This window comes from Algoriphagus sp. 10J20-15 (assembly GCF_055809615.1).
Window position 1 is genome coordinate 1 of the sequence record NZ_JBVVUG010000040.1, and the last position, 57,671, is coordinate 57,671.

Consider the following 57,671-nt stretch of genomic DNA (forward strand, 5'->3'; position numbering starts at 1 on the left):
ATAATGAACACCACTTTCTTTAAACTTCTGAGTTCCGGTAGCAATCTCATGTCTCACCTCATAACTAGCGTCATAAGTTGTTGAGCGAGTTACATATCCAATTCGAAGACTCTATTGATGATTTTGGGAATCTTCTAAAATCATGTAATCTAACACCTGCAAAAGCTCGATAATCTAAAGAATTACTAAAATTGTAATTTGCATTGTCAGGAATATCTGAGGAATTCGTAAAACTTGACCCGATACCTAAGGAAACTATAGGAGAAATGCTTACAAATTTAACCCGATCTATATACAGCTTATATGGTAGTCCCTCACATTCGTGATATTGAGTGAGAATCTTGATAAAATCCTGCTCTTCCAAGTTAGATTTTTCTATCAAGCCGTTAAGCTCTAAGCCGGCAATCTCCGGCTGTAAGTACTTTTAAAGTAGATACATACAATTTGATGAGGCGGCTACGTTTTTCTCCATCTACGGAGATATCTTGGCTATATTCTTTTAACTGCTGGATTTCAACCCCATTATCGATATAATAATTACCTCTTCTATAATCCAACTGAAAGCTTTCCCGAAAATAGTACTTGGACAAACTCTAATTCCGAGGCATCTGGACGTCTCTTACTTAAGAATAAATGACCTTCTGTTAGGCCAAAAGCCTGCAGATCAGTAGGAAGATAAGAACTTGTATTGCCTTGGTAAGCAAAATCTACTTTACTATAATCTGTGAGTTCAGCAGTTCTGAGGATTGCACCAAAGAGCTTAGTACCTTCTTTTGTAACAATAAAGTCCGAACTACTTCCAGTAGCAGGATTAATATTTGACCAAACTGACTCCTCAATAAAACCACTCTGACCTTGGGCATAAATAAAAGGCGTGCACATTAACAATATACAAGCTGCTAATCCTAAAATTTTAATCATAAAGTCTAATTTGCCGCTAGATAATAAGATTAAGTTTATGCAACAACAGATTAGTTCAAAATAGTTTGAACGGACTTTAGAGCTCATTAAAAACAAAAAAAGCCGAAGATTTCTCCCGGCTTTGAATTCGTCAGATTTCTCAATGATCTTATCCCTCTCCAGTAAACAGCTTCAGCACGTCATTTCCGATCGCAAAAACCATCAAAGCCGAGGAGTATGACCATTCCGACTTTCTGAGCATTCTCAAGGAATCTATCAGAAGGCGCACGACCGGAAATCATTTCATAAAGCAGGAATATCACATGACCACCATCCAAAGCTGGAATAGGCAAGAGATTCATAAATGCCAGAATCATAGAAATCAAACCGGTAATTGTCCAGAACTTAGTCCAGTTCCAAGTATCCCCGTAGATTTTTGCCATTCCTATAGGCCCGCTGACGTTTTTGGTAGAGACTTCACCTGTAAACATCTTGCCCATTGCTTTTGCATTTACAATGACTACTGTGAATGCTTTGGTAGTTCCTTTTTTCAGTGCTTCCGCAAAACCATATTTGCGTTGAACCATATCGATCAAAGGATTCACAGCAATATCTATAGTGCCTCGATCAGTCACTTCCCACCATTGTATGAATAGTATCATTAGCGCTAGTCAACAATTCAATATCGGCTTCTTGATCTTTAGCTTTTGCAAGCTCAGTTTTAAGTTCGTCGAAGTAAGTGATGGCCTTATCATTTACAGACAGAATCTTATCATCGATGGTAATTCCAGCTTTCTCAGCAGCACCACCTTCGTCTATTTTGAGTAATTCAAAAGGATATCGAATTTCGACAAAGCTGTTAATTGCTTCCTGACTGTTGAAGGAATTGATAAAACCTCTAGGGATTTCTACTTTGATAATCTCGTCTCCACGCTCAACAGTGTAATACCCATTTTCGCTAAGCAAAGCCGAACCAGCAGTCAAATCGTTAATGGATTGGTAAGGTTCACCATTAATATCCAAAATCTTATCCCCTGTTTTCAAGCCAATAGATTCACCGATTTCCAGCGCTTCTATACCGTTTTCTACTACTTGATCACGAGAAAAATAAGTCTCGACCATTGTTATAAACCAAGATTACAAAAATGACAATACCTGTAACTACATTTACGATTATACCTCCCAGCATTACGATTAAGCGCTGCCAAGCTGGTTTAGATCTGAATTCCCATGGTTGAGGAGGACCTGCCATTTGGTCGGCGTCCATAGATTCGTCCACCATTCCGGAGATTTTCACAAATCCTCCAAGCGGAATTGCTCCTATAGAATATTCCGTTTCTCCCCACTGGAAACCAGCAATTTTGGGAGGAAATCCGATAGAAAATTTCTCTACTCTCATGCCAAACATCTTGGCGGTAAGCAAGTGGCCCAAACTCATGTAAACCCACTAGGATTGATAATCCAAGGAGCAACTGGCCCACCATAATTAAGGTATCCATTATACTTTATTCGTTATTAGTTCTTTTGTAATTTCTCTCGCCCGCATATCCATCTCCACATAATCTTCCAAATTTGGATGTGCAATAAACTCAGCTTTTTCGAGAGTTTCGCCAATCAAATCCGACATTTCTAGAAAACCAACTTCTTTATTCAAGAAAGCAGCTACTGCAATTTCATTGGCAGCATTCAAGACGCACGGTGCTGTACCGCCTTTTGCAAGAGCATCATATGCTAATTGAAGGTTTTGAAAAGTCTTTAATCCGGCTGCTCGAAGGTCAATTGAGGGTAATTCATAAAGTCAAATCTTTCGAAATCACTTTTTAATCGATCCGGAAAGCTTAGGGCAAACTGAATTGGGATACGCATATCCGGCAATCCAAGTTGTGCTTTTATAGATCCATCCTCAAATTGCACCATAGAATGAATGATACTCTGTGGATGTACGACTACATCTATCTGTTCGGTTTTCAGGCCAAAGAGCCACTTTGCTTCAATCATCTTCCAGCCCCTTATTCATCAAGGAAGCTGAGTCAATCGTGATTTTGGCACCCATATCCCAATTAGGATGCTTGAGGGCTTGTTCACGCGTCACTGTCTCCAGGAATTTTCTATCTTTTCCTCTGAAAGGACCGCCGGAAGCTGTCAGAATAATCTTTTCGATTGGGTTATGGAATTCACCGATCAGACATTGAAAAATCGCTGAATGTTCAGAATCCACAGGATAAATATTCACTCGGTTTTCTTTTGCGAGAGCAGTGATAATTTCTCCGGCTACAACAAGTGTTTCTTTATTTGCTAAGGCAATTTGCTTGCCTGTTTTAATAGCATTTACCGTAGGAATAAGGCCAGAATAACCTACCAATGCAGTCAAAACTACATCGATCGTATCCATTTCTACTACCTGTGCAATTGCTTTGGTGCCTGCATACACTTTGATATCCTTTGGCTGTAAGACATCACGTACTTTTTCATACAAGCTCTCATTCCCTATTACCACGACATTTGGAGAAAACTCCAGAGCCTGAGTTATAAGTAAATCTGCATTATTTTGGGCCGTAAGAACCTCTACGATAAAGTCTTCAGGATGCTGACGAATTACCTCTAGGGTTTGAGTACCAATGCTTCCGGTGCTGCCCAGGATGGCTACGCGTTTGGGTTCTGTCATTCAGTTTGGGATTGTCGAGTAATTAAAACCCTTAATGATTTGAAGAGTTTTCTCAATAGCTGACAAAATTACAAGATGCTCCCACTTTTCCTCGTACAAATCGTCAGTTTTTGCCAAATGGCATAATATTCAAGCAATAAAGAGAGCGTTTATCCTGTTTAGGAACTTAAAAAATGTGAATTTATTCAACGGAAAACTTTCACACTCGTCAAATTGATAAAATGATTCATCTATGAACAGTCTATTCAAAACAACCGGAGTTTCCTTTCTGGCAGGCTTGGCCGGAGCTGCAGTTTGGACAACTATCAACTTCAATGAATCAGAGCAATTCTCTGATTTTCCAAACGATACCAAAACAGAAGTAAATTTCGCTTCGCAATATCAACCCATTTCATCCCGCTCAAGTGCTGATGCTCCCATATCCTTTGTGGACGCTTCAGAAAACAGCACAGAATCAGTGGTCTTCATCAAAAACTTTTCAGGAACAGATCCAAGAAGATATAGCATGTTTGACTATTTCTTTGGTGGCGGAGGTGCACCTTCACAGCAAGTAAGCACAGGTTCCGGCGTGATTATCTCAGGTGATGGATATATTATCACCAACAACCACGTAATTGATCGAGCTGAAACCATTGAAGTTGTACATAAAAAAAGGACCTACAAAGCTACTTTAGTCGGTACTGATAAAAACACGGATATAGCAGTGTTGAAAATTGAAGGAGAAAACCTTCCTTCAATCAAGCGAGGAAGCAGCCGCGATTTGAAAATCGGTGAATGGGTCCTAGCCGTAGGAAATCCATTTAACCTTACTTCCACCGTGACTGCGGGGATAGTATCTGCAAAAGAGCGTCAAATCAATATTCTTGGAGGAGACTTTCCTTTAGAGAGCTTCATCCAGACTGACGCTCCGATTAACCCAGGAAACTCAGGCGGTGCTTTAGTAAATGTCAATGGAGAATTGGTCGGAATTAATACGGCTATCTTGTCCAGAACCGGTTCTTATACTGGTTATGGATTCGCGGTTCCGGTGGATATTGCGATGAAAGTATCCAATGACTTGATCCAATACGGTGAGGTTCAAAAAGCGATCCCTGGAATCGAGGCAGTCGAAATCACACCAGAATTGGCGGAAGAAATGAATATCAAAACACTGGATGGTGTGATCGTAACTCATGTAATTAAAGACGGTGCTGCAGAAAGAGCTGGCCTGCAGCGAAATGATGTGATTACCAAACTGGGTTCTCAACCAATTACAGGTAAAGGCAGCTTTGAAGAGACACTTTCCTATTACTATCCTGGCGACCAACTACCAGTTACCTATTTGAGAAATGGGAATGCGAAATCCGCCAATCTAAAACTTCAGAATTTAGAAGGAGGCAGCGGAGTAATCAAACGGGAGTTTTATAGTTCAGGGATTCTCGGAGCTAGACTGGAAGCTGTAAACACCATCGAAAAGGATAAATTTGGAGTGGACTATGGTATTAAAATCACTGGCCTCACTAGAGGTTATCTCAGAGAACTTGGACTAAGAGAGGGATTTGTAATCACCCGAATAAATAATGAGCCAGCAAAGGATCCTACCAAAGTTGGAGCCTATTTGGAGAAATTTAGTGGCAGATTATTGCTAGAGGGAGTAGCCTCCAATGGTCAACCATTTATGCAAAGTTATAGCGTGAGATAAGTTACTTCTGGGTGGATTGCTGCGGAAGGGGCTGCGACCATTGTAACGATGTTCCGTCCTTTTTCAGCAAATCCACCCATATCACATGATTTCCTTTCACATCTGAACCTTCCCATTCCAGCGTTTGAGAGTTTTCAAAGTTGATAGCCTCGCCAGCATCCCAAAGGAGCACTGGCCTTAAGTCAGGGGTTGAGGGATCAATTTCTTCTGAGTTGATTTGCACCAGATCATTGATTCCCAAATAAAATGGATAACCTTCCTTCTCAGCAACTAATGGATCGTCGAATTCAGGCTTCATTTCTATACTTACCACACCAAACCGTCCGAGTATGCCAAAGCGCTTCTGTGACTGAAATGAATTGTAGACCGAAATCGAATAAATCTGGTGCATGGGAGTTTCTATCAAATCACCAAATTGAAAAATGGGCGATCCATTGAATAAAATCAGGGGGCTTTTCTCATATCGAAAACCTGCATTCGCAGGAGATAGAATGAGTTCGTAGCCATCTTTAGTTCGCTTCACTGATGCTTTTGATACAATCCCGGAAAACGCCTCTCGAAGCGTAGCAATTCCTTCATAATCCTTAGAAAAATACACCTGATCGGGAGCTACATGATCTGATTTTTGTAGGAAAGGCTCGTAATTATCGAAATCAGTTCTATAGATCTGATCTATGTATTTACGCTTTCTTTTGTGATCCAGAATATTTACCACCGCATCATCAAAAGGCACGGTGTTATCAAAGGAACTAAACTGCTTATTTTTCCAATCAGAAAGATTCACTGTCACTTCCCCTAGAGGTTCTCCCAAATTGCCAAACTGATAAGCCCAAACCGATGAAGAACCTTGGTGCTTCAATAATTCTTCTTCCATAGAAGCACTATCCCGCATGTTGTATTCTTCCACTAATCCTTGATCGAGAAAAAACACCGAGATTCTCGAATTTGGATCATTATAGGGCGGTTTCAACTTAAATGACACCTTAGTCTCTTCATTTAATTCTGATTCTTTCACATGGCCTAATACAGGATACCCTTCTAATAACGGGTCAAAAACCTTGACTGCCAATAGCCCAAAATCTAAGGTTTCAGAAGAAATACTAAAACTGCCTTCATCTACTTTCCATAGTATATTTTCACCTGCTTCAGAAGCTTGTATAACATGTGCTCCTAGCTCTGGATTTGCATTTTCAGGTAATGCTGTGGAGGAAAAAATCGTAGGGCTATAAACATGAATCAATGCTTCGGTTTGAAACCTTGAGCCTTGAATTTGAGCTACCAATTTATAATTACCCGTACTCAATTCTTCAGGCAACAAAAAAGCTTGATCAGCATCCTGCTTAGCCGAATTGAAGCGCTCGATAGCGACAGTACTTCCTGAATGGTCAACTAGGTACAAATTAATCAGGCTGCCTTCCCGCGCTGGTTTCCCTTCCGAATCAAGTGTCTGTAACTGCAAGGCAACCAAATCCCCGCTTACATACAGAGAAGAAGAAACGAGCATTCTTACCTTAAGTGAGGCTGATTGCCCCAAAGAGACAAAATTAGTGAACACTGCACAACACAATGCCAGGGTTAATATTTTCAATTTTGGTCCCACCATATCGGTTGTTGGTTGGTATTTTCTGTATATGATCCTCTGTATTCTAGACAATTAGAACAGCCTGGAGGAGGAATAAAAGGCACACCAGGGAGAGGCTCACAAGGATCTAAGAACGTAAGTGTATAAGGTAGATCAGATGGGGTAAGTTTCCATCTATAGGAAGATTCATGTGCAACGTAGAAAAAACCTGAAACTGCTTCTTCCGGATTGTCCACATTTTTAATATTGGTGACCAGAGAAAATGGCGGAGGATCAAAAATCCCTCCTCCACTCTGCTGCTGAGTAGCCAGTTGGTCCCAAAATTGAAATCCTTGCGGAGATAGGCTGTATTGAGTAATTAGGGTAGAGTATCCGTATTGAAGTTGCTCATTGTCGTCTGTTTCAAGAAAAAACAAATCCCGATTATATCCACCAGCCTTATCTTCCCATACACTTATGGACTGATATTCATACAGATTAGTGACATAGCATCGCTTATTAATGTTTTCTTCGGGAAGTCGAGAAGTCTCAAATATCCAGCTTGGCACTATTTTCCAGCGGTAATAGTATTCTTCACCACCATGCTCATCTAAAGGAACCGAAATTTGGATACCGCGCTGCTGTACGATCTCTGTCTGATTTCCCACAGATATACTTTTCAAAATTGATTTGTATTCTACATCAATATCCTCCAGCTCAGGAGCGGGATGCAACTTATCGTTATTCGATTCATAGACTTTGCCTTCGGATGTTTGAATCTGAATCTTGTAATCCACATTTTCTTTAGCAGAAAAATTCACATCACGGATCAGATATCGCTGCTCGTCTTCATCCCAGAAGTATCCAAAACTTTCTCCATCAGATGAAATTAAGGTAACTGTAGCATCTGAAATCACCTCATCTAACACATTATTCACGGGACTAGTCCATCGTACTGCCACATAAAAGCGGCTTGGTGGAGCAGGTTTTTTAGATTGATCTGCAAAAGAAATATTGGAAATAAACCCATCAACAACTAGGCGTCTAGGCTCACTTCCTGTCTCAAAAGAAATTGGCTCTATGCATGCCGTCAAAATCAATAGAAGCGCAATAATATAACTCTGTCGCATCTTTATATTTTAAAATTGTAAGAGATTGATGGGAATGCGCTTCCCAGCACCGAAAGCTGAAATGCATTGCCTCTTTGCGTGAAATACACTGAGAACGGGTTTTTTCTTCCATAAACATTATATAGGGAGAATACCCACTCTCCGTCAATTGCTTTCTCTTTTTTCAGGCCACTTTTCAAGGTAAAGGCCAAGTCTAGTCTATGGTAATCCGGCACCCTATATTGATTTCGATCAGAGAAATTCAAAACAGAAAGTATGTCTTCATATTGGAATTTGGAAACAGGAACTGTGATCGGCCTTCCTGTAGAATATGCAAAGTTTAAGTTCATTGCAAGCCTTCTACTCACCTTATAATTCATCACCAACGAGATGTCGTGCGGTTTGTCATAATTGGCAGCAAAGAAATCACCGCCATTTATCTTCTCCTCGTCAAATTGGGATTCATCAAATTTTCTCAAGCTTCGCGAATAGGTGTATCCTAGCCATCCTGTGAGCTTTCCTCGATTTTTACGCAATAGGAATTCAGCGCCATATGCGCGTCCTTCACCTTGAATAAGGTCCGCATCCAGGTTCTCCATTCAGCAAAATAGAGGCAGCATTTTTATAATCTACTACCTGCTGTATATTCTTGTAATATCCTTCTACTGATATTTCGAAGAGGTTATCTTTCCAATTTTTAAAGAGGCCAATGGTGTATTGATCCGCAATTGAAGGGGAAAGATTGTAGCCAGAAGTATTTCCAATAATTTACCGGAGAGATCGCAGCAGTATTAGATATCAAATGTATATACTGATTGGTTCTGTAATAGCTAAGCTTCAAAGAACTGGTAGGGGTAACGAGCCAACGAAAAGATGCTCGTGGCTCTAATCCAATGTACGTTTTGGCTACTTCATTTTGACCAAAACTCAAGGTATCTGTAATCGTCGCTGTAGACTTAGGCTGATTGGGATCAAAATCGTAATATGTCCCACCGAGAGCTAGGTAATTAGATACACGTATACCGTAGACAAGAGAAGCTTTAGGAGAAATAACAAATTCATCATTGACATAAATAGCACTTTCTAAAGCATACTCTTCGGGTATGTGAATTTCTTCTGAGGTAGTATTTTCAGAGCCAGGGTTAAAATTCCCGTTGTTAAAGGAATAGTAAAGCGAACTTATGCCAAAATCCAACTTATGCGCTGTGCCCATTTCATAGGAGAAATCGACTTTTCCTTGATAGTTTAGAATGCCTGAGGTATAGTCAAAATCATAGCTTTCTTGAGTATTTCTGATGTTACTTTGAAAGTCACTGACCACCACCTGAGTCTGCATCAAGAACTTGTTGCTAAATCGATGACCCCATTTTAGTATCCCCAGCTTAGTTTTCCACACATAGGCAGTGTCAGAAGCAAATTCGAAATTGTCATCGCTCAGATAGCTGGAAAAAGTGAGCACGTTTTTTTCATCAATAGTATGATTTATTTTGAAGTTCACATCATAAAATCCAGCAGCACTTTGGTAGAGATCTGGGTCTTTCATCTGCTTTAGCATCCAATTAGGATATGCGGTCCTACCTGAGAGCAGAAAAGTGGTTTTATCTTTCCTTAATGGACCTTCTACCAGAAGTCTGGATGAAATCAATCCTATACCACCTTGTACATCTATGTCTTGTGAATTGCCATTTCGTAGATTTACATTGAGCACAGAGGAAACTCTACCTCCATAATTGGCGGGCCCACCACCCTTATAAATTTCCACATCTCTGATTAGATCAGAATTGAAAGCTCCGAAAAAGCCAAATAAATGTGAGCTGTTGTAAACAATTGCGCCGTCCATCATTACTAGATTTTCGGCCTAGATCACCACCTCTTACATTAAATCCCGATGAGCCTTCTCCCACGGAACTCACGCCCGGGAGAGAAGATTAGGCTTTTGATCGGATCTACTTCTCCCATAAATGTGGGTAGGCTTCTAATCACAGCAATATCCAAAATCTCCCTGCCGGCGATTTTCTCAGAAACTGAAACTTCCTGACTTCTAGCGGTAATCGTGAATTCTTCTAGCTTCAGCGTTTCATTAAAAAGTTCCACATCCAATTCACCGGAGTTAATTACCTGAACATCGATAGACTTAGGTTCATATCCTGAATATTGTACCAGTAGTTTATATTTACCTGGAATGATTGATAGTTCATAGTTGCCATCCAAATCTGTAATAACTCCTTCGGAACTATCTACTACTTGAATACTAGCTCCTATTAATGCTTCATTTTCACCTGCATCTTTAATATGACCGGTGAGGGTCACTGGCATATTGGAATTTTCCGGTTTGCCAGTACCTATTAATTGATATTGCTTAAGATTAAGGTCTTCTTCATCCCATTGTTCATAGCGATAAGCTTCCAGGCCTTCCTGATTTACCACTACAAAAAGGTCTCTATAGGGAACAATGCTAAAACCGTAGGTGCTCAACAAACTATTGATAGTTTCGATAGCGTTTTGCCCTTTGGATCCGATTACAAGAAAAGCATCTATCCCCCAATCTTCTTTGTAGAAAAAACGGATTTGAAATAGGTTTTCAAGATCTTCTAATACTTCTGGAAGCGGTGTTTCAACGTAATTTTGATCAAATACAACAGTTTTTTCAACTGATTGACCAAAGAGAAAAGTTGCATTGAGAAGTAATAAAAATATAATTATTGGCTGTAGTTTTTTTTTCATAGTGGGCAAATAGCATAAAAATGCCATCTACAACTTGCAGATGGCATTTTATGGTATTTAGTTAATATTATTTATCCCACCATACTGGTGTATCCAATCCATCAGCACCTTGACGTGCAACTACTGCGTCGTAGTTAGTTGAGTTAAGGTTCAGCTCAAATAAAGGATAAGCCTGACGTACTGGGATTTGCTTGCTATCGTTAAGTGCATCTTCGCCTGGCTTCAGATCAGGATAACCTGTTCTTCTCCATTCAGCCCAAGATTCGTAACCATTTAGGAAGTTAGCAATCCATTTCTGAGTAAGGATTTGCTCCATAGCTTTAGAAGCATCATACTGTACCCATGTATTGGTAATGTAATTTGCATATCCGTCACCAACACCGTACTGATCAAGAGAAGCCTTAACACCCTGGTAGTAAAGTGCTTCAGCATCACCTGATATCCAGCCTCTCTGCACAGCCTCAGCCATAGAGAAAAGAACCTGAGCAGAAGTAAAGATATAGTTTGGAGCAGCTTGTGCTCTCAAATCAGCATTCAAGAAAGAAACGTCTGAATTAGAGATTGCACCAGCTCTTGCTTCACTAAGACCATAAGGCATACCAACATACTTACCACCGATGTCAGTAGGATCTGCATATTCAGGAAGTCTTGGATCCATTGATACGTTAAGTACTCCACCGTTTGCAGTAGTCTGCATTCTGTTCACCAAAGTATTGGCAACAGCATAATCACGGCGAGTAAGGAAACGTGCATACCAAGCATTCTGGAAAGCTGCTTCAGGCAAGTTTGCATAGAAAATGTTCTCGCTATTGTCTAATGCAATCACACCGTCATTGATAGCAGAAGAAAATTCTGCAGCTGCTGTGGAAGGATCCACTTCAGACATTCTCAATGCCATTTTCATTCTGATCGTATTTGCAAACTTTTTCCACATATCCATATCCCCATCAAAAAGGATATCACCTTGTACAGGAGCAGTAGAGGAAATATTTCCCTGTGCTGTTTTCAGTGTAGCCAATACCCCAGCATAAACTTCTGATTGAGGATCAAAAGAAGGCTGACGAACTCCCTCATCAATATTCAAAGCCTCAGAATAAGGAATGTCACCCCATCTGTCGGTAATGAAACTGAAATAGTACGACTGAAGAATTTGAGCTACAGCAATCTGGTTCTCATTTGAACCATATAGCGAAGCTTCAGATTTAGTCTCCTCATCAGTATTCATTATGATGATTTGCTCCAAATCCATCAATACCCCACTGTAATAGCCTCCGTAATTGAAGATGATCGTCTGATAGTTATCAGCACTGGTGTATTGCGAATTTGCTAGGTATTGGGAATATAGTGATCCAGTAGGATCATCTATAGTACCCTTCAGCCCGTTGATTGAGTTGGTCAAAAGCGAAGAAGGGATAGCTTGTGTAGTTTGATTTGGGTTGACGTTGGTATCACCAAAATCACCTAGATCACAGGATGTTACCCCTACGGCAATCAACCCTACAAGTATATATTTTGAAATTGAATTTTTCATGTTTCTTTATTTTAGAATCCTAGACGAATGTCAAAACCGATAGAACGAGTAGCAGGCAATTGACCTGAATCTACCCAAGCACCATTGTTTCTGGAATTTCTAGTATCACCACTCACTTCGAGAAGGATCCAAACCAGGTGGACATTAGTCTTAATCAACCATGGGTTGTTTGCTACTACCGCAAAAGATGCAGTTCTAACAAAATTAGTTCTCTGAAGAAGAGACTGTGGAAGGCTATAACCCAATCTGATTTCACGAAGCTTCACATAACTTGCGTCATAAACCCAAGCCTCATGAAGTGCAAATTGAGACTTAAAGTATTCAGATGCTTCTAGATAGATGTTGTTTTCAGTTCCATCTGCAAAAACACCGTCGAATCTCAATCCACCACCATCTGCAACTGGATCACGCATTGGAGTACCTCTGTCGTTATTACCTACTGTCATTTCACCTCAGACCTGAGTATGCATTAAACATGTTGGTGATAGAGTTGATTTTACCACCCATTTGCCAGTCAATTGTGAAACTCAATTCAAAACCTTTATAAGTAACTCTATTGAAAATACCACCAGTATAATCAGGAAGTACTGTACCTAAAACTTGGTTTTGCTCAGTCATTGGATAGCCATCATCGATTAGGATGTTTCCAGCTTCGTCTCTTTGGAATTTTTCACCGATGATAGTTCCCCAATCTTCACCTACTTTAGCTCTGGCTGAGATAGATCCCCATCCACCGCCTACACGGTTACCTAAGAATCCGACAAGTTGGATCGCATCGATACCTGGAGAAATTTCTTCGATTACGTTTCTACTTCTCGCAATATTGAAGTTTACATCCCAATTGAAGTTAGCAGTCTGTACCGGAAAACATCTTCCGATTGTAGCATCCCAACCTCTAGTAAAGGTTTTACCTGCGTTGATGGTGTAAGAAGAAATACCAGTTGTACTTGGCACCTCTGTACTTAGGATCTCATTAGTGTTATCATAATAGTAGTAAGAGAAATCAGTTCTAATTCTACCTTGTAAGAAAGCTAATTCGATACCACCTTCAATTGCTCCTGTAGTGGAAGCACGAAGATTCGGGTCAATCAATGAGTTAGGATAAGTCATCGTTGGGTTACCATTATATGGAGTACCCAAAGAGAACGCCGGATCCAATTGATATGGACTAAGCTCTCCACCTACTTCAGCATAACCTGCACGTAGCTTACCAAATGATAAGATGTTAGTAGTTGGCAACAATTCAGAGAATATGAATGATGCGGAAATCGCTGGATAAGTAAAGGCATTACTTGTAGTAGGAAGAACAGAATCGTAATCACGACGGATAGATCCATCCACAAAAACAATTTCTTTCCAACCAAAGCTAGCTTGAGCAAAGATTGAGTTCACCTGACGCTGACTGAAGTAGTTAGACGTATTTGGTCTATCAACAGATGCACTGATGTTATACAAATTAGGAACAGAAAGTCCACCTGCAGTAGACATACTGTTTGTACTGTACTCTTCCATTCTTATGTTTCCACCTATCAAGGCTGAAACCGAGAAATTTTCAGTTACCTTATTGTATTGAGCTAAAAACTCATAGTTATCTTCCTTCTGCTGGTATTTCTTTTTTTACTTTGGCCATAAGAATCAAGATCTAATGTTCCTGAAGCAGTACGTCCATCAGAGAAATAAGAAGTAAAGTAACGGCTTAAATTAGCTGATACAGAAAGTCCATCAATCAACTCATAAGTCAAACCGAATTTACCACTGTAAGTATCCTTCGTGCTTTCAGAGAAGTTAGCATACTGCTCAGTGTAAGGGCTATTCCAGTACAATGGTCTAGAATTTCTTGCTGAGTTGATGTTCCAGCTAGTATATCTGCCATCAGGCATTCTATAGTATTTCTTCAACAAATCCATGTCCAATTGTCTCTGGAACCACTGGTTGAAGTTTTGTCCAATACTACCTCCTTGATAACCTTCAGTAAGGTTACCGAATACATTTGTTCTGTTGTAGTTAGCAAGTGTAGTCAAAAGCCTAGTTTTTGGCAAGATCTACAGTTGCATTTAAGTTCAAGAAAGTTTTCTCCTGCTTCGTGTTAGGAAGTACACCAGTACGATTTACATTAGAAAGAGTAGCGGTGATATTGTATCCGTCACCTGCTTTACTTACTGATAAACTGTTATTTAAAGCGACACCCGTGTTAAAGAAGTTTTTAACATTGTCTGGATTTGGAGACCAAGGTCTAGTCTGTCCATAAGTATCTGTTCCAGGAGTGAAAGCATCCCACTGAGCTACCTGACGACCGTCCATTTTAGGTCCCCAGCTCTCATCAGCGTAAAATTCTGGAATCAAAGCACCATCTAGTCCTGCCAAAGCCGGATCATCCGTTGCGGGATTGAAGGTAAAAGTCTGAAAATCTTGAGAGTAACCTCCACCATATTCATTTTGATACTTAGGCATTACAGACACATTCTCAAACGTTGTTGTGTTGTTGAAATCAATGTTCATTCTGCCTGATTTCGCTTTTTTCATGGTGATCAAAATCACACCATCACGAGCTCTAGAACCGTAAAGAGCAGATGCATTCGCACCTTTCAATACGTTAATAGACTGCACGTTATCCATGTTGATTGTAGCAGGATCTGCAATAGGAACACCATCCACTACATATAGTGGAGAATTGGATCCAAATCCTCTAACACCACGAATACGGACAGCAGCCTCTCCAAATTTAGCACCTGAACCAGAAATTACTTGTACACCGGACACTTTACCTGCCAATGCTTCGTTCAAGTTAGTCTCTCTAGCTACACGTAGGTTTTCAGATGTAACTTCTTGAGTTGCATAACCCAAGGTCTTTTTCTCACGCTCTACGTTAAGGGCTGTTACTACTACCTCGTTTAGTTGCGTCACATCATCTGACAACTGCGCGTCAATAGTTGATTGGTTTCCAATCGCAATCTCAGTTGAGGTCATGCCTACAAAAGAGAATACCAATACTCCTCCTGTACTTGGTACAGAGATTTGATACTTACCGTCAATGTCGGTAATTGTTCCGTTTTGAGTTCCTTTCACGAGGACACTTACTCCCGGTAAAGTGGTTCCATCCGTCGAAGACGTCACCGTACCTTCAATGGTACGGGTCTGGGCCCAGGCAATACCTGTAAGGACCATCAAGAAAGAAAATAGTAAAATTTTCTTCATAAAGGTTTTGTTTTATTTGGTGTGATTGATATTAAAATGAAACGTTAATGTTTCATAATCGTACATGACAAATATATGTAAATTCATAAAGCGGACAAATTTCAACTGATTTCAGAAACACATGCATTTTGAGAAATGCCTTTTCTTCATTTACAAAACAAAGGATTACAACCCTCGGACAATTTTTTACACCAATAAAATCGAATTTTTCAGTAATTTTTGAAGCTTATATCAAAAAATTCAGATTTTTCATCTTTCTCAAAATTTCCGCAATTTTTAATAAAAAAAATTATTTTTTCTCCCATGCCAAAAATAAAAACCCAGCATCCTTATTTAACATTTAAATAACATTCATTAAATAATATATAATATTCATCATATTTTATTATTTTAAGAGTATTCGAATATACGCCCGTACTATGAAATCTATCTCAAAATCCTGCTCACTACTTATGGATGAATTTAGTGCTGAACTAGTTGACCTAACAGACTACGGAAAAAGAGCAACAAATGGGAAACTTACCGAATCTCAGTCAAGAGATCTCTTAAGTCATTTTGAAGCGACACATGAGTTAGCTCTGAATGTGATTACTCAGTATTTCAAAGAAATAGGAAAAGGACCTTTTTCTGGATCAAGGGATTTAACAGTCGAAGCTTTTCACGCCGAATTAATTGATGATGGAAAAGCCTGTTGGATATAGTGATAGACAGGATACAATACAGCCCAGTGTATGAAATTGATACTCAAGAGAAGTTTTTAGATAATATTCAAAAACGATACATCAGACTATTACAGCGATTTGAAGATACAATGGGTAAAAAGCTTAATGAATAGGAAGCCTTATTTCACCTCCACAAATCCACTCTTAATAAGACCGCATCTTGAATTTCTTCTTCAGCTCTAGTACTGTATTTCGGAATGAGCTGTCTGTTTCCATAATATCATTTACAGTCTGCACGGCATGTATCACGGTAGAATGATCTCTTCCTCCAAAATGATAGCCAATTGATTTCAAGGAATGATTGGTGAATTCCTTGCAAAAATACATCGCTACTTGGCGAGCAGTTACTATTTCTTTTTTTCTGGTTTCTCAGCCTTCAAATCATCTACAGCTATGCCATAATATTCAGAAACCGTCTTCTGGATAAAATCTACACCAACTTCAGTTTCTATATCCTTGATGATGTTTTTCATCACCGTTTTACCTAACTCTAGACTGATTTCAACACGGTTCAGTGAAGCATGCGCAATCAATGAAATAAGAATTCCTTCTAGCTCCCGTACGTTGGTATCCACGGTGTATGCAAGATATTCTACCACATCATCAGGAATAATTATTCCTTCAGACTGCATTTTTCTTCTAATAATTGCAACTCTGGTTTCAAAATCAGGCATTTGCAAATCTGCAGTCAAACCCCACTTGAATCTGGAAAGTAAGCGCTCCTCTAATCCTTTCAAATCTCTAGGAGGGCAATCTGAAGTCATGATAATTTGCTTCTTGCTTTGATGCAAGTGATTGAAAATATGGAAGAACATCTCCTGTGTCCTATCCTTGCCAGCCAGGAACTGAATATCATCTATAATCAACACATCCACCTGCATGTAGAAATTGGTAAAACTTTTCACATTTCCATCCTTGATGGAGTCCATGAATTGATTTACAAATTTCTCAGAGGAAACGTACAGCACGAATTTATTTTCCGGACCATTTTTGATTTCATTTCCAATTGCCTGTACTAGGTGAGTTTTTCCCAATCCTACACCCCCATACACCATCAGAGGATTAAAGGAAGTAATACCTGGCTTTGTAGCCACAGCAAAACCAGCAGATCTAGCTAGCCTATTACAATCTCCTTCTATATAAGTGGTAAAAGTATAAGTCGGATTTAGATTACTATTCGTCAGTGCCTCAGCATTGAGTGACTTCATCTCAAATGGAGTCTTGTCAGGCTCCACTGGGGCTTGAGGCTTTTTATTAGTATTTCCTGAATTCCCTTGAGGAAATGAAACCACATATGGCTGGTTCGAGGAATTGCCTCTATCTACTACAACCGCATATTCTAATCTACCACTTTGGCCTAAGGTAGTTTTAATAGCGATTTTCAACTCTTGAACGTAATTATCCTCGAGCCATTCGTAGAAAAATTGACTCGGAACCTGAATGGTCAACGAAGTGCCTTCAAGTTTAACGGGATTAATAGGTTTAAACCAAGTTGAAAAGCTCTGCTCATTGACGTGTTGTTCGATAACACGTAAACATTCATTCCAAACGGCGCTAGCTTCTGAACTCATTAGAGAAGATTTCTGAAAAACAATGATCTTGCGGTAGGTGCAAGGGTGTCAAATTTGAGCAAAATTAACTTAAATAAAAAATGGATTTCTTCTTGAAATATTGAGTTTTTGCACAACAGTAGTTTTTGAGCCAAAGAAAATTTTGTGAAAAAATCCTTTACAAATTCCGGCAATAACATTCTGGTAGGTAGAGGGCTTTTTTAACCACAATAGACTGAGTATTCTAATATTCAAGGCGTTGTTAAGAAGTGTGAAACAATTAAGAAAAATTTAACGATTCATTTAGAATCTTGATTTCCCCTTCATTTTCCTAATTTTGATAAAGCTCTTTTTAGTCTGACTACCCAGATCAAAAATTGCTTTTTTATCAAGAGAAATTTGAATTATGACTAATTCTAAGCCCAACTATGACAGATAAACACTTTTACACATTTCCAGCATCCAACAAAAAAGCCTGGATTGACCAAGTGAAAAAGGACTTAAAAGGAAAGGGATTTGACGCCACTCTAACTTCCACACTTTGGGACAAAATCAAAATACAGCCATTCTACACTGCAGAAGATTTAGGAGGGCCAAAACATGCATATAAATTCCATCCTAGCTCAGAAATCCCAGGTATGTCTCCCAGAATCTGGAGTAATCTAGTTTCTGTTTTTCCGGAAAATGAAAAAGAGACAAATGAAGAAATCCTGCACGCACTTCAAAATGGTTCGGATGGATTAGTAGTCCATTTAAATGGAACTGAAAATTTAAACGAGCTACTAAAAGCCGTTCATACTGAATTTATTTCTACTAATTTTTTACCTACAGGAGAAACAGTTCAATTCTTTCAACTGATTGAGGAATGGATTGAATCAATCAGTCTGAAGCCAGGAATGTTACAAGGCGCGATCTTATGGAGCCCTTGTGACGAGCTATTCCGAAGCGGAGAAAATTTTGATTCAGCAATCAGCCAAGCAGCAAAAGCCATTATTGATTTCAAAGAGTTCCAAGAGTTCTACCCTCTGACTATTGATTTTGCTCGATATGCCAACACTGGAGCAACAGGGATTCAACAGCTTTGCTATGGACTTGGAGAAATTATTGAATTGTGTGATAAGCTTTCGAAAAAAGCTATCTCTCCCACTCAGGTATTTGAAAACCTGACATTTCACACCGCTATTGGCGATTCCCATTTCGCAGAGATCGCCAAAGTCAAGGCTCTTCGAAAACTAATTGTGGAGCTTGCAGGTAACTATGGAGTAAAAATTCAGCTGGAAGACGTTCCTATCATCACTTCCACCAGTGAATGGAGTAAGTCACTTTTGGACAAAGACACAAACCTTATCCGCCAAACCTATGAGGCTATGGCTGGGATTTTAGGAGGTGGAAATTCACTTTGGGTGAAACCTGCCGAAGGGAAAAAAGCCAGTGTTTTAGAAAAAAGAATTGCGAGAAATGTATCATCCGTTCTAAAGGAGGAAAGCTACTTGGACAAAGTCATGGACCCAGCAGACGGTTCCTATTATCTGGAAAATCTTCAGGAACAAATCGTAAACTCAGTGATAAAAGAACTGCAGGAACTGGAAGAAAATGGCGGTTGGCTAAAAACCTTCGAAGACCGTTCCTTGCATACCGCTATCCGAAATTCCAGGGAAACCGTACAAAAGAAAGTTTTATCAGATACTGATATAAAAGTGGGCGCCAATAAATATTTAGCAACGGGCAAATTGGAAAACAACCTTGGCTTTTCACCTCTCGTCGAAAAAGACTTTGAATTATTACCAAGTAGAGCAACCTATTTCGTAGAACAAAGAAACCTGAGCAACGCATGAGACCAGACCTGAAAAATTGGAGATCCGCAAAAACTCAAACTTCACCAAGCGAGGAAAACACGAACTGGGAAGCACCAGAGCAGATTTCAATCCCTTCGATTTTCGACAGTGAGCAAATTGCTAAGCTTTCACATATAAATTTCTCAGCGGGAATTCCACCTTATTTACGCGGGCCTTACAGTACCATGTATAGCATGCGTCCGTGGACTATTAGACAATATGCAGGGTTTTCTACAGCAGAAGAATCCAACGCCTTTTACAGAAAAAACCTGGCTGGGGGACAAAAAGGCCTTTCTGTAGCTTTTGACCTAGCCACGCATCGAGGCTATGATTCTGATCATCCACGGGTAGTAGGAGATGTAGGAAAGGCCGGGGTTGCGATAGATTCTGTCGAAGACATGAAATTGCTTTTCGACCAAATCCCATTGGATCAAATGTCAGTTTCCATGACTATGAACGGAGCAGTGATTCCAATCCTCGCTTTTTACATAGTCGCTGCCGAAGAGCAAGGAGTGAAACCTAAGCAGCTAAGCGGAACGATACAGAATGATATTCTCAAAGAATTCATGGTGCGCAATACCTATATCTATCCTCCGCAGCCATCCATGCAGATCATTGCAGACATTTTCAAGTTCACCTCAGAGCACATGCCGAAATTCAATTCTATTTCCATCTCCGGCTATCACATGCAGGAAGCAGGAGCTACTGCGGACATAGAATTGGCGTATACGCTTGCTGATGGATTGGAATATTTGAAAACTGGAGTAAAAGCCGGTTTAGACATCGATGATTTCGCTCCCCGACTTTCCTTTTTCTGGGGAATTGGGATGAATTACTTTATGGAAATCGCCAAGATGCGAGCAGGGCGTTTACTTTGGGCTAAAATCGTAAAGCAGTTTAATCCAAAATTTGACAAATCTTTAGCGCTACGTACCCACTGCCAAACATCAGGCTGGTCACTTACCGAGCAAGACCCTTTCAATAATGTCACCAGAACAGCAGTTGAAGCACTTGCCGCTGTCATGGGTGGCACTCAGTCCCTTCACACGAACTCACTCGATGAAGCCATTGCTTTACCCACTGACTTTTCAGCAAGAATTGCCCGAAACACTCAATTGGTCCTACAGGAAGAAACTGGAATCACCGAAGTGGTCGACCCTTGGGGAGGCTCACATTATGTGGAGTTTTTGACAGATCAGTTGGTGCAGCGCGCATGGAAATTGATCGAGGAAGTTGAAGAATTAGGAGGAATGGCTAAAGCAATAGAAGCCGGTCTTCCAAAATTGAGAATAGAAGAAGCAGCTGCTAAAAAGCAGGCGAGAATCGATAGCGGAAGGGATGTAATCGTCGGCGTGAATCGCTACGTGGTGGATGAGGAATCTGAAATTGAAGTTCGTGACGTGGATAATCAGGCTGTGAGGGAATCCCAGTTAGCCCGGGTGAAAACAGTGAAGGCATCTAGAAATCAAAGTGAAGTAGAAGCAAGTCTGGAAAAACTGACTCGGGCTGCGAAATCAGGCGAAGAAAATCTACTAGAATTGGCGATCGATGCTGCTAGAAAAAGAGCTACTTTGGGAGAAATCTCAGATGCGATGGAAGTGGCTTTTGGCCGCCATCAGGCCCAAACCAAATCAATAACCGGAGTTTATGCAGCAGAAGTGAAAAATCAAGATTCATTCAAAAAAGCGATCGCTTTATCAGACGAATTTGCAGCACTGGAAGGTCGCCGTCCTAGAATTATGGTGGCCAAAATGGGTCAAGACGGACATGATCGGGGTGCCAAAATTATTGCAACTGGTTTTGCAGATATGGGATTTGATGTGGACATCGGTCCACTTTTCCAGACACCCGAAGAAGTAGCTCAGCAGGCAATAGAAAATGATGTGCATATTGTCGGAGCTTCCTCTTTGGCAGCGGGTCATAAAACTTTGGTTCCTAAGTTGATCGATGAGTTGAAAAAACTGGGAAGACCGGATATTATGGTTGTCGCTGGGGGTGTGATTCCTGCAAAGGACTACCCGTTTTTAAAGGAGGCAGGAGTATTTGCTGTTTTCGGGCCTGGAACTGTTCTTTCTGAGGCAGCCACTAAAATCTTGGAGAGATTGATTGAGGAGTGAAATCAACGATTCTATTTTGAAAACAAACGCATATCAAACTCAAAGGGATCTATTGAAGTGATTTCAACTTCTCTAAATCTTCTATGAGCAGGATTTATCAAAAAATTAAAGTCCCCCTGTACAACTACAGAGGGGACTTTAAAAACCAAGAAGTTATTTTCGTATAAAAATCCGTCTCCAATTTCCTGTGTAGTATGAGAATGTGGTATTGATTTCCAATCAGGAGGTAAATCCGAATTTTCAATAACCTTTATCTCAACTCCATCTGGTATGGTGATCTCTACTATTTCGTAGTCTGTAGGAATGTTCCCTAGTGGCGTATGGACCGCAATTTCAGCGGTACAAAGAGCTCGAGATTGGCTGGTATAAACCACGGCTTTTCCTTTGCTATTCCATCTCCCGCCCGCCAATTCAGCTCCTTTTCCTGATAAATCACTTGAAGAACTTACTTTTGCTCAACCGAAAAACTATCATGCCAAGACACCATATTCAATTCTAGTCAGCTCATCTCTCAAGAGATTAATACCAAAGCTACTATCCAAAAAGGATTTTGGCATCAAGTCCCCCAATGCCAAACAAGGTGTCTCAAGCCAAGTCTGAAACTTTGACTTACTTCCGAATACTTCTACTCCCCTTTTTTGAAGCAGAGCAATTTCAATTATCTTTTCTGACTGCAAGGAATCAAATGACTTCTGTTCTTTTTGATAACGCTGCAACGTACGCTCTGATATATGCAGGTACTCTGCCCATTCTTCAGTTGAAAATGCACTTTTGGAGGCGAATTTATCAAAGTCTTCAAAAGTAATACCCTGCCTTACCAGCATTATCACCTCATTTATAAACTTATCATCTGTAGTATTATATGCTACTTCTGGATCGAAAATAGTAAATTGAGTCATGGCCGATAAGCTATATTAAGTACAACTGTCATAAATTTAACGACATTTGTCGGAAGTTGTTTAAATTCATCAGTTTTTTTCAAAACTATTTCAATATGCCCTTTAGGTATTATTCAACTCTCTTTCTGTCAATTTTAATTGCTTGTAGTTCTCCAGAAAAGGAAGAAAATCCAAAAGAAGTTCTCGCAGACCAAATGGAAAAGCATCTCAAAACAGAGGTGCTGGACAAATGGTATCCTCTGGCTATGGACACAGTTGATGGTGGATTTCTGAGCAATTTCTCTTACGACTTCAACCCAGAGGAAAAGCAGGAGAAAATGATCGTTACCCAGTCTCGCCACGTCTGGACCAATGCTAAAGCTTCAAAAAAGTATCCTGAAATTGAATACTACAAAAGAGGAGCAAAACACGGATTTGAATTTCTAAGGGATAAAATGTGGGATAATGAATATGGTGGATTTCATTGGCTGGTGGACAAACAAGGAAATCAGATCGGCAATCCAATGAAAACAGCATATGGAAATGCTTTTGGGATCTTTGCACTTGCTGCTTATTATGATGCATCGGGAGATAAGTCTGGTTTGGATCTTGCAAAGGGGGCTTTCCTATGGCTAGACAAACATGCACATGACTCTATAAATGGAGGATATTATCAGCATTTAGCCCCAGATGGCACTCCTATTTCCCGACCAGAATCCACTCCTTCCACTTCAGACCTGGGCTATAAAGATCAAAATAGCTCCATCCATTTATTGGAAGCATTTACTGAACTGTATCAAGTTTGGCCTGAACCATTGGTTAAAGATCGATTAGAGGAAATGTTGCTGCTCATCCGGGACCAAATTGTTACAGAGAAAGGCAACTTGACACTTTTTCTCTATCCCGATTGGAGCCCAGTAACCTTTGTAGACTCTACCGAAGAAGTGATATTGGCCCACCATAATCTTGATCATGTTTCCTTTGGTCACGATGTGGAAACAGGTTTTTTGATGATAGAGGCATCTGAGGTTTTAGGATGGGAAAATGACACAACTACTCATAGAATCGCCAAGAAAATGATTGATCATGCGCTAGAAAATGGTTGGGATGAAAGCGTAGGTGGTTTTTATGACGAAGGCTATTATTTCAAAGACGGCTATCGAGTGACTCATGATACCAAAAACTGGTGGGCCCAAGCCGAGGGAATGAATGCACTTTTATTGATGGCTGAGCATTATCCAAATGACCCGCACGACTATTACGGGAAGTTTCTAAAACTCTGGGACTACACAAATGCTTATTTAATTGATCATGAAAATGGTGATTGGTATTCCGGAGGGTTGGATAAGCAGCCTGAGTTAAAAACTGTAGGAAAAGGAAATATTTGGAAAGGGATTTACCATCATTACAGATCATTAGATCACTGTACAGATCGATTGAGAGAAATGAGTGAACGATCCGAGTAGATAGAAAGAATTCAAAAGCCAATTAACTTTCATAGGTCAAGTAAATTCGAGCCAAGTCGAGAACAATACTTGTAAATAAAAGACTTCCCATTTGCTCAGGCTGGTATTTCCAACTCCCGTACAGTTTAGGAAATCAAACTTCTGTTACGCTAATAACCCAAAATGAAGAAAATCACTTTTGTATATGATCCGGAAATATCAAGCGAAAAACTCGATGAGTTGCTCGAAATGATGGATCCCAAACCTGATAAAAAACTTTCTTTGGATCAAGTGTCTATAGAAAACCTGGGCCAAAATGAATGGTTTGCCTGTTCGCTTTCAGATATTCAACTTCACCAACTACTCGATCAAGCAAAAGATAAAGAGATAAATGTAGCGCTCCTTCCCCACCCTGAGATGATTCAGGGTAAAAAGGGATTTGGAATCAATACTAATTTTAAAACTGCCTGGCAGGAAATTCAGGAAGCTGAAGAAATTCCTGAAATTGATTTGATGCAGGTAAATGAGGAGCTGGCATTTAATTCTTTGGTGGTCGGCACATCACTAGGCATTCTTTACTCCAATGGAGCAGCCAATTTCTTCGATGGTGTCAAGACAAGGTTCTCTCAACTACTTAACCTTTTTCGAAGAGTAAAACTCAAACCTTATACCATCACTTATAAAAATGGAGAGGAAGAAAGTAAAATTGACATAGCAGCAATGGGAGTTTTAGCTGTAGCCCATTGTGAAAGCAACTTGATTTTTCGTCGTGTAATTGAACAATCCGGTTTGGACGATGGTAGAATCCACCTGTTGATATTGGCACCGAAAAGCCTTTTCTCCTTAATTCAATTTGGATTGCAGAATCTTTTTTTCCCTATCAAGGGAGGAACGCTGCCAAGATTTGTAGGCTATATTTCCACCAGTGAAGCATGCATCACGTCCACTGAGACGATAAAGTTCGCCGTGGATGGAAAGGAAAAGGAGAAACAAGAAATAAAGATTTCCTTGACTGAAGAAAGGGTAAAAATTCTTCCGGGTGCAAGTATACAGGAAAAGGAAACTACAGAAGGCCCAAGATCCATCAATGTGTCAAGGCTTCCAACAGGACGATTAAAGGAAGAATTACTCCACTCTTATTTACCCTGGGTTAGCCATGCCACTGCTGAGGAATTCAAAGATCTTTTTACGCTCTTAAGGACAAATTCTCAGACCTCGTCCACCTATTTAGTGCTGATGGCACTCTCTACAATGATTGCTTCTTTTGGACTTTTTGGCGATTCCGCCCCTGTGGTAATTGGTGCAATGATTTTGGCTCCACTCATGGGACCAATTATTTCCTTGGCCATGGGTATGCTTCGTCAAGATGGTTTATTGATCAAAAACAGCTTGATTACCATATTTTGGGGCTCAATAGTAGGCCTATTCTTTTCAATTATGATTTCTCTGATCACTCCTCTGGAAGTATTAAATGATCAAATTCTTGCCAGGATTCGACCTAATCTTCTTGATCTAGGTATTGCAATAGCATCTGGAATAGCAGGAGCATATGCTTACTCCAAGGAGGAAATATCTAAAACGCTCGCAGGAGTGGCAATTTCAGTTGCACTGGTGCCCCCGCTGGCTGTGGCTGGAATTGGAATTGGATGGATGGATAAGGAAGTCTTTGGTGGAGCCATGCTTTTGCTGGGCACTAACCTAGCTGGCATCACCATGGCGGCAGCATTGACATTTCTGCTACTTGGATTTAGTCCTTTCAGGTTGGCAAAAAGAGGTCTATTGATAAGTCTGGGGATCTTGGCAGCAATAGCCTTACCGCTAGGACTGAGCTTTAATAAAATGGTAAATGAAACCTCGATCATCCAAGATCTGAGTGGTAAGGAAATCCCACATGGATTGCTTCGTGAGGTAAAAGTTGTACAGATGGAACCTTTGAAGCTTTCCGTAACCATTCTTTCTGAAAACGCATTGGACGCAAATGATTTCAAAGAGATCAAAGCTGAAATTGAAGAAAAAATCGGAAGAACGGCATCAATTGAATTGACACTTGGAGTACAATTGGGTGAGCCTATTACAAAGGCTAAAGAGTAGCAGTGATCAAGTCGCAGTACCAAAATCCATAGTTGGCGGGATCTTCTTTTTCCTTAGAAAAGCACTGGTCGGAATCATCTTCATTCTTTGGAGCTTCGTATTTTCTTAGCACCTTTTCACCAACCTCAAATTCGATGGGCTTACTGAAAATCGGCCCATCATACACAAAAGTATGGAATTCACCGTTTTCACCGCAGGGATCCACATCAGAAGGAAGGTCTTTCAAAAAGTCCTCATCGATCACTCGCCCGACAAAACTTTTATCCAAAAACTTCTCATTGACACAGGTAGTAATGGTTTTAAAACCCAGATCCACAAATTCGCGAATTAAGTTCTCTGTAGGGTGTTTCCAAAGAGGAAAAACACCCTTCAAATCTAACTCAGCAAGTTTAGTCTCACGGTAAGTTCTCAAATCTTCTAGGAAGATATCTCCAAAAATTGAGGCAGTAATACCTTCCCTTTTCAACTCAGAAAGCGTTTCTCTCATCGTCTTTTCATAGACTTCCATTGAAGGCATGTCGGGAATTTCCATTTTCACCAAGGGAATCCCTATGCTTTTTGCCTGCATTTCTAGCAATTCAGATCGAACACCATGCATTGAGATTCGCTGATATTTTTGACTGATACTAGTTAGCAAACATGCAATTTCAAACTCCTGAGATTGTTGTAATTTAAATAATGCAAGTGAAGAATCTTTGCCCCCACTCCAATTGAAAAGTGCTTTCTCTTTATTCAAAACTTTACTTATTGATTTCCCAAAAGTAAACCCTGATACCCAGAAAATTTGGCCTACTGCAAACAAAAAAACGGATATAAATTACTTTATACCCGTTTTCGATGTGGTTGATAGTTATTCTTTATTCTACTTTCCTCAATTCTTTTCTCGGAATCATTTCATCTTTTTGAGCTGTATTATACACAAATGAAGCAATAACAACTGCCATTTGCTTCAAATCATCCAATTCCAATCTTTCAAATGTATCCATATTCGTGTGATGAGTACGAGTTCGGTATTCCACAGGATCTTGGATAAACTGAAATCCTGGAAGGCTTAATGCATCAAAGCTTTGGTGGTCTGTCCCACCCGTATTACTGATGGTGATCGTACGATCTTCCACGATATCATCTAAAGGCAAAAACCACTCATTGAAAATCGGCTCTGCTGCGAGCATTTCCCTGAAGGTAAATCCCACGAATTCTACCTGTTCCGTTATCAATATTGTAATACGCAGACAACTTTTCGTGCTCAGGTTTCAACTCCATTGTCTCACGATCACCAAAATGTTTTGCCACATATCCTCTAGAGCCATGTAAACCTTGCTCTTCACCTCCCCAAAGGGCAATACGCACTGTTCGCTTTGGTTGAAGACCTGTAGCTTTCAATATTCTCACCGCTTCCATCATTACAATACATCCTGCAGCATTATCAGTCGCTCCGTTGGCTCCATGCCAAGAATCTAAGTGTCCACCAAGCATCACCACTTCTGACTTCAATGAAGGATCAGAACCTGGAATTTCTGCTATTACATTATACCCCTGAAGATCTTCTGTTCTAAAACGAGTTTTCACCTCTGCCTCTATCTCCACTTCTACCCCATTTTCACTTAATCGAGCCATCAAATTCACATTCTCAGGAGCAGTTTCCAATTCTGGAATTCCTTCTGGGGTGTCTTTAATATAACCTCTAGGGCTGCTTGTGAATAGCGTTCCATGACGCCCATTTACTCCTTTGATGATCAAAGCAGGACCTTCACTGGCAATGAACTCATTTATTTTTTGTGAAAAAGCTCTAGCTGCTCTTAATTCAGCAATCATTTCTGGAGTATAACTACCATTTCCGCCACCTCTTGGCGCTGGATGCTCCATTCCATGCAATTGTTCGGCTGTATATCGAACAGCATCAGGTTCGTATGTAGGCTCTTGGGTTCCCGTTGGTTTAATTGCAACTATAGCACCTTTGAGTTTACCCTTGTATTTTGCAAAGTCCTCTTCAGTTTTTATGTCAAGAAAATAAACCTTGCCACTTACTTCTCCTTTTGTGCTTTCTGTCCAAGCTTTTGGAATTGCAATAAAAGGCATGTAATAAGGAGAAGTCATCGCGATGTAGCTCTTTTCCATTTCCCAGCCTCGACCAAATTCTCCCCAAGGTTCGGCGTTGGCATTTTGTAAACCCCAGTCTGAAAGCTGCTGGATAGCATAATCCACAGCCCGCTCGTAACCTTCGGAATTACTCAACCTCGGGCCAGCCTTGTCCACTAACTGAAATGCGATTTCCTCTACTTTTGAATTTTCTAAGCCTTCTTTTTTGATTTTTTCAATTGCCGCAAGGTCAACTTCCTGAGCAAAACTCATTCCGGCTAAAAGCAGGGCCGGCAGGATTAATAATTTTCTCTTCATAATATTAGGGTTTGGTAATGGTGCTATTTGAATAAATTTTTGTCTAAAAATAAATTTCAGGGTGAAATTAAGCCAAAATATAGGATCACAATAGCAATTCATGTAAAAGTAGGTCACTCCTACAATAGGATGCAAATCAGCCACCTGCAGGAAGCATATTCCGAATAGCGGAAATTTTCCATTGCCCGGTCTCTGTCACCACGACAAAGGTGCTCCACATTTTTCTGACAGTCCCATCTCCATTTTTGATCTCATAGCGAGCATCAACTATGGCCGCATCAGGATCCAGAAAACGAATAGACTCTACCTTTAAGGTTCTATCACCAGGATTAGAGGTAGAACTCTCCATCATTCCTTGCACTGCTTCAGCGAGGCCCTTTCGCCAAACTCCAGAGGAAACCAGCTGATCTACATCTTCTATTAATATTTCCTTCAGCAACACTGTGTCCTTTGTCTCCCTAGCTTTGGAATAAGAACTGATCAGGTCTATGATCTCTTGGGATTCGCCTTTTGTATCGATTGGATTTTGACAAAAAGCGGAGGAGGTGATGAGGAAAATGGAAATTACAAATAGGTAGATTTTCATGTGAATTAACTTTTTATTCTATCAATATTAAAATTGAGGGATTAATCCTCAAAACTTCATTCTAGCAACCACAATAAGCGCTGACGATCCAACTTTCATTTTCAAGCATAATCTGATAATAGCAACCAACTTCCCTATCAATAGGACCATAGGTTACACCATCCTCGTACCATTCATTTGGAATCTCTGTTAAATCAGCATAGTATATTTTCTCAATCCAATTTTTTAGGTCAGCTATGTCAACTTTAGGCAAAATTAATTCAGTAGTTAACCCACCTGCTTCATCACATTTATAAGAATAATAACATATCCCAAACTCAAAGTTTTGTCTAAAAGAACAAATCCCATAATCAGGATAATCAAAATTCCTTATTTCGAGCTTTTTTGATTCTACTTTATAATTGCGAGTTAGGTAGAGATAAAATATATCCTCTACAAAATCACTTTTAGCTAAATCTGCTTTTAGTTCTTTGATATTAGGGTCGATAAAGCTAAATTTTTGCGAATAACTCAATAGAGGAAATATCACAGCTATTAATAAAAGACCTAAAAACTTTCTACTCATATTTGAAAACAATACGTTTTAAATGAAATCTTTCTTCAATTCCTCATCAGAAATGAACTCACCTCTATCTGAATCAGCAATACGCTTTTCAAGATCTTCTACAAAAAGTAATTTCTCGATCAACTCTTCCCTAGACATTTCTTCAGGAAATTTCTGAATATACTTTAGCAATTTCGTCTTCGTGATCATAGCTTTTCAGTTTGAAGTAATTTACACTTTTCTAAAATAAAAATCGAGTCCAGCTTCTGGAGAAGCAGGACAACTGTGTACTCTGCGTAAACTTTGCGATCTCAGCGGTAAAAACACCAAAAGCCACCCATTGCTGAGTGGCTTTAAGAATATTCAAAACAGTAATCGCTTACTGATCTTCTCCTCTTAGTTTGAGTACAGAACCTTCCAATACATCTCCGATCCGGATTTGGCAAGCCAAACGTGAAGTAGGAAAGTACTCTGGTAAGTTTTCCAACTGATCCAATTCAGGATCCGTGGCCTGACCCAATTCATCCTTGCCTTCCAACACTTCGATGTGGCAGGTTCCACATAGTGCCATACCTCCACAGGTAGCCAAAATCGGATATTCGTATGCTTTGAGAATTTCCATCAGATTGAAGCCCATATCATCTGGCGCTTCGCATTCTTGACGATTTCCTTCTTGATCTTCTACAGTGAAATTAACCATGCTGCAAAAATAGTATTAAAATGAATTTACACCGTTAACGGTTGTGTATTTGAAGCTCAATTTCTGATCAGGATACACATATTTGAAAGCAGAATGCATCATGATCGCCGCTTCGTGGAATCCACAAAGAATCAATTTCAGCTTTCCAGGCATAAGTATTGATATCACCGATCGCGTAGATTCGGTCAACTCCAGTAGAGTAATCTCGCGTATCTACTTCGATCGCATTTTTATCTATACTCAATCCCCAGTCAGCTATCGGCCCAAGCTTTGGACTCAAACCAAATAGTGGGATTAAATAATCAGTTTCAATCTTGATTTCTGCTTTGCTCTTATCTACAAAAGTGACAGATTCCAAGGTGCCATTCCCAGATACTTCTTTCAAATTGGATGAAAGAATCAAATCAATTTTACCATTATTTGCCAGGTCAAATACCTTAGCAGCGGAATCAGGTGCCCCACGGAAAGTCTCATTCCGGTGAACCAAGGTTACTCTTTTGGCAACTTTAGAAAGGAAGATAGTCCAATCCAAAGCAGAATCTCCGCCTCCGGCAAGAATTACATTCTTATCGCGGAAAGTTTCAGGATTTTTCACCATGTAAGTAATTCCTTTTCCTTCGAAAAGCTCCAAGTTCTCTACTACTGGCTTTCTAGGCTCAAAACAACCCAAACCACCAGCAATCACAATCACCTGAGCATGAACTTTTGTTTTGTCGCTAGTTGTCACGATAAAAGATCCATCTTCCTGCTTATCCAAGTGGTCAACTCGCTCTCCTAAGGTAAACGTCGGGGAGAAAGGCTTTGCCTGCTCCATCAGATTGTCCACCAAATCCTGTGCATTTACTTCCGCGATATCCTGGAATATCATAAATAGGCTTTTGCGGATAAATCTCCGAAAGCTGACCACCCACCTGAGGCAGGGCATCAATAAGATGACAACGCATTTTGAGCAAACCAGCTTCGAAATACTGCAAATAGGCCTACTGGGCCGGCTCCGATAATACAAAGGTCTGTATGGATCATGATGTATGAAATTTGGGGTGCTTCCCCGGTTAAAAGTTTCCTTTTTCTTTAAACTTACTTATTGACCAAGCGACTCACCATTGAGATTCTGATAAATCGTATTGAGAATCCGCTTAAACTCCTCGAAATCATGGGGACTTAAATTCTCCCATGCTTTCTCTCTAATCTGAAGAATCTCCGGCCGTAAAGAACTCACTTTCGAAACTCCGGTTTCCGTCAAATGCAACTGAAAACTACGACGGTCCTGCGGATGTGGCACTCGCTCCACATACCCCTTTTTGCAAAGCAAATCGATAATACGTGTCAGCGTAGGATGATCTTTAAAGACCAAATTCGCCAATTCTGTTTGACTTAAGAGGTCATTTTCAGATAGGTTTTTCAACACCAACCATTGATCAACGGTCACATCAAAATCTCCTGATTTGAACTGCTGCTGAGCATATTGCTTCACTTTTCGGGCCGTACGGTCCAATAGAAATGAATACTTAGAATATTGCTCTTGTGTCATACCAATAGTTAGTGTGACAAATATATAAAAAATTTAATCGGGCAATACAATTCTCTATTATTTTTATAGGGTTTATAGACTTTAGTATTGGAAGATTGAAAAATTGGAAAATTTGAAAATTGAGACTTGAATTTGAAAATTGAAAATTCTCAATACCCATATTTCCCTTGCCACTTCGAGCTAAGGTATCTTCTCAGCTCATTTTCCCGAGCATTTTCTCCTGGATCATACAGTTTCAACCCTTTGATTTCATCTGGCAAAAACTCTTGATTCACAAAGTTCCCAGGGAAGTCATGGGAATACTTATAGGCTTTTCCATAGTTCAAATCCTTCATGAGTTTGGTTGGAGCATTTCGCAAATGAAGTGGTACAGAAAGATCGCCCTTCTCTCTTACCAACGCCTGGGCTTGATTGATAGCCATGTAAGCAGCATTGCTTTTCTGCGAGCTCGCCAAATAAGTAACGCACTGGGAAAGGATAATTCTGGACTCTGGATAGCCGATAATCTTAACCGCCTCGAAGCAATTTGTAGCCAAAAGCAAGGCATTTGGGTTGGCATTCCCTATATCTTCTGAAGCTAAAATCACCAATCTTCGAGCTATAAATTTCACGTCCTCTCCTCCTTCGATCATCCTTGCTAACCAATAAACCGCTGCATTCGGATCAGACCCACGGATGGATTTGATAAAAGCAGAAATAATATCATAATGCTGCTCTCCCGATTTATCGTAAAGTGCCACTTTTTGCTGCGCGATCTGCATCACTTTTTCATCGGTAATTATACAGGGATCTTCATTTATCCCATCAATTACTATTTCCAACAGGTTCAATAACTTTCGCCCATCTCCTCCTGAAATACGAAGGAGCGCATCGGTTTCCTTCAGCTCTACTTTGATTTTCTTCAACTCAATATCCTGCTCTAATGCCTGATGGATCATCGCTTCGAGTTCTGGTTTACCCAGTGAATTCAAAGTAAAAACCTGGCATCTTGATAGTAGTGCTGCATTTACTTCGAAAGATGGATTTTCTGTTGTAGCACCTATTAATCGAATTACACCCTTTTCCACAGCTCCCAAAAGCGCATCTTGTTGGGACTTATTAAAGCGATGAATTTCATCAATAAAGAGAACCACTCCTTGTTGAAACTTTGCTTTTTCGATTACCTCACGAATGTCTTTTACCCCAGAACTTATAGCACTTAGCGTGTAGAAAGGCGCTTTTATTTCATTTGCTATGATATTGGCAATGGTAGTTTTCCCAACACCCGGCGGGCCCCAAAGGATCAAAGAAGGCACATTTCCGGATTTGATCGCTTTAAATAAAAATGACTTGGGAGAGGACAAATGCTCCTGTCCGATTAGATCCTCCAATCGGGTTGGTCGCATACGTTCTGCAAGAGGGGTGTTATTCATTTAGTAGCTGGTCTTAGGAATGCAAGATACTAGACAAAAAAGAAAGGCCCGTGAAGGCCTTTCTAATTTTACGACAAACATTGTCGAGTGTACTCTTTGACTAGTGGACTTAATCCTTGATTACCTGGATCCATCCTTTGAATTCATGCTTGCCTCCATCCTTATCTACAGTATTTAAAATGTAGAAATAGGTTCCGGCGACTTGACCTGGGGCATCCCAATCGTTTTGGTAATCTTCAGTCTCAAAGACATGATCACCATATCTATTGAAGATGACAATGTCGTTGCTCACAAACTTGCCAAGTCCCTGAATCACAAAGGTGTCATTATCTCCATCCACAGTAGTCGGTGTGATTACATTCGGAATATGGAATGGTAAGATTTCATTTACGTCATCATCTTGATTATCCATTTCGTCAGTATCTGTTTCACTTGAGCTAACTTCTGCTACGTTCGTAATGATACCTGCATCTCCTGCTTTCAACTCTAATGCGAATTATCAGTTCTGCATCTGCTGAGAATAATGGCATAGCCCAGGTGATTCTGCTTCCAGTGACCGAAGTGGTAACCACAGCATTGCTACTATTGGCTGTCACCTCAGAGCTCAGATAAGTTACGTTTTGAGGGAGATCATCAGTCAATAATACTTCAGTCGCATCTACTCCACCGATGTTTCGGATGACTACTTCATATTCGAATTCATCACCTTCAAATATTTCTACATCGAAAGAAGTTTTCTCAACTGAGAGATTGACCTCATCATCTACTAAGTAGCAACGCAAACCATAATCGAAGTCGAAATTAGAAGGACTGTCTTGAGAAACAGTACCATACTGCACGATATCGGTAGTGACTTCACAAACCAACTTATTAATTTCATCCCGCTCAGTAAGTCTACCACTAGGATCTGGCAATACTTTCACCAATCCAGATGCACCTAACTTGAGGCCTTGAGCATCGAAAATAGGATCAGTTACCAAAGTCACCTCATATTCTCCGTATGGATCAGCCTGTGGCAACACGTGTTTCCAATTACCAAACTGACCTACAGTAGCCATAGCTTCGTAGCCATTTGGACCTTTGATGGAGATATTTTGACCAGCAGGGTTCCCAAAACCAGCTTTATTCAATTCACCTTCATTTTCAGGACCCTCATAGCTTCCGTCACCATTTAGATCAAACCACTCCCAATTAAAGATATTAATTGGAACTCCAGGGGTAATAACATTCTGGGTGACTTCATCGTCTCCATTGGCATCATACCATTCGTTTTGGATAGCATCTCCATTCAGATCGTACCACACATATCCACTTATAACCGGATTAAATGAAGGCCCATCACCTGTCTTGGCATATCTAAAGTCATTTGGACTATACACACATGCCTCAACTTTCACCTCAGCTGTATCTCCATCAACTGGTCTTAAGTTTTGGCTACTAAGAAGGTTCCCGTCCAGAACTTTAACAGTGTAATTTCCCTCAGCTACATTTCTGAAAATATACCTACCCGCACCGTTCGTTAATACAATCAAGGTGTCACCTTGAGTATCAGCATTCGGAATCAACACCACTGGGACATTTGGCAATGGTTCTCTTTCTATAACAGTAAAGATCTCCCCTGTCACCAATGTCTCACCATTACACAACAATGCTGTTTCTGCATCGTCTTCGTCTGTGAGATCTTCACCTCCATCTGGATCAGGTGCCGTCACATAAGCTGTATTGATAATCGTTTCACCTGCTGCGATATCTTCGGAAGTTACCGTGTATGAAGTTATAAGGAAAATAGATTCTCCCGGCGCCAAGCTGGTTAGCGTACTATCCAATCCAGTGAGCGGGTCAGTCACCTCGACATCTTCCAATGGCACATTTCCTATATTTGTCACAGTCAAAGTATAAGTTATGACTTCGCCCACTACAATGACAGCCTCTTTATCGGCCTCTTTGACAATCTGGATTGCAGGCATCTTCACCACTGTTATAGTAGTACCATCTCCGCCATCGACTTCATTTCCGTCAGGATCTTTACCTGATGCAGACGCAAAATTGGTGATACTACCTGCTTCGATATCTTCCTGAGTAACTGTATAACTAGTCTCATAAGTCACTGATTCACCTGGAGCCAAAGTTGGTAGTATCTCTACCATTCCTGTCAAAGGATCAGTAATTAATACATCAGTCAAAGTTTCATTACCAGTATTGGTAATCACAATAGTATAAGGTATCACCTCCCCAACTTCAGAGTAAGTCTCAACTCCAGCCACTTTAACTACACTCAGACCTGGAGCATCTGTTCCCGGAACAATCACCGAATCCGTACCATCAGTCTCACCGCCATCAGGATCTGTTCCTGTTGCTGTCGCAATGTTGGTTACTTCTCCGTTGTCAACGTCTTCCTGAGTCACCGTGTAAGTAGTCGTCACCGTGGCTGATTCGCCTGGTGCTAATGTCCCTACATTTTCATCCAGTCCTGTCAACGGATCTGTTACCGTCACGTTTGTTAAGGTCACGTTTCCGGTATTCGTCACCACAATGGTGTATGGAATCTCCTCACCTGCTTCTACGTAGGTTTCGACATTTGCTACTTTCTCCACTGTTAAGCTTGGTGCATCCGTTCCCGGAACGATCACCGAATCCGTACCGCCAGTCTCTCCTCCGTCTGGATCTGTTCCTGTTGCTGTTGCAATGTTTGTTACTTCTCCGTTGTCAACGTCTTCCTGAGTCACCATGTAAGTGGTCGTCACCGTGGCTGATTCGCCTGGGGCCAATGTCCCTACATTTTCATCCAGTCCTGTCAACGGATCTGTTACCGTCACGTTTGTTAAGGTCTCATCGCCGGTATTTGTCACCACAATGGTGTATGGAATCTCATCTCCTACTTCTACGTAGGTTTCAACGTTTGCTACTTTCTCCACTATTAAGCTTGGTGCATCCGTTCCCGGAACGATCACCGAATCCGTACCGTCAGTCTCACCACCATCAGGATCTGTTCCTGTTGCTGTTGCAATGTTTGTTACTTCTCCGTTGTCAACGTCTTCCTGAGTCACCGTGTAAGTGGTCGTCACCGTGGCTGATTCGCCTGGGGCCAATGTCCCTACATTTTCATCCAGTCCTGTCAACGGATCTGTTACCGTTACATTAGTCAAGGTCTCATTGCCGGTATTTGTCACCACAATGGTGTATGGAATCTCGTCTCCTGCTTCTACGTAGGTTTCGACATTTGCTACTTTCTCCACTGTTAAGCTTGGAGCATCCGTTCCCGGAACGATCACCGAATCCGTACCGCCAGTCTCTCCTCCGTCTGGATCTGTTCCTGTTGCTGTCGCAATGTTGGTTACTTCTCCGTTGTCAACGTCTTCCTGAGTCACCGTGTAAGTGGTCGTCACCGTGGCTGATTCGCCTGGGGCCAATGTCCCTACATTTTCATCCAGTCCTGTCAACGGATCTGTTACCGTTACGTTTGATAAGGTCACATTGCCGGTATTCGTCACCACAATGGTGTATGGAATCTCGTCTCCTGCTTCTACGTAGGTTTCGACATTTGCTACTTTCTCCACTGTTAAGCTTGGAGCATCCGTTCCCGGAACGATCACCGAATCCGTACCGTCAGTCTCTCCTCCGTCTGGATCTGTTCCTGTTGCTGTCGCAATGTTGGTTACTGCTCCGTTGTCAACGTCTTCCTGAGTCACCGTGTAAGTGGTCGTCACCGTGGCTGATTCGCCTGGGGCCAATGTCCCTACATTTTCATCCAGTCCTGTCAACGGATCTGTTACCGTTACATTCGTCAAGGTCTCATTGCCGGTATTTGTCACCACAATGGTGTATGGAATCTCGTCTCCTGCTTCTACGTAGGTTTCGACATTTGCTACTTTCTCCACTGTTAAGCTTGGAGCATCCGTTCCCGGAACGATCACCGAATCCGTACCGTCAGTCTCACCGCCATCAGGATCTGTTCCTGTTGCTGTCGCAATGTTGGTTACTTCTCCGTTGTCAACGTCTTCCTGAGTCACCGTGTAAGTGGTCGTCACCGTGGCTGATTCGCCTGGGGCCAATGTCCCTACATTTTCATCCAGTCCTGTCAACGGATCTGTTACCGTCACGTTTGTTAAGGTCACGTTTCCGGTATTTGTCACCACAATGGTGTACGGAATCTCCTCACCTGCTTCTACGTAGGTTTGGACATTTGCTACTTTCTCCACTGTTAAGCTTGGTGCATCCGTTCCCGGAACGATCACCGAATCCGTACCGTCAGTCTCTCCTCCTTCTGGATCTGTTCCTGTTGCTGTCGCAATGTTGGTTACTTCTCCGTTGTCAACGTCTTCCTGAGTCACAGTGTAAGTAGTCGTCACCGTGGCTGATTCGCCTGGTGCCAATGTCCCTACATTTTCATCCAGTCCAGTTAATGGATCTGTTACCGTCACGTTTGTTAAGGTCACGTTTCCGGTATTCGTCACCACAATGGTGTATGGAATCTCCTCACCTGCTTCTACGTAAGTTTCAACGTTTGCTACTTTCTCCACTGTTAAGCTTGGTGTATTAACAGCATTTACTAGCGCCTCATCTTTATCATCCACTGTTTCCATTTCTGGGTCAGACCCCACCACATAGGCCACATTTAGGAAACTTCCATTATCTATATCATTCTGTGTCACCGTATAGTTTGTGGTGGTAGTAAATGAATCTCCTGGAGTAAGGGTTCCAAAGTTCTCAGTGTATCCAGTTAAAGGATCGGAAACTTTCACTGCTGTCAATGTAACATTACCAGTATTTGTAATTACCAGAGTAAAAGGTATCACATCCCCTGCTCATCATAGGAGGTCACATTGGTTGATTTCTCGATATCTATTTCCGGATCCTGAACCCCATCTATTGTAGTTCCATCTCCTCCATCAACCTGACCTCCGTCTGGATCTGTACCTGTTGCTGTTGCGAGGTTGGTGATGCTACCATTGTCAATATCCTCCTGAGTGACGGTGTAGTCCGTTGTTATTGTCACCGATTCTCCAGGCTCCAATGTGCCCTCATTTCTGGAATACCCAGTAAGGTTATCATCAACCATAACGTTTGTCAATGTGACATTACCAGTGTTAGTCACCACAATGGTGTATGGGATCACTTCCCCTACTTCATCGTATGTACTGAGGTTAGCCACTTTCACTACACTCAATGCAGGAGATTGAGTACCTTGAACTAAAGCATCATCTGTGTCATTCACTCTTCTATTTATCGGCGTTCTTCCCTCTGCTGTCACGGTATTCAACACTTCCCCATTGTCCACATCTTCCTGAGTCACAGTATAAGTGGTTGAGAATGTCTGGGATTCTGATGGTTCCAATGTGTCTATCTCCACCTCCATACCAGTTAGCGGATCTTCAACCGTTACATCTGTAAGGGTCACGTTGCCTGTATTGGTCACCACAACGGTGTAAGTCAATATATCCCCTTCCTTATTGTACTCATCAGTAGTTGCTGTTTTCTCAACAGAGATTTCCCCTCTTCTTTGACCCAATACCACCGCTCGGTCATTGTCTCTCAATATTCTGCCAGCAGGGGTTGTGCCTTCTGCGGTAGCATTATTAACTATCCTACCCATGTCCAACTGTTCCTGAGTGGTTGTGAGGACAGTTGTTCTTTCTAGGCTTTGTCCCGGTGTCAGCACTGGTATCACTGCATCCAAGCCCGTCAGCGGATCTTGCACGTGGACATTCGTAAGCGTCACATTGCCTGTATTGGTAAGAGTCAGCGTATAAGTAATCTCATCACCAGCTTCATCAAAGAGATTCGGGGTTGCCCTCTTAGTAATCTCCAGACCGGAAGCTCTCCTAGCTACTACGGTAGCCTCATCCTGATCAGATACAGCTTTCTCATTAATATCTACAGCTGACACACTTGCCGTATTGGTGAAGAAGCCGTTGTCCAGATCATCCTGAGTCACATCTCTACTTAGGTTGTACGTGACAGATTCGCCAACCCCAAGGGAAGCCACTGTAATTGGTTCATCCAATACTAGTGGATCGGAGATCACTACATCGTAAAGCTCCAGATTCCCCACGTTGCTCACTACGATTTCATAATCGATCGTCTCCCCAGCTTCGTCATAAGTAAGCGGTGTTGCAGTTTTCTGTATTTCTATGCCCGGCTCTCCATCGGCAAAAACCCTGACCTTGTCATCATCTTCCACGGTGGAATTATCCGGCGCAATTCCTTCAACCAACACGGTATTCAGCACGTTTCCATTTTCCAGGTCCTGCTGAACTATCGTGTAGCTTGTGGTGAAGTTCAATACCTGACCTGGTGCCATGATATCTATGTTCTCAGAATAACCTGTCAATGGATCTTCAAGAGTTACTCCAGTCAAGGTTACATTGCCCGTATTGGTCACTACTATCGAATAGACAATATCCTGGCCCACTGTATCGAATATTCTAGGTGCGGCAGTTTTTGTTACCTGAATTGCTGCCGCTTGAAGGGCAAGAACAGTCACATCATCCTCATCTTCAACTTCATCTTCGGCAGGAGTAAATCCGCGTACGGTGGCCGAATTGTATACCTTTCCGGCATCTAACTCTTCCTGGCTGATTGTGTAGGTTTCCGTAAGAGTGGCTGTTTCCATTGGGGAGAGTTCCCCTACATTCTCACTCAAACCGGTCAACGGATCTATCACCGTTACTTCGGTAAGCGTAACATTCCCAGTATTGGTCACCAACAAGGTATAGGTAATCACATCGCCTACTTCATCATAACTGGTTACATCCGCAGACTTGTCAAGATCTATCTCACCTCGCTGATCCGCTGTAATAATTACCTCGTCCTCATCTTCAACTTCCTCTTCCTCAGGGTCAACACCTGTGGCGATAGCATTATTTATCACCTCACCGTTGTCGACATCTTCTTGGGTAATCGTGTAGCTGGTCACGACTGTCACGGATTCTCCCGGTGCCAAAGTGCCAGTACCCACTGTCTCATCCAATCCGGTCATCGGATCTTCTACCGTCACACCAGTCAAGGTCACATTACCTGTATTGGTCACAATCAACTCATAATTGATTACGTCACCGGCTGCGTCATAGGTCTGAACGTCGGCAGATTTCACCACTTCAATCGAAGGATCCTGTATCGCTTCAATGGTAGTCCCATCTCCACCATCTATTATGTTTTCGTCAGGATCAGTACCGGTCGCTGTCGCAAAATTGTCTCTGCTGCCATTGTCCATATCGTCCTGGGTAATGGTGTATGTGGACGTCAATGTCACCGATTCCCCTGGAGCAAGTGTGCCCACATTCTCTTCTAAGTCTGTCAATGGATCTTCTACCGTCACATCGCTCAGGGTCACATTTCCGCTATTGGTCACCACTAGGGTGTAAGTGATCTCATCACCCGCTTCTACATAGGTAGGCTGTCCGGCAGTTTTCTCCACTGTTAGCGACGGGGTTTTGATTCCCGGAACAATCTCCTCTGCCTCTGCATCCACTTGGGTGTTTTCCGGGTCTGTACCGGTCACGGTCGCACGGTTGGTCACTTCTCCAAGATCCACATCTTCTTGAGTCACCGTATAATTCGTCGTCACCGTGATGGATTCTCCAGGTGCCATGGTGCCGAAGTTTCTGGTCAAGCCCGTGAGGTCATCTGCTCCGTTGACATTAGTTAAGGTTACGTTACCCGTATTGGTTACAACCAAAGTATATGGGATCACATCTCCAGCTTCGTCGTACTCGGTAACGTTCGCATCCTTGGTCAGGCTAATTGATGGCTCCTGAGTTCCGTCCACATCAACTCCATCTTCCCCGTCTGTCTCTCCACCATCAGGGTCTGTGCCTGTCGCTGTTGCAATGTTGGAAACTGTTCCGGAATCCAGATCATCCTGAGTAACGATGTAAGTTGTTTCGATTAATACAGATTCACCTGGAATTAATGTGCCTACGTTTTGATCCAATTCAGTTAATGGGTCAGTCACTGTGACATTTGTCAAGGTTACATTTCCAGTATTTTCCACAGTGATGGTGTAATTCAGCTCATCACCGACTTCTACGTAGGTAGTTTCCTGAACAGTCTTCACAACTTCAATTTCAGGATTTTTAATACCATCTATAGTCAGATCATCTGTACTATCTACCTCATTTTCTTCTGGATCAAGCCCCACTACATTTGCAGTATTTTCGATAAATCCTCTATCTACATCTGCCTGAGTGACGGTGTAGCTGACAGATATCGTAGCTGTCTCGCCCGGTGCCAACGTACCAAAGTCTCTGCTAGAACCGGTTTTAGGATCACTGGCGACTACATTGTCTAATGACACATTTCCGTCATTGGTTACCAAAACAGTATAGTTGATCACATCCCCTGCTTCATCGTATTCCTCCACATCTGCAGATTTTACGAGCACAATCGATGGTTCCTGAATAGCCCTGATTACCGCTGTGTCCACATCAAAAATATTTACATTTTTAGGAGTAGTGCCTCTAGTGCCTGCTATGTTAATGTACTGTCCATTGTCGAGATCTACCTGAGTTATTGTATGAGTCGTCTCAAAGGATTCTATATCACCTGGAGCCATAGTGGTAATAACTTCATCAAGGCCTGTTCTCGGATCTTTGACCAATACATTACTTAAGGTCACATTTCCAGTATTTGTCACTGTGATGGTGTAATTAGCCACCTGATTTACTTCAGTATAGGTAGAGATATCTGCAGATTTTTCAATCTCAATCTGTCCATTCTGAATAGCTGTAACTTCCTCATCGTCCTCTGCTTCAACTATTCTGCTAGCTGGTGTAACACCTGTGGCTGTAGCCGTATTGACATACAAGCCTGCATCTACATCTTCTTGACTGATCGTGTAAGCGGTAGAAAGAGTCTCTGACTGTCCTGGCTCAAGCGTGCCCACATTTGCAGTAAAATCAGTATTTGGATCAGTGACAGTTACATTGGTCAAAGTCACATTACCTCTATTCGTCACCACCAATGTGTAAGGAATGACATCCCCTTCAGAATCGTAAGTTTTCACATTTGCCGTTTTCACTAGGGAAATAGCTCCATTTCGTAGTGCAACTACCACCGCATTGTCCGTCACCAATATCTCGCGCCCCTTAGGTGTAGTCCCTGTAGCAGAAGCTGTATTGCTGACAAAGCCTGCATTCATATCTGCCTGCGTAATCGTGTAATTCTCAGTGTAGGTTCTGCTTGCTCCAGGAGCCAAACTACCCACAGCTACTTCCATTTCCGTCAGCGGATCAGATACAGTAACATCACTTAGGGTCACATTACCACGGTTTCTGATCACAATAGTATAGGTAATCTCATCCCCTGCTTCCCTGTATAGTCTTGGACTAGGAGTCTTGTCTATTGTCAGAGATCCTGCGGTCAATGCTGTGACTTTCGCATCATCTTCATCAGTCACAGTCTCTCCATTACTTGCCTGACCAGATACAGAAGCAATATTTGTGATGCTTCCATTATCCATGTCTAATTGGGTAACCGTATAGCTGGTATTTCTGATGGCAATATTACCAGGAGCTAGTGTCCCCACATTCTCCGTATAGCCTGTCAAATCATCAGTAATGACAACATCTTCAATGGTCAAGTTACCAACATTGGTGACTGTCAACGTATAAGTAATCACCTGACCTGCTAATCCATATACTATCGGAGAAGCTGTCTTAATTATCTCAATACCTGGAAGTACCTCTTCTAAACACTATGACATCATCCGTGTCAGTTAGTGTTTCATTAGTTGGAGTTTCTGCAGTTACAGTGGCTGTATTTACTAATCTTCCAGCATCTACATCTTCCTGTGTGATGGTATAGGTTGGATTGAAAGTAATGCTTTCTCCAGGCAATAGCGGCCCAAAATCCTCATCCACTTCCAGTCTGCTATCTACAAGGTTAAGGTTAGTCAAAGTCAGATTACCAGTATTAGTCACTGTTAAAGTGTAAGTAATCACATCGTCTGGTGCATCAAAGATTCTAGGCGTGGCAGTTTTTGTCAATTGAACAGCACCACTCTGCAAAGCAACCACCTCCACAGCATCCTCATCAGTCACATTCGGTCCTGTAGGAGGAGTGCCAACTACATTAGCATCATTGGTCACAGACCCATTATCTACATCTTCCTGCTCAATGGTGTAAGTAGTAGTATACACCATAACTTCATTCGGAGCTAGATTCGGAATCACCTCTTCCATCCCAGTGAGTGGATCCGTAACGATGACATTGGTCAAAGTCACATTACCCGTATTGGTCACTGTCACGGTGTAAGTAATCACATCATCTGCAGCATCATATGATGCTACATCGGCCACTTTCTCAATTAGTATAGCAGGGCTTTGCTCAGCGATGACTGTCACCATGTCCTCATCCGTAACCACAGCTGGATTTGGGGAAGTAGCCGTTACGCTGGCAGTGTTGTCTCTTTGTCCACTATCCACATCGTCTTGAGTCACGGTATAGTTTCTGCGAATTGTCACAGATTCATCCGGAGCCAAACTTGCATAAGTCTCATCCAATCCTGTAAGCGGATCCGTAACCTGAGCGTTTGTCAACGTTACATTGCCAATATTCTTGATAACTATCGTATATCTAATGACATCACCTGCCTCATCATAGGTAGAAACATTGGCGGTTTTGGTCAATTGTATTGCTCCTTCCTGAATAGCAATTACAGTCACATCATCACTATCCTCAACCTCCAAACCATTCGGGTCCAGTGCGGTAACAGTAGCAGTATTGTCTATTTGCCCTGCATCTACATCCGCTTGAGTCACAGTGTATGGGAATTCTTTGGACAGACTGGCTCCAGGAGCTAAAGTCACAATAGGTTCATCCGCACCTGTCAAAGGATCTGTGACTTGTAGTGTATTCAGCGTAACATTTCCAGTATTGGTAATAGTCACGGTGTAAATAATCACTTCTCCAGCCTCAGAATATTCGGCTTTATCCGCCTCTTTCACCAAGTCAATTTCAGGTGTTTGATCAGCTTCCACAGTGACAGAATCATCATCTTCTACGATTTCACCTTTAGGAGTTGTACCAGTAGCAGTGGCAGTATTATCCACTTGTCCCACATCCAAATCTCCCTGATCTACTGTATAAACTGCAGTATAGGTCCTAGATTCTCCAGGTGCCAAAGTCTGAATTGTTTCAGTCAAACCAGTCAAAGGATCAGTAACTTCTACATTAGTCAGCGTGACATTTCCTGTATTTTCTACTAGGATAGTATAAGTAATCTCATCATTAACTGCATCGTAAGTAGCTACATCTGCAGTCTTAGTAACAGTGATCTCTCCATTTTGAATCGCGGTGACTAACTCATCGTCAGAATCAGTTACAGTTCGATCAGCCGGAGTATTACCTCTCACCGTAGCCGTATTTGGCAATTCTCCATTATCCAGATCTTCCTGAGCAATGGTGTAAGTAGTAATAAAGTCTACAGACTCTTCAGGAGCCAAACTTTCTACAGTTACGCTATATTCTGTAAGCGGATCTGTGATTACCACATCCGTCAAGGTCACGTTTCCTGTATTCGTGGCTGTGAGTGTATAGGTAATTACATCTCCAACAGCATCATAAGTCGTAAACACTCCGTTCTTCTAGTAAGCGATATATTCGCTGATCTTCTCGCCAATACAACAGCATTGTCCGTATCAGAGACGGTATTGCCAGGAGGCGTTGTACCTGAAGCAGTAGCTACATTGACGATCAATCCATCATCCACATTTTGTTGGGTGACGGTGTAAGAAACAGTATATACCTCAGAGTCGCCTGGAGCCATCGTCGGAATAGTCTCCGTAGTCTCTGTCAGAGGATCTGTTACTTCTACATTGGTCAAAGTCACATTTCCTGTATTAGTGACAGTTAACCTATATTCGATCACTTCATCTGCGGCGTTATAGAATCTCTGAAGTGGCGTTTTGTCAATGGTGATAGCACCTGATCTTTTCGATAATACCCGTGCATTATCAGAATCAGTTACTGTTCTGTTAGTCGGAGTAAGCCCAGTGGCAGTAGCTGTATTAAGTACCAATGCTGCATCAACATCATCTTGATCCACGATATATGAAGTAGTATTCGTAGCACTTTCTCCAGGCGATTAATGTTCCAACTTCCCATTCTAGACTTGTCAGAGGATCGGTCACTACCACATCAGTCAAGGTCACATTTCCTTCATTGGTGACAACAATAGTATAAGTCAACTCATCTCCCGATTCATCAAAGGTCAGTTGATTTGCTTTTTTATCTATTCCAATTGCCCCAGATCTCAATCCTTGTACACTGGCATTGTCAGTATCATTTACAACTCTTAAATCTGGATCTGTTCCTCTTACAGAAGCTGTATTGACAATCACACCATTCTCCAGGTCCTCCTGAGTGGCTGTATAGGTAGTCGTTATGGTAGAACTTTCGCCTGGTGCCAAAGTCCCCAGATTTTCATCAGTGTCAGTAAGTTCATCTAGAATGGTGACATTATTCAATGTCTCATTTCCAATGTTAGTGACTGTGAGTGTGTACGTGATCACTTCACCAGCTTGGTCAAAAGTATTCGGTGATGCAGTTTTCGTGATTTCAATTGCAGGTGTTCCGATCACATAAACCCTTGCATTATCCGTATCCTCTACTTCCTCACCTTCAGGAGTAATTCCAGTAGCCCTTGCTGTATTGACCAGATTTGTATTATCTACGTCTTCCTGAGTCAACGTATAAGTGGTCGTGAATGTCTGGCTCTCACCAGGCGCCATGGTGTCAATTGTCTCATTGAAGCCAGTCAAAGGATCAGTTACTTCCACATCTTCTTCCAATGTCACATTTCCAACGTTAGTCACCACTATCGTATAAGTGATCACTTGCCCGTCTTCATTGAAGAATTTAGGATTGGAGGTTTTCTTCACTTCAATTGCACCATTCTGGATAGCGATGATTTGTTCATTGTCACTATCCTCCACCTCATCATCATAAGGGGTTGTTCCTGTTGCTGTAGCTACGTTATTTACAAAGCCAGTATCTACTTCCTCTTGACTTACGGTATAAGTGGTCGTGAATTGCTCAGAATCACCTGGCACTAGAGTTGGAACAATTTCAGATAGACCAGTCAAAGGATCTATGACTTCCACATCAGTTAAGGTAACATTACCCACATTGGTCACTTCCAGTGTATAGGTGATTATTTGATTTGCGGCGGTATAGATTTGGCGAAGCCACTTTATTAAATCTCTATACCTGCAATCTGATTTGCTTTGGAAGTCACTTCATCATCGTCAGTCACTTCCTCATCATTCGGATCAGTTCCGACTACATTTGCTACGTTTAGTATTCTCCTCCATCTACATCAGCTTGAGTTACGGTGTAGCTAGTTTGTCCTTCCTTACTTTCATTTGGAGCAAAAGATCCTGCATTGTAAGCAAGCCCTGTCAACGGATCAGTCACCGTTACATCAGTCAAAGTGACATTACCTGTGTTGGTCACTTTCAAGGTGTAGAAAATCACATCTCCAGCAGCATCATAGGTAGTTTGCGCTGTAGTTTTCACTATTTCTATTTGCGAAAGCTGAATACCTTCAATCGTCAGATCATCGGTATCAATGACTTGTGAATTCTGAGGAGAGGTGCCTTGAGCAGTTGCTTGATTGTAAATAGAACCATTATTTACATCTTCCTGAGTCACAGTGTAGTTTCCTTTCGCATCAGCAGATTCACCAGGAGCCAAAGTCCCAACGTTAGTATTGACTGGAATCAACGGATCATTCACAGTAACATCTTCTAGCGTGACATTTCCTGTATTTGTCACTGTCATGGTGTAGCGAATCACATCTCCAGCAGCATCGTAATCCGACACATTTGCAGATTTCTCGATGGTAATTTCCGGATCTAACAACGCTGTTACCGTTTCATCATCCTCATCTTGAGCCAAACTATTGTCTGGAGCAGTACCTGAAACTCTTGCGGTGTTGTCCACGGCACCTGCGTCCACATCTGCCTGAGTAATTGTGTATCGTGTAGTACCTGTTTGGATTTGACCTGGAACGAACGTACCTAGATTTCTATCCAAAGAAGTCAATGGATCTTTCACGGTCACATTTTCCAGTGTAACGTTTCCTGTATTTTCTACTACCAACGAATAAGTAATCACTTCTTCAGGAGTTTCGTACGTGCTAGGACTTGCAGTTTTCGTGATACTGATCAATGGACTTTGTACCCCGATCACTGTCACTTCATCGATATCCTGAACCTGGCTGCCCATCCGGAGCATATCCTCGGGCACCAGCCTGGTTGAATACCCGTTCCATTATCCATGTCATTCTGAGTCACAGTATAAGTCTCTGTAAACACTTTGGATTCTCCCGGATCAAGAGAGTCGATAAATCCACTCAATCCGGTAAGGTTATCTATTCCATAAATTCTGGAAAGTGTCACATTACCTGTATTGGTCACGGTAATGGTATAAGTAATCACTTCTCCAGCTTCAGAATGGGTCGCCCTCTGCTACTTTTACTAATTCTATAGCTGGTGTCTGCACACCTGTTACGGTTACTGAATCATCATCTTCAACGATCTGATCCGTAGGAGTGCTACCTGTGGCAGTGGCAGTATCACTTGTCCAGCATCTAGATCGTCCTGATCTTGAGTGTAAACTACCGTATAAGTTCTTGTTTCTTCCTGGTGCTAAAGTGGCTACATTTTCAGACAAATCTGTCAGAGGATCTGAAACTTCCACATCAGTCAAAGTAACGTTTCCTGTATTTTCTACTATTACGGTATAGGTAATCTCATCTCCACCTCATCGTAGCTAGTCACATCAGCAGACTTGGTCAAGTTGATCTCACCTGATTGAATCGCCGTCACTAGTTCATCGTCGGAATCTGTAACCGCTCTGTTCGCAGGTGACTGTCCTGTCACACTTGCTGTATTTGGCAAGTTGCCACTATCCAGATCCTCCTGTATGATGGTATAAGTAGTGGTGAAAGTCTGTGTTTCTGCTGGCGCAAAAATCTTCTATCCTCTCACTAAACTCTGTCAATGGATCCGTTACTTCGACATCCGTAAGGTTACATTTCCTGTATTTGTAACAGTTAAGGTATAAGTAATAATATCCCCTACTTCGTCATAGGTCGTTACATTTGCCTCTTTGCTGATCTCAATAGCAGCAGCTCTTCTTGCCAGAACTATTGCATTGTCTGTATCAGAAACATTCCTGTCTGCTGGTGTTGTCCCTGAGACAGTAGCCACATTAAGTATAGTTCCTCTATCCACATCGGCTTGGGTCACTGTGTAGGAAACAATGTATGTTTCTACCGCATCTGGTGCCATGCTCGGAATAATGATACTGAAGCCAGTTAGTGGATCCGTTACCTCCACATTTGTCAGCGTCACATTCCCTGTATTGGTAATGGTAAGTTCATATTCTATCTCTTCACCAGCTTCGCTATAGGTCCTTTGAAGTGGTGTTTTATCTATAGAAATTGATCCTGCTCTCTTAGAAATCACTCGTGCATTATCCTGATCGGTTACTACTCTTCCCGAAGGAGTATTTCCAGTAACTGTAGCTTCATTGTATACTAAAGCGGCATCGATATCGTCTTGATTAGTGATGTAAGAAGTCTGCTCAACTTCAATTTGCCCTGGAATCATTTCACCTATATCCCAAGTAAGGCCAGTAAGCGGATCAGTCACTTGTACATCTGTCAAAGTCACATTTCCGGTATTGGTTACCGTGATCGTGTACGTTGAGCTCATCTCCCGCATTGTCAAAAGTTAATTGATCGGCAGTTTTATCAATGCTGATTGCTCCTGCACGTAAACCTTGTACTTGTGCATCATCTGTCGCAGTTACGACTTCCAAATCAGGATCCAGACTGGTTACTGTAGCAGTATTTATTACAAATCCCTGATCCAGGTCATCCTGAGTCACATCGTAGGTAACTTGAATGGATGTGCTTTCCTCCGGTGCCAAGGTGCCAACATTTTCATCTGTATCTGTAAGTGGATCAGTGATAGTCACATCAGTCAGTGTCTCATTCCCGATGTTTGTCACTTCTATCGTATAGGTGATAGTCTCGCTTCATCGAATGTAAGTGGCGAGGCTGTTTTCTCTATTTCGATGGCTGGACTGCCAAATACATAGACAATAGCCCGATCGCTATCAGTGACGGTGTCACCAGAAGGAGCCTGCCCTGTCGCAGTAGCTGTATTTACCAGTGTGGTATTGTCCACATCCGCTTGACTCAATGCATAGGTAGTCGTGTAAGTCCGGCTCTCTCCTGGAGCCATCTCACCGATCAATTCATCGAAATTAGTCAATGGATCTTCCACCTCCACATCACTCAAAGTCACATTACCCACGTTGGTTACTACTATCGTATAAGTAATCACTTCGCCAGCGGCGTTGAAGAACTTAGGATTAGAAGTTTTGATCACTTGTATGGCAGCGCTTTGCTGGCCAGTGACCAACTCGTTATCTGTATCCGAAACATCAACTCCTTGAGTGGTTTGACCAGCTGCGCTCGCGGTGTTTGGAATACTGCCGTTGTCAAGATCCTCCTGAGTGGTGGTGTAAGTTGTGATATAAGTTTCTACCTGACCTGGAATCATCAGCACGATCACTTCCTCCAAACCGGTCAACGGATCAATTACACTTACATTTTCCAGTGTTAGATTTCCGGTGTTTTCTACCTCAACCGTATAAGTAATGACAACCCCAGGTGCGCTGAATTCTTTAGGATCTGCAGTTTTTGTGATTGTTATTTCACCATTTTGAAGCGCCTGAATCAACACATCATCAGTATCGTTCACCTGATCATCATTTGGATCTAAACCACTGGCAGAAGCTGTGTTGGAAATAGAACCATTGTCTATATCATCTTGAGTTATGGTGATCGGTGTATCGTAGCTGGCGCTTTCGCCTCAAGCCAAAGTTCCAACTTCCTCATCCAATCCAGTCAGAGGATCGATTACCGTCACATCCGACAAGGTCACATTCCCGGTATTCGTCACTACCACCGTGTAGGTTACAATCTCGCCTGGGGTATCGTAGGTTGCTTTATCTGAAGTTTTTACTATCTCTATCGAAGGTGTCTGAATAGCCTCTACCAGCTCATCATCTGAATCGGTCACTAACGGAATACCGCTAGAAGCTGGAGGAACCGCTTGAACCGAGGCTGTATTTAGCACAGAACCGGTATCCACATCATTCTGATCTACTGTATAAGTGGTCGTAAAGACTTCTGAGTCTCCCGGTGCAAAATCAGTAAATTCTTCATCCATTCCTGTCAATGGATCTGTAACGACCACGTCTGTCAAGGTCACATTCCCTGTGTTTGTGACGGTCACCTGATAGGTAATTACTTCACCATTTTCGGCATAACTAGTCGTGATGGCTGTTTTATCTATGGAAATAGAAGAGCGCTTTCAATCGCTGGAACAGTCACTTCGTTGCTGGTCGCATTTACATCCCCATCATTAGTATCCTGACCAAGGGCTGAAGCCTGATTGGTATAAGAACCTGCATCGATATCTTCCTGCACGACCACATGCTCTGCGGTGACAATCGCACTTTTTCCTGGAGCCAAAGTAGCTATTGGGCTACCTCCGGTAATGATAGCCTTAGGATCTGTCACGACTATGTTTGATAAAGTGACATTTCCGTGTCAGTTACCACAATTGAATAAGTAATCACATCACCAACCGCTGAATATCGGGTAGTCGGAGATCGCTTAGTAGCCATCATGGATGGGGACTGAATTGCTGGCACGATTACCTCTTCGGTAGTCGCATCTACATTTCCATTATTCGTGTCTTTGCCTTGGGCTGTCGCCTGGTTAGCATAGAATCCTGCGTCCAAATCAGCCTGAGTTACGACATGCTCTGCAGTGATAGTCGCTGTTTCTGTTGGCGCCAAAGTCAACACTGGATTTCCTGAGGTAATCACAGCTTTTGGTTCGGTCACTGTAACATTTGACAGGGTCACATTTCCTGTGTTTTCAACCACAATAGTGTATTCTATCACATCTCCTACCTCATCGTAATCTGCAGTAGAACTTGCTTTTGTGGCGGTCAGGGAAGGATTCTGAACCGCATTAAGGGTTACCTTATTGGTAGTGGTAGAAATTGGAACACCTGTTTTCAAATTACCATCAGCCGTCGCCTGATTGGTGTAAGATCCTGCATCCAAATCGGCCTGCGTGACAATATGCTGAGCTGTTACTGTAGCTGTTGTTTGAGCAACTACAATTGGAATTGGATTTTCGCTGGTAATTTCTGCTTTAGGATCATTGATCTCCATATTATAGAAGGAGACGTTACCAGTATTATTAATCAGAATCTCATAATTGATCACTTCACCGACAAAAGAATAGGTGCTTTGCGGAGAAGATTTAGAGGAAGAAATAAATGGATTTTGAACCCCTGTAATTCTTTCCAAATCCGAATCAGAAACTGTATTTCCATTAAAATCCAGCCCTTCAGCAGTTGCTGTATTGTCTATTTTGGAATTATCTACGTCATCTTGGGTGACCGTATATGTGACCTCATAGCTCACTTCATCTCCTGGGGAGAAAACCTCCACTGTTTCTGATAATCCTGTCAATGGGTCAGTTACTTCCATATCAAATACAGTAATATTTCCTGTATTAGTCACGACGATGGTGTAATCTAAAACCTCACCCGCATTGATGTAGCTGTTTTGAGTTACTGATTTATCAATTGTTATCTGAGGATTCTGAGCACCATTCAGGTTTTCAGTGTCATCATCCTGAACAGTGTTTCCTAACAAATCCTGCCCTGTAGCATCTGCCGTATTTTCAATGATTCCCCGATCGACATCTTCTTGAGTCACTGTGTATGTTTCAGAGTATTCGCGACTTTCGCCAGGCTCCAACACCTCAATAGTTGTACTCAATAAGGTTTTTGAATCAGAAACTGTGATATCATAAACGGAGACATTTCCGATATTCTCAACTGTAATATCGTTAATGCAATACCTGCCCAACTTCGGTGTAACCACTTTCCTGAACTGATTTGGTCACTTCCAGCCTTGGGTTCTGAACCGCCGGTACGATTTCCTCACCTTCTGCTGGAGCTAGATTTCCACCAGCAGGAGTACCTGTAGCTGAAGCTGTATTTTTAAACTCACCAACATTTATGTCATTTTGATCTACGGTATACTGCGCTACAAAAACCCACGTCTCTCCCACGTCCAATGCATTGTCTGCATCTTTGTCGCCGCTTCTATAGGTAGGCCCTGTTGCTACAAACGGATCAGTGATGCTCACATCGGTGATGGTTACATTTCCGGTATTTTTCAGTTCCAAGGTATAATTCAATATATCACCTGGACTATTGTAATTATTTGGTGTAGTAGTGCTTGTCTTGGTCAAAAGCCAATCCGGATTCTGCACCGCGCCTGTGGTTTCACTATCAGTCAAATCCGGAATGTTGCCACCTGCCGGTTTGCCTTTAGCAGTTGCAGTATTGGTAAATGAACCATTATCAATATCCTGCTGAGAAATGACATGAGTCGCTACATAAATCCAAGTCTCTCCCACATCCAATACATCGTCATCGTCCTGATCACCTGACACATAAATAGGCCCAGTGGTTGCATCAGGATCTTGAAGATTAATATTACTAATAGATACATTCCCCGTATTGGCTAACGTAATGCTATAATTTAAGACCTCTCCTACTGAAGAATATGTGTTTGGATTATTGATACCATGCTTATCCAAAGTCCAACTTGGGCTTTGAATACTTGGCACAGATTCATCAGCAGATGATTGTATTGAACCACCTCCTGCTAACTGGCCTTGGGCGCGTGCGGTATTATCAAAACTACCCTTATCTACGTCTTCTTGGGTAGTCGTATAAGATGCTTCATAAACCCAAGTTTCGTCAATATTTAGGACACCATCTCCATCATCACCGCTGATATATGTTGGGCCGGTGTTCACATTTAGGTCAATTACTTGTAAAAGAGCTACCGTAACATTGCCTGAATTGGTCACGGTAATCTCGTAGTTAATATCTACTCCCGGAGCATCGAACTCTGTGATATCAGCATCTTTAGTAACAGTAAGCTCAGGCTCTCTATTTGCAAAAATATTCACAGCTCCTCCGGCAGAAACTATCTGACCTAAATAATCAGTCCCAGTGGCACTAGCCGTATTTAAGATGCTTCCTCGATCAATATCTGCCTGAGTAATGGTATAGGTGAATGTAAATGTTACTGATTCGTTTGGAGCCAATTCAGGAATGACATCTTCATAATCTGTAAAATTGTCTATGACATCTGTTTCAAAAACAGTCAGATTTCCTGTGTTGGTTACTACTATTGTATAGTGTAATATATCTCCAGGAGAACTATAAGTAGTTTCTTCTACTGTTTTCTCAAGTATCAATCTTGGATTTCTGGCACCAGTCACCTCTTCATCCGCTTGAGCAGAAACGGGATTATCGTAGTAATCAACACCTGCTGCAGTAACCGTATTAGTTACTTTTCCTACATCCAAATCATCCTGAGTTACAGAATAAGATTGGGTAAGGACAATTGTTTCTTCCTGGTGCGATGCTAGGCTCCGTCTGGGTAAGTCCTGTAAGCGGGTCTTCAATTTGTACATCAAAAATGGTGACGTTACCGGTATTTCTCACCACAATATTGTAGTCAATTACATCACCTTCAGATTTGTATCCACCTTGAACTGCTTCTTTTTCTGTGGTCAACTGAGGCGTTTGAACCCCATTAATATTCTCAGTATCTGAGGCAGTGAGCGTTTCATTAGAAGTATTTTGCCCTGTAGCTGTCGCTGTGTTGGTAATAAATCCTATGTCAATATTCTCTTGCGTGACAGTATATGTTTCGTTAAAAGTTTGGCTTTCTCCTGAAGCCAAATTAATTGTTTCATTCAAGCCTGTTAATGGATCAGTAACCACTACATTACTTAGATCATCATTCCCAGTATTTCGGACTACGATCGTATAATGAAGTACCTCGCCATCTTCACTGTAGCCAAATTCTTCGACATTTTTATATATACGTAATCCACTATGTGGACCTCCTCCATCGGTGGTTGTATCCGTATCTGAAATATCATTGTTATCAGGAGTCTTTCCTGAAGCAGTTGCAGAGTTCACTACTATTCCATTTGCCACATCGTCAGCAGTCACCGTATAGGAAGTGGTCACCGTAACTGATTCTCGCTGGTGCCAAATCCCCGACGTTTTCATCCAAACCAGTTAATGGATCAGTAACATTGATATCAGTGATGGTAACATTCCCCGTATTTGTGATCACAATAGAATAAGTAATTACTTCACCCTCTACCAAATCACCTGTTTTATCAGAAGATTTATTGACTGTCAATTCCGGGTTTTGGGCAGAGTTGACCACTTCGGAACCATCATCTTGCACCGAATCTCCATCTGTATTAGTGCCAGAGGCAGCAGCCGTGTTTTCTATAGATCCATTATCTATATCGTCTTGGGTAACGGTATAAGTTGTAGTGTAAGTAACTACTTCATCTGGAAGTAATGTATCAATTTCCTCAGTCATTCCTGTAAGAGGATCTATGACTGTTATATTATTAATCGTAGAATTACCAGTGTTTGCAACTACGATAGTATAAGTGATTTCTTCCCCCGCTTCATAATACCCAGACTTATCTGCTGTTTTAAGAACAGTTAGCTCATCAGATTCAGCACCATTAGTAGTCTGAGAATCCACGTCTGTCACATCTTCTCCATTAGGATCCTCTCCAGTGACTGTGACATTATTCTCTACAGTTCCAGAATCTATATCCTCTTGGGTAACTGTATAGGAGGTAGTGATATCAATGGACTCTCCTGGGGCCATGGTATCAATCGTCTGATCTAAACCCGTTAATGGATCATTAATCACCACTGGCGCTAAAGTAACATTCCCAGTATTGCTGACAGTTATAGTGTACTCAAGTACATCTCCTGCCTCTACATAGCCTTCATTGTTCAGTGTTTTTTCTACACTGATGGAAGGTTTTTGATCGGCAATTGAAGAAGCTCGAATCGCTATCTTCTACCTCTTCTCCATTGGGTCCTGATCCGGAAGTTGAAGCTGTATTTTCAATCGAACCATTATCTATATCCTCTTGTGTAATAGTGACAGTTCCTGTGTAGGTAACTTCTTCACCAGGTTCTAGTGAAATGCCACTTTCATCCAAGCCAATTAAATCATCCTCTACCGCTATATCGCTCAGACTTAAATTACCTGAGTTTCTAACTGTAATCGTATAGGTCAAAACGATGCCAGTATCATCGTAGGACACTTTATCTACAGATTTATTAAGTGAAATTTCCGGATTTTGTATGGCATCAATAGTATTGGTATCTGTGGCATCCGGCAAATCAAGTCCACCGGCTGGAGTTCCACTTGCATCCACAGTATTAGACACACTTCCGTTATTAATATCGTCTTGCGTAACCGTGTATTCTGCAGTAAAAACCCACGTTTCGTCAGGATCAAGCTTACCATTGGAATTACTATCTCCCGATACATATGTAGGGTCTGAAGTCAATGGATCCTCTACGGTAATATCTGAAATAGAAACATTTCCTGTATTCTCTAATTCAAATGTGTAGGTGATTTCCTCCCCCGCATTTGTGTAGGTATCAGTTGAAGGCGTTTTGGTTATTTCCCATTCTGCTATTTGATTAGCAGGAACAGTCTCATCATCTGAAATATCGGGCAAATTGCCACCTAACGAAATCCCATTGGCACCAGCTGTATTGGTGTGACTACCATTATCCAGATCATCTTGTGTGACGATGTAGCTAGCAGTATAAGTCCAGGTTTCGCCCACATCAAGGACTTGATCATTATCCAAATCTCCGGAGGTATAAACTGGTGGATTCGTAGCACCTACATCAAAAACATCTACACTTTTGATCGATACATTACCTGTATTTGTAATGACGATATCGTAAAAAATCTCCTCTCCCGCCTGAGTATATTCTTTTGGATTATTAGTAGCCGTCTTCTCCATATTCCAGCTTGGAAGCTGAATGGCATCAACGGTTACTTCATCCGTTTCATCCTGAAGTGTTCCCGCTGCAGAATCACCGGTGGCGGTCACTTCATTCGTATAACTACCATTGTCAATATCTTCCTGGGTGACGATATAGGTGGCAGTGTAAGTCCAAGTTTCACCTACATCCAGAATCCCATCTTCGTCTTCATCTCCCGTTTCATACGTAGGGCCGGAGGTAGCAGTCGGATCTTCGACCACAGGATTATTAATGGTAATGTTGCCCGTATTTTCCAAGACTATGGTATAGGTCAATTCATCCCCAACATTGGTATAATCTGTTTGAGATGTAGATTTATTAACCTCCATTTTTGGAGTCTGGGAAGCTTTGATAGTTTCCGAGTCGCTTAAACTGAAAGTTTTCCCATCAGGAGTAGTTGCAGTAGCAGTAGCGGTGTTTTCCAAAGTTCCTCGATCGACATCTTCCTGGGTGACCACATAAGTAAGCTCAAATGAAATTGTTTCACCAGGTTGGAATTCAGAAAAAATATCCGAAGTCCCCACTTTTGGATCGCTCACGACCACATCAGTAAGCGTTACGTTACCTGTGTTGACAATTTCTAGCGTGTAGTGTAGTTCATCTCCCGCTTCGTCATAACCGCTTTCTTCCACAGTTTTTGAAATGGAGAATTTTGGATTTTGGCTGCCGACGATGGATGCATCGTCTGTCGCATCCTCCAAATCTCCACCAGCAGGAGTTCCACTGGCTGTTACCACATTGGTGAATTCACCGGCATTTAAATCATCCTGATCAATGATATGGGTAGCCGTATAAGTCCATGTTTCGCCAACTTCTAATACACCGTCACCATCATCACCAGAAACATAATCAGGCCCCGAAGTAGCCTGAGGGTCACTCACGACTACATCACTGATAGAAACGTTTCCAGTATTCGATAAAACTATATCATAAGTCAGTTCGTCTCCGATTTCCCCATATCCTCCTTCATTGACAGATTTGGAAATGGTCCATTTCGGTGTCTGAGTAGCAGGCACGGACTCGCTATCATCTATATCGTCCAATTCTCCACCCGCAGGATCTCCTGTTGCTGAAGCAGTATTCTCAAATGAACCATTGTCCACATCTTCTTGGGTCACGGTATATTCGGCTGAGAAAGTCCAAGTTTCCCCAACATCTAGCTTTTGATTGTTGTTCTGATCTCCAGACAGATAATTAGGCCCAGCTGTGGCCTGCGGATCTGTAACTACCACGTTGTCAATAGTCACATTTCCAGTGTTTGCTACAACGATCGTATATGAGATCTTATCACCAGGCTTAGCATAAGTGACGGTAGAAGCTGTTTTGGAAATGGTCCATTCGGGAGTTTGCACAGCAGGAACCGTTTCTCCATCCGTAGCGGGATCCAATGTGCCAGATGGTGGATTTCCAGTTGCAGTGGCGGAATTGGTGAATTCTCCAGCATCCACATCGGCCTGAGTGACTGTATAAGAGGCTGTA

The 57,671-nt window shown here is 41.7% G+C and carries 47 protein-coding genes and 6 pseudogenes (1 of these 53 running past the window's edge); 6 read left to right on the forward strand and 47 right to left on the reverse strand.

What is annotated here, in order from left to right:
- Positions 1-546: 546 nt before the first annotated feature.
- The 3 genes and pseudogenes from AC0L6R_RS17070 to AC0L6R_RS17080 form a co-directional block, all read right to left on the reverse strand.
- Positions 547-921, reverse strand: coding sequence for a hypothetical protein (locus AC0L6R_RS17070; RefSeq protein ID WP_473272277.1), 375 nt, complete (start codon positions 919-921; stop codon positions 547-549).
- Between the two features lie 148 nt (positions 922-1,069).
- Positions 1,070-2,399: pseudogene (rseP, locus tag AC0L6R_RS17075) on the reverse strand (RIP metalloprotease RseP).
- Positions 2,399-3,565: pseudogene (locus AC0L6R_RS17080) on the reverse strand (1-deoxy-D-xylulose-5-phosphate reductoisomerase). The pseudogenes rseP and AC0L6R_RS17080 overlap by 1 nt, the downstream one beginning before the upstream one ends.
- Positions 3,566-3,797: 232 nt before the next feature.
- Between AC0L6R_RS17080 and AC0L6R_RS17085 the strand changes: the two are divergent.
- Positions 3,798-5,246 (forward strand): S1C family serine protease, encoded by a 1,449-nt coding sequence (locus AC0L6R_RS17085; protein WP_473272278.1) that lies wholly within the window; start codon positions 3,798-3,800, stop codon positions 5,244-5,246.
- A 1-nt stretch (position 5,247) separates the two neighbouring features.
- On the opposite strand, the gene AC0L6R_RS17090 is transcribed toward AC0L6R_RS17085, so the two are convergent.
- The 10 genes and pseudogenes from AC0L6R_RS17090 to AC0L6R_RS17135 all read right to left on the reverse strand — a co-directional run bounded on the left by AC0L6R_RS17090 (position 5,248) and on the right by AC0L6R_RS17135 (position 15,366).
- Positions 5,248-6,780 (reverse strand): hypothetical protein, encoded by a 1,533-nt coding sequence (locus AC0L6R_RS17090; protein ID WP_473272279.1) that lies wholly within the window; start codon positions 6,778-6,780, stop codon positions 5,248-5,250.
- A 50-nt stretch (positions 6,781-6,830) separates the two neighbouring features.
- Positions 6,831-7,937: a DUF4249 domain-containing protein gene (locus tag AC0L6R_RS17095; protein ID WP_473272280.1), complete on the reverse strand. Its 1,107-nt coding sequence runs from the start codon at positions 7,935-7,937 to the stop codon at positions 6,831-6,833.
- A 2-nt stretch (positions 7,938-7,939) separates the two neighbouring features.
- Positions 7,940-8,515 (reverse strand): hypothetical protein, encoded by a 576-nt coding sequence (locus tag AC0L6R_RS17100; protein ID WP_473272281.1) that lies wholly within the window; start codon positions 8,513-8,515, stop codon positions 7,940-7,942.
- Between the two features lie 98 nt (positions 8,516-8,613).
- Complete coding sequence (locus AC0L6R_RS17105) at positions 8,614-9,756, reverse strand: TonB-dependent receptor plug domain-containing protein (protein WP_473272283.1); 1,143 nt, start codon at positions 9,754-9,756, stop codon at positions 8,614-8,616.
- A 38-nt stretch (positions 9,757-9,794) separates the two neighbouring features.
- Entirely contained in the window at positions 9,795-10,640 is an 846-nt protein-coding gene (locus AC0L6R_RS17110) for a carboxypeptidase-like regulatory domain-containing protein (RefSeq protein ID WP_473272284.1), read from the reverse strand.
- Positions 10,641-10,707: 67 nt separating this feature from the next.
- The gene (locus AC0L6R_RS17115; RefSeq protein WP_473272285.1) at positions 10,708-12,171 is read right to left on the reverse strand and encodes a SusD/RagB family nutrient-binding outer membrane lipoprotein; all 1,464 of its coding nucleotides are present in this window, start codon (positions 12,169-12,171) and stop codon (positions 10,708-10,710) included.
- An 11-nt stretch (positions 12,172-12,182) separates the two neighbouring features.
- Complete coding sequence (locus AC0L6R_RS17120; RefSeq protein ID WP_473272286.1) at positions 12,183-12,617, reverse strand: hypothetical protein; 435 nt, start codon at positions 12,615-12,617, stop codon at positions 12,183-12,185.
- Between the two features lies 1 nt (position 12,618).
- Positions 12,619-13,731 (reverse strand): annotated as a pseudogene (locus AC0L6R_RS17125) (TonB-dependent receptor domain-containing protein); the annotation flags it as partial.
- 14 nt (positions 13,732-13,745) lie between these two features.
- Positions 13,746-14,192 carry a hypothetical protein gene (locus AC0L6R_RS17130; RefSeq protein ID WP_473272287.1) on the reverse strand — a complete coding sequence of 149 codons (447 nt, stop codon included), beginning with the start codon at positions 14,190-14,192 and terminating at the stop codon, positions 13,746-13,748.
- A 4-nt stretch (positions 14,193-14,196) separates the two neighbouring features.
- Positions 14,197-15,366: a carboxypeptidase-like regulatory domain-containing protein gene (locus AC0L6R_RS17135; RefSeq protein ID WP_473272288.1), complete on the reverse strand. Its 1,170-nt coding sequence runs from the start codon at positions 15,364-15,366 to the stop codon at positions 14,197-14,199.
- Between the two features lie 452 nt (positions 15,367-15,818).
- Between AC0L6R_RS17135 and AC0L6R_RS17140 the strand changes: the two genes are divergently transcribed.
- Positions 15,819-16,067 carry a hypothetical protein gene (locus AC0L6R_RS17140; RefSeq protein ID WP_473272289.1) on the forward strand — a complete coding sequence of 83 codons (249 nt, stop codon included), beginning with the start codon at positions 15,819-15,821 and terminating at the stop codon, positions 16,065-16,067.
- Between the two features lie 165 nt (positions 16,068-16,232).
- Here the strand turns inward: AC0L6R_RS17140 and dnaA are convergent.
- Positions 16,233-17,659, reverse strand: a pseudogene (dnaA, locus tag AC0L6R_RS17145) (chromosomal replication initiator protein DnaA).
- A gap of 407 nt (positions 17,660-18,066) precedes the next feature.
- On the opposite strand from dnaA, the gene AC0L6R_RS17150 reads away from it, so the two are divergent.
- Positions 18,067-19,473: a methylmalonyl-CoA mutase family protein gene (locus tag AC0L6R_RS17150; protein ID WP_473272290.1), complete on the forward strand. Its 1,407-nt coding sequence runs from the start codon at positions 18,067-18,069 to the stop codon at positions 19,471-19,473.
- Positions 19,470-21,590: a methylmalonyl-CoA mutase gene (gene scpA / locus AC0L6R_RS17155; RefSeq protein ID WP_473272291.1), complete on the forward strand. Its 2,121-nt coding sequence runs from the start codon at positions 19,470-19,472 to the stop codon at positions 21,588-21,590. The genes AC0L6R_RS17150 and scpA overlap by 4 nt, the downstream gene beginning before the upstream one ends.
- Before the next feature lie 11 nt (positions 21,591-21,601).
- On the opposite strand, the gene AC0L6R_RS17160 is transcribed toward scpA, so the two are convergent.
- Both AC0L6R_RS17160 and parS read right to left on the reverse strand, forming a co-directional pair.
- Complete coding sequence (locus AC0L6R_RS17160; protein WP_473272292.1) at positions 21,602-22,000, reverse strand: RES family NAD+ phosphorylase; 399 nt, start codon at positions 21,998-22,000, stop codon at positions 21,602-21,604.
- Positions 22,001-22,060: 60 nt separating this feature from the next.
- Positions 22,061-22,489 (reverse strand): type II RES/Xre toxin-antitoxin system antitoxin, encoded by a 429-nt coding sequence (gene parS, locus AC0L6R_RS17165; RefSeq protein ID WP_283411727.1) that lies wholly within the window; start codon positions 22,487-22,489, stop codon positions 22,061-22,063.
- Positions 22,490-22,584: 95 nt separating this feature from the next.
- Here parS and AC0L6R_RS17170 point away from each other — a divergent pair, with 95 nt between their 5' ends.
- Together AC0L6R_RS17170 and AC0L6R_RS17175 are read left to right on the forward strand one after the other, a co-directional pair.
- Positions 22,585-23,934, forward strand: coding sequence for an AGE family epimerase/isomerase (locus tag AC0L6R_RS17170; protein ID WP_473272293.1), 1,350 nt, complete (start codon positions 22,585-22,587; stop codon positions 23,932-23,934).
- Between the two features lie 162 nt (positions 23,935-24,096).
- A complete protein-coding gene (locus AC0L6R_RS17175; protein ID WP_473272294.1) occupies positions 24,097-26,004 on the forward strand; it encodes a TIGR00341 family protein in 1,908 nt (635 codons plus the stop codon).
- Here AC0L6R_RS17175 and AC0L6R_RS17180 read toward each other — a convergent pair.
- The 31 genes and pseudogenes from AC0L6R_RS17180 to AC0L6R_RS17330 all read right to left on the reverse strand — a co-directional run.
- Positions 25,994-26,740 carry a Dph6-related ATP pyrophosphatase gene (locus AC0L6R_RS17180; RefSeq protein WP_473272295.1) on the reverse strand — a complete coding sequence of 249 codons (747 nt, stop codon included), beginning with the start codon at positions 26,738-26,740 and terminating at the stop codon, positions 25,994-25,996. The two genes, AC0L6R_RS17175 and AC0L6R_RS17180, sit on opposite strands and share 11 nt — an antisense overlap.
- A gap of 121 nt (positions 26,741-26,861) precedes the next feature.
- Entirely contained in the window at positions 26,862-27,176 is a 315-nt protein-coding gene (locus tag AC0L6R_RS17185) for a M28 family peptidase (RefSeq protein WP_473272296.1), read from the reverse strand.
- Positions 27,148-28,401, reverse strand: coding sequence for a M20/M25/M40 family metallo-hydrolase (locus tag AC0L6R_RS17190; protein WP_473272297.1), 1,254 nt, complete (start codon positions 28,399-28,401; stop codon positions 27,148-27,150). Before AC0L6R_RS17190 ends, AC0L6R_RS17185 begins: the two co-directional genes overlap by 29 nt.
- A 136-nt stretch (positions 28,402-28,537) precedes the next feature.
- Entirely contained in the window at positions 28,538-28,987 is a 450-nt protein-coding gene (locus AC0L6R_RS17195; RefSeq protein WP_473272299.1) for a YybH family protein, read from the reverse strand.
- A 61-nt stretch (positions 28,988-29,048) separates the two neighbouring features.
- Complete coding sequence (locus tag AC0L6R_RS17200; protein ID WP_473272300.1) at positions 29,049-29,552, reverse strand: hypothetical protein; 504 nt, start codon at positions 29,550-29,552, stop codon at positions 29,049-29,051.
- Positions 29,553-29,570: 18 nt separating this feature from the next.
- Entirely contained in the window at positions 29,571-29,741 is a 171-nt protein-coding gene (locus AC0L6R_RS17205) for a hypothetical protein (RefSeq protein ID WP_473272301.1), read from the reverse strand.
- A gap of 169 nt (positions 29,742-29,910) precedes the next feature.
- Positions 29,911-30,231, reverse strand: coding sequence for a 2Fe-2S iron-sulfur cluster-binding protein (locus AC0L6R_RS17210; protein WP_283411734.1), 321 nt, complete (start codon positions 30,229-30,231; stop codon positions 29,911-29,913).
- A 15-nt stretch (positions 30,232-30,246) separates the two neighbouring features.
- Positions 30,247-31,254 (reverse strand): annotated as a pseudogene (locus AC0L6R_RS17215) (NAD(P)/FAD-dependent oxidoreductase).
- Between the two features lie 58 nt (positions 31,255-31,312).
- On the reverse strand, positions 31,313-31,762 hold the full coding sequence (locus AC0L6R_RS17220) for a MarR family winged helix-turn-helix transcriptional regulator (RefSeq protein WP_283411736.1): 450 nt from the start codon (positions 31,760-31,762) through the stop codon (positions 31,313-31,315).
- Between the two features lie 149 nt (positions 31,763-31,911).
- A complete protein-coding gene (locus AC0L6R_RS17225) occupies positions 31,912-33,174 on the reverse strand; it encodes a replication-associated recombination protein A (protein WP_473272302.1) in 1,263 nt (420 codons plus the stop codon).
- Between the two features lie 109 nt (positions 33,175-33,283).
- Entirely contained in the window at positions 33,284-33,658 is a 375-nt protein-coding gene (locus AC0L6R_RS17230; RefSeq protein ID WP_473272304.1) for a gliding motility-associated C-terminal domain-containing protein, read from the reverse strand.
- The gene (locus AC0L6R_RS17235) at positions 33,612-37,925 is read right to left on the reverse strand and encodes a COG1361 S-layer family protein (protein WP_473272339.1); all 4,314 of its coding nucleotides are present in this window, start codon (positions 37,923-37,925) and stop codon (positions 33,612-33,614) included. The genes AC0L6R_RS17230 and AC0L6R_RS17235 overlap by 47 nt, the downstream gene beginning before the upstream one ends.
- Positions 37,926-37,966: 41 nt before the next feature.
- Positions 37,967-42,793, reverse strand: coding sequence for a DUF7507 domain-containing protein (locus AC0L6R_RS17240; RefSeq protein WP_473272305.1), 4,827 nt, complete (start codon positions 42,791-42,793; stop codon positions 37,967-37,969).
- Between the two features lie 46 nt (positions 42,794-42,839).
- Entirely contained in the window at positions 42,840-44,750 is a 1,911-nt protein-coding gene (locus tag AC0L6R_RS17245; RefSeq protein WP_473272306.1) for a DUF7507 domain-containing protein, read from the reverse strand.
- Positions 44,717-45,220 (reverse strand): DUF7507 domain-containing protein, encoded by a 504-nt coding sequence (locus tag AC0L6R_RS17250; protein ID WP_473272307.1) that lies wholly within the window; start codon positions 45,218-45,220, stop codon positions 44,717-44,719. The genes AC0L6R_RS17245 and AC0L6R_RS17250 overlap by 34 nt, the downstream gene beginning before the upstream one ends.
- Positions 45,207-46,370: a DUF7507 domain-containing protein gene (locus tag AC0L6R_RS17255; protein ID WP_473272340.1), complete on the reverse strand. Its 1,164-nt coding sequence runs from the start codon at positions 46,368-46,370 to the stop codon at positions 45,207-45,209. The genes AC0L6R_RS17250 and AC0L6R_RS17255 overlap by 14 nt, the downstream gene beginning before the upstream one ends.
- A gap of 100 nt (positions 46,371-46,470) precedes the next feature.
- A complete protein-coding gene (locus AC0L6R_RS17260; RefSeq protein ID WP_473272308.1) occupies positions 46,471-47,403 on the reverse strand; it encodes a DUF7507 domain-containing protein in 933 nt (310 codons plus the stop codon).
- A complete protein-coding gene (locus AC0L6R_RS17265; protein ID WP_473272309.1) occupies positions 47,370-47,615 on the reverse strand; it encodes a DUF7507 domain-containing protein in 246 nt (81 codons plus the stop codon). The genes AC0L6R_RS17260 and AC0L6R_RS17265 overlap by 34 nt, the downstream gene beginning before the upstream one ends.
- A gap of 10 nt (positions 47,616-47,625) precedes the next feature.
- A complete protein-coding gene (locus AC0L6R_RS17270) occupies positions 47,626-47,877 on the reverse strand; it encodes a hypothetical protein (RefSeq protein WP_473272341.1) in 252 nt (83 codons plus the stop codon).
- 35 nt (positions 47,878-47,912) lie between these two features.
- On the reverse strand, positions 47,913-48,152 hold the full coding sequence (locus AC0L6R_RS17275) for a DUF7507 domain-containing protein (RefSeq protein ID WP_473272344.1): 240 nt from the start codon (positions 48,150-48,152) through the stop codon (positions 47,913-47,915).
- A gap of 36 nt (positions 48,153-48,188) precedes the next feature.
- Positions 48,189-48,896 (reverse strand): DUF7507 domain-containing protein, encoded by a 708-nt coding sequence (locus AC0L6R_RS17280; RefSeq protein ID WP_473272311.1) that lies wholly within the window; start codon positions 48,894-48,896, stop codon positions 48,189-48,191.
- Positions 48,826-49,194: a DUF7507 domain-containing protein gene (locus AC0L6R_RS17285; RefSeq protein WP_473272312.1), complete on the reverse strand. Its 369-nt coding sequence runs from the start codon at positions 49,192-49,194 to the stop codon at positions 48,826-48,828. The genes AC0L6R_RS17280 and AC0L6R_RS17285 overlap by 71 nt, the downstream gene beginning before the upstream one ends.
- 2 nt (positions 49,195-49,196) lie before the next feature.
- Entirely contained in the window at positions 49,197-49,952 is a 756-nt protein-coding gene (locus tag AC0L6R_RS17290) for a DUF7507 domain-containing protein (RefSeq protein WP_473272313.1), read from the reverse strand.
- Between the two features lie 3 nt (positions 49,953-49,955).
- Positions 49,956-50,051: pseudogene (locus tag AC0L6R_RS17295) on the reverse strand (DUF7507 domain-containing protein); the annotation flags it as partial.
- A 12-nt stretch (positions 50,052-50,063) separates the two neighbouring features.
- Positions 50,064-50,555 carry a DUF7507 domain-containing protein gene (locus tag AC0L6R_RS17300; protein ID WP_473272345.1) on the reverse strand — a complete coding sequence of 164 codons (492 nt, stop codon included), beginning with the start codon at positions 50,553-50,555 and terminating at the stop codon, positions 50,064-50,066.
- Entirely contained in the window at positions 50,546-50,776 is a 231-nt protein-coding gene (locus tag AC0L6R_RS17305; protein ID WP_473272314.1) for a DUF7507 domain-containing protein, read from the reverse strand. The genes AC0L6R_RS17300 and AC0L6R_RS17305 overlap by 10 nt, the downstream gene beginning before the upstream one ends.
- Before the next feature lie 2 nt (positions 50,777-50,778).
- A complete protein-coding gene (locus AC0L6R_RS17310; protein WP_473272315.1) occupies positions 50,779-52,161 on the reverse strand; it encodes a DUF7507 domain-containing protein in 1,383 nt (460 codons plus the stop codon).
- Positions 52,127-53,665, reverse strand: coding sequence for a DUF7507 domain-containing protein (locus AC0L6R_RS17315; protein ID WP_473272316.1), 1,539 nt, complete (start codon positions 53,663-53,665; stop codon positions 52,127-52,129). Before AC0L6R_RS17315 ends, AC0L6R_RS17310 begins: the two co-directional genes overlap by 35 nt.
- 1 nt (position 53,666) lies before the next feature.
- Positions 53,667-54,380, reverse strand: a complete 714-nt coding sequence (locus tag AC0L6R_RS17320; RefSeq protein WP_473272317.1) for a DUF7507 domain-containing protein — start codon at positions 54,378-54,380, stop codon at positions 53,667-53,669.
- On the reverse strand, positions 54,310-55,200 hold the full coding sequence (locus AC0L6R_RS17325) for a DUF7507 domain-containing protein (protein WP_473272346.1): 891 nt from the start codon (positions 55,198-55,200) through the stop codon (positions 54,310-54,312). Before AC0L6R_RS17325 ends, AC0L6R_RS17320 begins: the two co-directional genes overlap by 71 nt.
- Positions 55,130-57,671, reverse strand: the 3' portion of a protein-coding gene (locus tag AC0L6R_RS17330; protein ID WP_473272318.1) for a DUF7507 domain-containing protein. Its footprint extends 167 nt past the window's final position; 2,542 of the gene's 2,709 nt are visible here — the last part of the coding sequence; its start codon lies off the right edge, out of view — the gene reads right to left on this strand; the stop codon is at positions 55,130-55,132. Before AC0L6R_RS17330 ends, AC0L6R_RS17325 begins: the two co-directional genes overlap by 71 nt.

Excerpts from the sequence above, each read along its gene's own strand:
- parS (WP_283411727.1), bottom strand. The coding sequence starts at position 22,489 with ATGACTCAATTTACTATTTTCGATCCAGAAGTAGCATATAATACTACA.
- AC0L6R_RS17260 (WP_473272308.1), bottom strand. The coding sequence starts at position 47,403 with ATGGGCAGCCAGGTTCAGGATATCGATGAAGTGACAGTGATCGGGGTA.
- AC0L6R_RS17095 (WP_473272280.1), bottom strand. The coding sequence starts at position 7,937 with ATGCGACAGAGTTATATTATTGCGCTTCTATTGATTTTGACGGCATGC.
- AC0L6R_RS17195 (WP_473272299.1), bottom strand. The coding sequence starts at position 28,987 with ATGAAAATCTACCTATTTGTAATTTCCATTTTCCTCATCACCTCCTCC.
- AC0L6R_RS17100 (WP_473272281.1), bottom strand. The coding sequence starts at position 8,515 with ATGGAGAACCTGGATGCGGACCTTATTCAAGGTGAAGGACGCGCATAT.
- AC0L6R_RS17070 (WP_473272277.1), bottom strand. The coding sequence starts at position 921 with ATGATTAAAATTTTAGGATTAGCAGCTTGTATATTGTTAATGTGCACG.
- AC0L6R_RS17150 (WP_473272290.1), top strand. The coding sequence starts at position 18,067 with ATGACAGATAAACACTTTTACACATTTCCAGCATCCAACAAAAAAGCC.
- AC0L6R_RS17120 (WP_473272286.1), bottom strand. The coding sequence starts at position 12,617 with ATGACAGTAGGTAATAACGACAGAGGTACTCCAATGCGTGATCCAGTT.
- AC0L6R_RS17320 (WP_473272317.1), bottom strand. The coding sequence starts at position 54,380 with ATGAAAACGTCGGGGATTTGGCACCAGCGAGAATCAGTTACGGTGACC.
- scpA (WP_473272291.1), top strand. The coding sequence starts at position 19,470 with ATGAGACCAGACCTGAAAAATTGGAGATCCGCAAAAACTCAAACTTCA.
- AC0L6R_RS17190 (WP_473272297.1), bottom strand. The coding sequence starts at position 28,401 with ATGAAGAGAAAATTATTAATCCTGCCGGCCCTGCTTTTAGCCGGAATG.
- AC0L6R_RS17205 (WP_473272301.1), bottom strand. The coding sequence starts at position 29,741 with ATGATCACGAAGACGAAATTGCTAAAGTATATTCAGAAATTTCCTGAA.
- AC0L6R_RS17280 (WP_473272311.1), bottom strand. The coding sequence starts at position 48,896 with ATGAGCTCAACGTACACGATCACGGTAACCAATACCGGAAATGTGACT.
- AC0L6R_RS17110 (WP_473272284.1), bottom strand. The coding sequence starts at position 10,640 with ATGAAAAAAAAACTACAGCCAATAATTATATTTTTATTACTTCTCAAT.
- AC0L6R_RS17140 (WP_473272289.1), top strand. The coding sequence starts at position 15,819 with ATGGATGAATTTAGTGCTGAACTAGTTGACCTAACAGACTACGGAAAA.
- AC0L6R_RS17220 (WP_283411736.1), bottom strand. The coding sequence starts at position 31,762 with ATGACACAAGAGCAATATTCTAAGTATTCATTTCTATTGGACCGTACG.
- AC0L6R_RS17225 (WP_473272302.1), bottom strand. The coding sequence starts at position 33,174 with ATGAATAACACCCCTCTTGCAGAACGTATGCGACCAACCCGATTGGAG.
- AC0L6R_RS17175 (WP_473272294.1), top strand. The coding sequence starts at position 24,097 with ATGAAGAAAATCACTTTTGTATATGATCCGGAAATATCAAGCGAAAAA.
- AC0L6R_RS17115 (WP_473272285.1), bottom strand. The coding sequence starts at position 12,171 with ATGAAAAATTCAATTTCAAAATATATACTTGTAGGGTTGATTGCCGTA.
- AC0L6R_RS17185 (WP_473272296.1), bottom strand. The coding sequence starts at position 27,176 with ATGCTCGCAGCAGAGCCGATTTTCAATGAGTGGTTTTTGCCTTTAGAT.
- AC0L6R_RS17210 (WP_283411734.1), bottom strand. The coding sequence starts at position 30,231 with ATGGTTAATTTCACTGTAGAAGATCAAGAAGGAAATCGTCAAGAATGC.
- AC0L6R_RS17135 (WP_473272288.1), bottom strand. The coding sequence starts at position 15,366 with ATGAAGAAAATTTTACTATTTTCTTTCTTGATGGTCCTTACAGGTATT.
- AC0L6R_RS17105 (WP_473272283.1), bottom strand. The coding sequence starts at position 9,756 with ATGGACGGCGCAATTGTTTACAACAGCTCACATTTATTTGGCTTTTTC.
- AC0L6R_RS17200 (WP_473272300.1), bottom strand. The coding sequence starts at position 29,552 with ATGAGTAGAAAGTTTTTAGGTCTTTTATTAATAGCTGTGATATTTCCT.
- AC0L6R_RS17170 (WP_473272293.1), top strand. The coding sequence starts at position 22,585 with ATGCCCTTTAGGTATTATTCAACTCTCTTTCTGTCAATTTTAATTGCT.
- AC0L6R_RS17085 (WP_473272278.1), top strand. The coding sequence starts at position 3,798 with ATGAACAGTCTATTCAAAACAACCGGAGTTTCCTTTCTGGCAGGCTTG.